Source organism: Gottfriedia sp. NPDC056225 (genome assembly GCF_042267765.1).
Classification (GTDB): domain Bacteria; phylum Bacillota; class Bacilli; order Bacillales; family Bacillaceae_G; genus Gottfriedia.
This window is the reverse complement of record NZ_JBHJTJ010000026.1, coordinates 1-57671: the sequence shown is the minus strand read 5'-3', so window position 1 is coordinate 57671 and position 57671 is coordinate 1. Positions and strand designations below refer to the sequence as shown.

The window sequence follows — 57671 nt, the reverse complement described above, 5'->3', positions numbered from 1 at the left end:
ACAATCCAATAAAATAATGCTGATGGACCGATTGTTGAAGCAAAAGCAATATTACGTAATCCTAAAATTGCATTAATACTTAAAAATGATAAACCCATTACACCTAATTTTTTTGATGAATCCATGATGATACTACACCTTTCAATATAAAAAATCTTCTACTTTTTAGTCACTTGAGTAATTATACAGATATACTTATATAAATTCAAACGTTATTTTATACTAGTATAATTTTTGGAATAGAAGTAAAATTGCATTATTTAATGTGGAAGTACGGTCATGAAATAAGAACAAATTATGTACTTTTATCATAAAGTTGTGAACTTCGTGCATAAAGTAGCGGAATTCGCGCATAAATCGCTTGTTTTTATTCATATTTCCTCACTTTTATTCATAAGACGCTCGACCATATTTAATGCAGCTACCTGACAAAGGAGACGCTTTTAAAAACCACGAACACTAAGTGAACTATATTGATAAAGTTGTGAACTTCGTTGATATATTACTGAAAGTCGTTGATAAAGTATTAAAACAGGTTGATATATCACTAGTTCCCGTTGATATATTCATAATTTCACATTATTCTTCACGAATTCTCTTTAATATTTCCTAATTTCATACTGTTAATCGCTAATTCTCGTTAATATTTCGTTATTCCCCACCCTCTTCTTCTTCAAATTGACGAAAAAACAACAAAAAAACCCACAAGGAAATGTATTTCCCTTGTGGGTTTATCATTAATTAGTCAACGTAGCGGATAATTTCTGCTACATCCTTACGTGCAAGTTTTTTTGCTGGCTCAGATGGATAGCCAAGTGAGATTACCATGTTGATTTCACGGTTTTCTTGTATATCTAGGTATGTTCTTAGTTTATCTTGAGCTAGTAGGACTGGACCTGTCATTGGGCAAGTTCCTAATCCTAGTGCATGTGCTGCTAACATTAAGTTTTGTGATGCTAGACAGCTACTTTTAATTCCTTCTTCTTTCCAAACTTCATTTTCGACAAATCCGATTGGATCAAAGATTTTTGTTCTGAATTTTGATTCGTAAGGTGTTGCTAAACAAATGATTAAGACAGGTGCTTCTCTAAATGCTGTTGCGTATGGTCCAAAAGAACGAACTAATAATTTCCCTTCTTTTTCTAAACCTTTTTCTTTAGCTTTTTCAGCAACTTCATGTAATGAATCCCATGTCATTTCTTCAATTTTTTTAATTTTGTCTGTGTTTTTAATAATGATAAATTCCCAAGTTTGTGAGTTTGTATCACTTGGAGCATAACGTGCGCAGTCGATGATTTCTTCAATCACTTCATTTGAAACTGCTTGATCAGTAAATTTTCGAATACTTCTTCTTCCGTGAATAATTTCTTTAAACGAATTGTAATCCATGCTTCCACCCTTTATTGTATATGCTCTTCATTCATCCCTTGATGTTTTACTAATTCATAGTAAAAGCCTTGTTTATCGATTAATTCTTCATGCGAACCTCTCTCAATACACATTCCATTTTTCAAAACAAGTATTTGATTAGCATTTTTAATTGTATTTAGTCGATGCGCAATAACAAAGCTTGTTCGGCCTTGCATTAGTCTTTGTAAAGCTTCTTGAATTTTAATTTCTGTGATTGTATCGATGCTGCTAGTTGCTTCATCTAAAATTAAAATTGCTGGATTTGCTAGAATTGCTCTAGCAATTGAGAGAAGTTGCTTTTGACCTTGACTAATTTGCTGATCATCTTGTTGTAAAATTGTATCATATCCTGTCGGAGATTTCATAATAAAACTATGTGCATTAGCTAGTTTAGCCGCTTCTTCTACTTCTTCATCTGTTGCATCTAAACGACCATATCGTATATTTTCTCGAATAGTTCCTTTAAATAAAAATGAATCTTGTAAAACAAATGCCATTTGTTGTCTTAAGTTTTTTCTAGAATATTGATCAATACTTACACCATCTATGAGTATATCACCACTATTGATTTGATAAAAGCGTGAAAGTAAATTTACTACTGTTGTTTTACCCGCTCCTGTAGGTCCAATTAATGCTACAGTCTCACCTGGTGACGCTTTGAATGAAACATTTGATAAAGTATTTGAATCTTTGCCGTATGAGAAACCAACATTTTTATATTCAACTTCACCTAAAATTACTTTTTGATCATTTACGATGTGAGATTCGTCGATTGCTTCAATATCTTCATCAATAATTGAAAAAACTCGTTCTGCCCCAGCTATAGCTGAAAGTAATGTATTAAATTGATTTGATAAATCATTTAGCGGGCGTGTAAATTGTCTTGAATACTCCGTAAATACAACAATTGTACCGATTGAAATATGACCTTTATACGCAAAGTATCCACCAATACCTGCAATAATCGCAAAGCTTACATTATTTAAAACGTTCATGAACTTTGGAATCATTCCGGCGAAAATAAATGCCCAAAATCCAGAGTTTTTCAGTTTTTCATTTTTATTTAAAAAATCTCGAATCATTTTATCTTCTTGTGAAAAAGTTTTAATAATTCTTTGCCCAGATACTGTTTCTTCTATAAAACCATTTAACTCCCCTAAATTTCGCTGTTGGATTTTATAAAGCTGACCTGTACGATTTGTAATCCATCTAATCCCGATAATTAATACCGGTACAATTGATAATGTCAATAAAGTTAAGATTGGACTATACCAAAGCATAACTGAAACGGTACCAACTAAAGTTAACACACTTGAAAATACTTGAATAACTGATGTATTCAATGTTGAGCTTACATTTTCTAAATCATTCGTTACACGACTCATTAATTCACCATGTTGTCTCTTTTCAAAAAATGACATCGGCAACTTGTGAAACATATTAAATAATTCTGTTCTCATTTTAGTTACTGTATTTTGAGCAATATCAATCATCCAAAAATTTTGTAAAAATAATGATGCAGAATAACCTACATAGATGAACACTAAAGCAAGAATTAGCCAAGATAAACCACTTAAATTATTTTTTAAAATATAATGGTCGATTGAATATCCAACTAATACAGGTCCTAATAATCCAAGACCAGCACTTGCTAAAACTAAAAAAAGTACGACAACTAGTTTTCCCTTCATTAGCGCTAAATAATTCCAAATTCTTTTGACTGTTGATGAAACGTTATTTGCACGTTCCTTTTGTTTCTTATTTTTGGTGAGTGCTAATTGTTTATATCGGAAAGGTTTAGTTAGCTCCTTTAACATTTTGAATTTCCTCCTTTCCGTATTGTGAATAGTAAATTGCTTTATAAAGTTTGGAACTTTTTAATAAAGATTCATGAGTTCCTTCTTCTACTAGTTCACCTTCGTCAATAATTAAAATTTTATCTGCCTTTTTAGCCGTGCTAATTTTTTGAGTAATAATTAAAGTTGTACATTGGTATTCTTTTAAAGCTTCGAGTAAACTAGCTTCAGTTTTTAAATCTAATGCGCTTGTGCTATCGTCGAGTAATAAAATACTTGGCTTTCTAATAATTGCCCTTGCAATTGCAAGTCTTTGTTTTTGACCGCCTGAAAGATTTACACCTTTTTGCCCGATTAAACTCTCATATCCATTTGGGAAAGACAAAATTGTATCATGAATTTGAGCATGCATTGCAGCTGAATAAACTTCTTCATCTGTTGCAGTCTCTCTACCCATTAATAAATTCTCTTTAATCGTCCCAGTAAATAACAATGCTTCTTGAGGTACATACCCTATTTGTCCTCTTAACTGCTTACTATTTATTTTTCTACTATCTTGATCATCAATTAAAATAGTACCAGAGTTAACATCATATAAACGAGGGATTAATTGAAATAATGATGTTTTCCCGGATCCTGTTGAACCTAATATAGCAATTGTTTGCTCTGGATAAGCAACAAATGAGATATTTTTTAAAACACTCGTTTCATCATTTGGATAACTGAAAGAAACTTGATGAAATTGAATTTTACCTTCTAAACGATTTTCGATTTTGTTTCCTTCATTCTTTTCTACAAAGTCTTCTTCAATCGTTAAAATTTCATCGATTCGTTCTGATGAGGCTCTCATTCTTGAAAACGCACTAATAATAAAAGAGAAAACCGAAAAAGATGAAGTTATACGAGAAATATAATTCACGATTGCAACGATATTTCCAATATTTGTTTCATGTGAATGTACTTTACTATTACCAAACCATAATACAATTAAAATACATGCATTCATAAACAGAAGCATAACCGGCATCGTTATTTCCATCGTTCTTAATGCAACTGATGTTTTTTGTTTTAAATTTTGATTTATATGTTGAAAACGTTTATTTTCATAGTTATTTCTTACGAATGCTTTAATTAATTTCATTCCAACTAAATTTTCTCTAAGGACGCTATTTACAACATCTACATTATCTTGAACATTTTTAAATAGTCTTCTACCTTTTTTTACCATCCAGTTTAGAAAGATAAATAAGAACGGCAAAATTAATGAAATTACTAATGATAGTTTCCAATCCAAAATTAAAGCCATAACAACACTACCAACTACGATTAGTGGTGCTCTTAAAATGATCCTTAAACTCATAAATACCGCACTTTGTAATTGTGAAACGTCATTTGTAAGACGAGTAATAATTGACGAAGTAGGTAAATAACTGAAAGTCGTAAATGAAAATGATTGTACTTTCTCAAAAAGCGTCTTACGTAATTTAAAAGAGTAGCTCTGTGCTATATGAGTAGCATAGAAAGTATTTAATACACCACCGATGAAGGCTACGATTGATAACACAATCATGACTATTCCCCATTTAGTAACATAAGACATGTCTTTTTGGACAATCCCGTTGTTGATGATATTCGATAAAATATAAGGTTGAAATAATTCAACAACTAACTCCAAAAATAAAAAAACGATTGCTGCAAAAATTGTAATTTTGTATGGTTTTAAAAACTTAAAACTATTCAATTTAGTCACTCCCCTGACTAAAGAGGTAATGATTAAAAAACCCCTCCATATTTTCTTATCTCTTTTTAATAAATCTACAAAAATCTTAATAAAAGTACATAAAACAGGAAAAGAACTCGTATTTAAACGAGTCCTCTTCATAAAAAGCTATCATTCAGTGATCGATAAAAATTCTTCAACGTCTTTAAGAGATAGTTTTACAGCTTTCTCCCAGAAATCACGTTTTGTTAAATCAACACCTAAATGTTTTTGAGCTAATTCTTCTACTGTCATTGAAGCAGTATCTTTTAATAGTGCAATATATTTCTGTTCATAAGATTTTCCTTCTTCCAACGCTTTTGCATAAATACCTAAAGAGAATAAGTATCCAAATGTGTATGGGAAGTTATAGAACGGTACACCCGTAATATAGAAATGTAATTTTGATGACCAGAAATGTGGATGATACTCATCCAATGCGCCACAATATGCCTCTTTTTGAGCTTCTTCCATTAGTTCATTTATTCGATTTTTACTTACAACACCATTTTTACGCTCTTCATAAAAACGAGTTTCAAATAAGAAGCGAGCATGAATATTCATATAAAATGCAACACTTCGTTGGATTTTGTCTTCTAAAAGAGCAAGACGTTCGTCATCTGAATTCGCATTTTTAACGGCTGCATCTGCAACAATCATTTCTGCAAAAGTTGAAGCTGTTTCAGCAACATTCATTGCGTAATGTTTATTAAGTGTATGAACATCCTTCATCGCAAAAGAATGGAAAGCATGCCCTAATTCATGAGCTAATGTTGAAACATTCGATGGTGTTCCTGAATATGTCATAAAAATTCGAGATTGACCACTCTCAGAAAATCCTGTGCAGAATCCACCAGGACGTTTACCTGGGCGATCTTCTGCTTCAATCCAAGAATCTTCAAATGCCATCTTAGTAAAATCTGTTAATTCGTCTCCAAATTGCTTGAACTGGTCTAAGATAAATTCTGCACCTTCAGAATATGAAATTGCAGAGTCAGTATCTGCAACAGGTGCATCTAAATCATACCAGCTTAATTTCTCAACGCCTAATAATTTAGCTTTTCTTTGTAGATATTCAACAAACGGAGCTTTATTGTCAATTATTGCTCCCCACATTGAATCAAGTGTCTCTTGGCTCATACGATTAATTGATAACGGTTCTTTTAATACATTATTCCATCCACGTTGTCCATATACGCTCAAACGGAAACCAGCAAGATGATTTAATATTTTTGCGAAGTAATCTGACTCATTTCCCCACGTTTCTTCCCATTTCTCAAAAATCTCTTTTCGAACATTTCGGTCTTTAGAAGAAAATAGATTTGATGCTTGACCAACTGATAGAATTTTATCATCGTGTTCAATTTGCATTTTTCCTACAACAGTGTCATACATTTGACCCCATCCGTGATAGCCATCAACAGAAAGTGCTGTAATTAATGCTTCTTGATCGACAGATAATAATTCGCTTGATTTTTGACGTCGCTCATTTAATACAAACGAAATCTCTTTAAACTCATCGCTTTCTAAAATAGTATTCCAAACAGAATCTTCTATTTTAGTTAATTCACTATGAAATTTTGTTAAAGAGGTAGAGAATTTTGCATGTAACTGAGTTAATGTACCTCTTAATAAATTAGCTTTTTGATCAGCCATGTTTTGAGCTTGTAGGCAACCTACAAATGCACTAGCTTGAGATAGTTTCTTTCCTATTATTTCAATATTACTAATGATAGCATTTAATTCCTCAATACCATCACAGCTTTTTGGAGCAGTAAACATTGAAACTTGTCTCTCTAATCTTTCTACTAAACTAGTTACTTCTATTATGTATGTTGCAAATTCAGGAGACTCACTTCCTCCTTTAAAGAAAACATCTAAATCCCACGTAAGTGAATATGTATTCGTTGACATACGACCCCACCTTTTGGTTTGTTAAGTACATTAGTTATTATACATTATTCGAAATATTTAGTCTAATCATACTACTTTTTACCAAAATGATTTGGGACACAAGCTTGATGAAATAATGTTCAATCAAACATTTTATGCATTTTTTTTAATAAACTTCCGTTTTAATATTAATTTTTTATGTCCATAAATATAGAAAAAATAGAAATGAAATTTAATAAACTTTAGACGAAAATGATCGTCAAATATTACAAAACTCCACTAATTGTTACAATTGTTTTAATTGAACGTTAATAAAAGTGCTCTTTTTTGCTTCCTTAACAATAGTTTATCGATAAAAATAACGATTTTATTAATAAAAAACACTATTAATCCAATTAATTTAAGGCATTATCAGCCGCTTAATATGACAAAATTACACAAAATGGAGCGAAGTACTTAAGCCTGCACCCCTTACTATTACTGGTTTCATGAGCATTTTCTGTCGAATTTAACTGTAGTAAATAGATAGAATTGATAGAATATTATAAAAAAAGGTAATATATTTGTAACATAAAATAAAGTTACTGAAATCTTACTGTCATATTTCCATGGTAAAGTAGACACATAGAAATCGACAGGAGAGAGAAATATGAAAAAACTAATAACATGTTTTGTTACTACTGTTGTTCTAACAATGGGAATCACGACAAATACATATGCAGCTACTTACAAAGTAAAATCTGGAGATACTTTATCTGCAATTGCAAAAAAGCAAAAGGTAACAGTTTCTCAAATTAAAGTTTGGAATCATTTAAAATCAGATCTTATTAAAGTAAATCAAGTATTACAAATTAAACCTACAACTAAGAAAAAAACAACTAAAAAAACAACTAAAAAAACAACAGCTAAATCTGCTACTCCATACAAAGTAATTAAAATGAAAGCTACTGCTTACACTGGTAGCTGTAAAGGATGTAGTGGAAAAACAGCTACTGGAATAGATTTAAAAAAGAATCCTAAAGTAAAAGTTATCTCGGTTGACCCAAAAGTTATTCCTTTAGGATCTAAAGTATACGTAGAAGGCTATGGTTATGCTATTGCTGGTGATACTGGCGGATCACTAAAAGGTAATAAAATTGATGTATTTATCCCAAATAAGAATAATGCCCTAAAATGGGGAGTTAAAACAGTTACTGTAAAAGTTTATAAGAAATAAAATAAACGAGCCTTAATTGAGGCTCGTTTTTCGATTTGAATTTAAATCAAATAATCGACCATCTAATTCATTTAAAAATTCAATTCTTTTTTCTTCTCTTGATAATATTTCAAGCATATTTGCTTGTAAAATTAACTTTTGAATACTTTTTCTTTGTGATATTTCAAGTAAATAAACTTCATATGGTTTAAACCACTTTTCTTCCTTCAATACTTCAATTCTCTCTTGAATTAATTCAGTTTCTTTCTCATAAAAAGAATAGCCAAAAAACTTTTGTGGCAAATATTCGATAAAAAAGTAAACGATTACTTCAGTAACGAGCCATGACAATATCCGAAAAACAAAACCTACTAGTCCAAATACGATTTCATGCATTGTTTTTTCTCCTACCCTTTTTATTACCATTTATTTTAACATTTCTTGGATACTAATTTGTAGTTCTTTAAGAGCATATTTTCCATTTAACTAATAAACAATATTATTAAATATTTTATTTTGGAGATGAAAACAAATGAAAGATAAACGATTTACAATAACAGGTACTGATATTACTGAAGTAAAGAGAAAAAATGCAGATTCTGGGTTAACTTATAATCAAGTTAAGCAATTGCTTGCAGAGAAATATATGAAAGAAAAAAGAAATAGATAAACTTAACGTTATTGTTACGTTGAAGCTTGATCAATTTTAGTCTCAACTATAATTGAGATGGTATTCTCAAGATTTTTTTCAAAGTAAAGAAAGCTGGATGATGTTGATTTCCACTCCAGGACTCTCGCTTAGTAACATGTTAATAATTTACTATTTTATATTTCAACACTCCGTAAAAAAGTAATTTTTTTCTTTGAACTGTCTGACACTACTCATTTTTTGTTATTACTTACGATTTCCGCTTAATTTATTCATGATTAAATGACTTATTTACAGTTTTACTGAATTTAATTGCAGTTTGGAGAATTTTAATTGCAGTTTTGCTATTTTCATTTGAAGTTTTAGTCATTTTATTTGCACTTTTACCTTTTTTACTCGCACTTATTTATTTGCAGTTTTAGTCTTATTAGTTCCACGAATTTAAACATTCTATCTGTACAAAAAAGTACCACTCAATCTTCAAAAAGAATTGAGTGGTTTTCTTCTAATTAGAGTGAATTGAGTGTTTAACTTTTGCACCCTCATTTTCAATTTTAATCTCACTTACTTCACAATTTGGAAATAAGTTTTTGAAATATGTAGTGGCAACTGAGCAACTTTCTATGGAAACAAAAGCTAGTACAGTAGGACCAGCACCGCTAAGCACAAAACCGTGTACAAATTCAGGTAATTTCAGTTTCTTTAAAGTATCTAATTCGTTTACGATTTTGCTGCGATATGGTTCATGAAATAAGTCTCTTTTCATCATATCGCCTGCTAATTTCCAGTCTTCCTTTAGTAGTGCTGTAATCAATAGATTGCTAAAACTACTAGATAGAATAGCATCCTTATACGGAATTGTTGCGGGCAAAATATTTCTTGCATGAATCGTTTCTAGTTCGTATGTAGGGATTATTGCTACTACTGATACTTTATTTAAAGTTGATTGTTGAATATAAGCTTTTCCGTCGATATAAGTCCCTATAACTAGCCCACCATAAAGTGAGGCACCAACATTGTCCATATGACCTTCTAATGCGGTTGCTATTTGTAGTTGTTCTTCTAATGATAAATTTAAATGGCAAAGCTCATTTGCTAATATAATGCCTCCGACTATTGCAGAAGCACTACTTCCTAAACCTCTTGTAAGCGGAATATCACTTTCAAGTTTTAGATGACAAGTTGGCAATGTTTTGTTATTTGCTTTGGCAACTTCAATAGCTGTTTGAAAGATTAAATTTGTCTGATCTAGCGGTATATTTTTCAAATAATCACTAAATCCCTCGCAACTGTATTTATCATTTTCGAATACTTCAATTGTTAAATACCGATTAAATGCAATACCAATTGAATCAAATCCTGGCCCTACATTTGCAGTGCTTGCAGGAACGGTTATTTGGAAAAGCTTTTTCATATAGAAACCACACCTTGTAAATGTTCTAATACAATCTTTTCTTCATTTGGTAATAAAATGGGTTCGATCTTACTTGACTCAATTGCGATATCAGGATCTTTTAATCCATTGCCTGTTAAAATGGCTACTATTTTAGTGCCTTTTTTAATTACACCAGACTGAACTTGTTTGTAGACTCCGGCAATACTTGCACATGAACCTGGTTCTGCAAATACTCCCTCTTTTGATGCGATCCATTTATAAGCTTGTAAAATTTCGTCATCTGTTACACTATCGATTGCACCATTTGATTCCTGAATGGCATTTACTGCATATTCCCAGCTTGCAGGATTTCCGATTCGAATAGCCGTTGCAATTGTTTCTGGATTTTCAATCTTTTTATTATTTACAATCGGAGCCGCACCCGCTGCTTGGAAACCATGCATTTTAGGTAATTTAATACCATGTTTTAAATGATATTCATTAAACCCTTTCCAATAAGCTGTAATATTTCCAGCATTACCAACCGGGATTGCTAGTATTTCAGGTGCTTCCTCCAATTGTTCACATATTTCAAAAGCAGCTGTTTTCTGGCCTTCAATTCGATATGGATTAACTGAATTTACTAACGTAATTGGTTCAGATTCACTAATTTTTCTTACCATTTGAAGCGCGTGATCAAAATTTCCATCAATACTTATGATATGTGCGCCATACATTACAGCCTGCGCGAGTTTGCCGTATGCAATTTTTCCGTTTGGAATAATCACGAAACATTTCATACCAGCTCTTGCTGCGTAAGCGGCAGCCGCAGCAGAAGTATTTCCCGTCGATGCACAAATAATTGCTGTACTGCCCTCTTCTTTAGCTTTAGCAACTGCCATAACCATACCACGATCTTTAAATGAACCAGTTGGATTTAAACCTTCTAGTTTCACATATAATTCGATACCCCACTCCTGTGACAAACGCGATAAATAAAGTAAAGGAGTATTCCCTTCATTTAACGTTAATTGTGGTGTTTCTTCATTAATAGGTAAGTACGTTGAGTATTTTTCAATTAATCCCTTATACATCTCAATCTTCACCTGCAATTCGATAATAGCTACGAACTTCATCGACTACATCAGATGTTTCTAAACTTTCAGTTACTTTTTTATAAGACGAGTATGAGGCATTGTGAGTTACTAAGATAATTTCAGCTAGCCCTTTATGCTTTAAAGGAACTTGAATAATTTTCTCAAAACTAATATCTGACTCTGTAAATAGGGAAGTAATTTTCGCAAACGATCCTAATTGATCTTTTACAGTAAATCGGAAGAATGACTTGAAATAAATTTCATCATCTTCTTTTAATTCTTTTGGATACTGAGGTAAAATAGCACTTGTTCCGTTTACACCTAAACGCATATTTTTCATCACTGCAACTAAGTCAGACACGATTGCAGTTGCTGTTGGTAAACTGCCTGCACCTGGTCCATAAAACATCGTTTCACCTACAGCTTCACCATAAACATATACTGCATTAAATTCATTGCTAACAGATGCTAATGGATGATTGTGCGCAATTAAAGTCGGTCCAACACTAACTTCAATACGATTATTATTTCTTTTTGCATAGCCGATTAATTTCATTGTATATCCAAAGTATTTAGCGTAATCTATGTCCTCAGAAGAAACTGAACTGATCCCACGTACTTGAACGTCTTCAAGTTCAACATCCATTGAGAATCCTAATTTTGCTAAAATCGTCATTTTTCTAGCAGCATCTAATCCTTCAACATCAGATGTTGGGTCTGCTTCAGCAAATCCTAACTCTTGTGCTTCTTTTAAGACATCTTCATAAGCTTTTCCTTCATTGCTCATCTTTGTAAGGATGAAATTTGTCGTTCCATTGACAATTCCCATCAGCTTGTTCACACGATCAGATGCTAAACCATCTACTAAACTACGAATAATCGGTATTCCACCAGCAACGCTAGCTTCGTAGAATAAATCGCATTTATTTTCATTTGCTACACGGAGTAATTCTGTACCATATAATGCCATTAAATCTTTATTTGCTGTTACGACATGTTTTTTATTTCGAAGAGCATGTAGTATATAATGTCTTGCATCATCAATTCCACCCATTACCTCTACTACAACATCTATTTCAGCATCATCTAATATTTCGTATGCTTCTGTTGTTAGTAAATCCTTCTGAATCGAAACAGAACGCTCCTTTTCAAGGTCTTTTACTAAAACCTTTTTTACTTTTACAGAACAACCGATTTGATGAGCTAGTCTGTCTTGATGATCTTCAACAATTTTTACAACACCACTTCCAACAGTTCCAAGTCCTAATAGGCCAATTGAAATACAGTCCTTCATATGATCTCCTCCGTTAAAATTTGATATAATTTCCATTATGGGAATAGTTTATGGAAATAGCAAACATTTTTTTAAATTTTCCAATTATTATTATTTAAAATATTACAAAATTATGAACCTAAAATGATAAAATCATAAATTGTAAGGGGTTTCTTGGTAAACATAGTAATTTAACCAATTCGAAAATAATAGATTTCCATGACTTCTCCAGCGTACAATCGGTGACTTTTCTGGGTTATCATTTTTGAAATAGTTTTTTGGTATATCAATTTCCACACCTCTTTGTACATCTCTTTCGTATTCAGATTTTAACGTATCAATACAATATTCATGATGTCCTGTCGCAAAAATCTGTTTTCCGTCCTCACTCATAACAAGATGGACGCCTGCATCTTCAGATAAACTTAAAATCTTTAATTCTCCTACACTTTCAATATCTTCTTTTCGAACTTCAGTATGTCTCGAATGTGGTACATAGTACTCATCATCAAATCCACGAACTAGGTTTACAAATCGATCCTCTACTGTATGAGGAAAAACACCGAACATTTTTTTAGTTAATGGATATTTAGGAACACCATAATGATGGAAAAGTCCAGCTTGTGCCCCCCAACAAATATGAAGTGTAGACGTTACATTTTCTTTTGTGAATTCCATAATCTCTTTTAACTCTGACCAATATTCAACTTCCTCAAACTCTAATGTTTCTACTGGAGCACCCGTTATAATAAAGCCATCATATTTTGTATCTTGAATTTGTGAAATTGTTTTATAAAAGTTGGAAACATGTTCTTCAGACACATTTTTAGGCTTGTATGATTCAGTACCAATTAAATCAATATCCACTTGTAATGGAGAGTTTGCAATTAAACGTAATATTTGCGTTTCAGTTTCAATTTTAGTAGGCATTAAGTTTAAAATACCTATTTGAAGCGGTCGAATATCTTGAGTCTCCGCTCGTTCTTTCGTCATATAAAAAACGTTTTCATTCGTTAATATTTCCGTAGCAGGTAGATCTTTGTTGATAATTACTGGCATTTTAATTCCACTCCTCTTTCTTCTTAGAAAAAAGGCAGTAGAATGATAAATTAATTAATTACTACTACCTTATTAATTTTTAAAAACTAAAATTTAGTTTTATTGATAACAATGAATAATTATTCTTTCTTTTTAAACTGAAAAATATCTTCCATCTTTATGCGAGAATACCATTGCAGTTACAGATGCTTCAGGAAGCATCATGAACCCTTCTGTCAATTTAATTCCAATATCGTTTGGGTTAATTAACTTAAATAGTTTTTCTTGGTCCTCGAGATTTGGACACGCTGGATAACCAAATGATACCCTGACGCCTTGGTATTTAGCTTTAAATCGTTCAGACATTGTAAAATCTGGTTGATCTGGGAATCCCCATTTTTCTCTCATTAACATGTGAGTTTTTTCAGCTAAACCTTCTGCTAATTCTAACGCTAGTGAGAAAAGTACATGACTCTTTAAATATTCCCCTTCTTCTTTCAATCTTTCAGCAATATTTCTAACTCGTGGACCTGAAGTTACTGAAAAGAATCCGACATAATCCATTTCTTCACCAACTGGATTTAAGAAGTCGCTAATACATAGATTAGGTTCCTTTCTTTGTCTAGGAAATTGAAAGCGTTCAATCGGTTTAAGAGTTTCATGGTCATAGATAATAACATCATTTCCATCACTTTGAGCTGGGAAAAAATGATAGATAACTTGGCAATCAAAATATTCATTTCCGTCTTTTAAGAATTCTTGAACTAACTCGTATAATTCTTGACCTCGCTCTTGGTTTTCCCATTTACCCTTTACACCCAAATGATGCCCGATTAACATTTGATAATTAATAAAAGGTGCCACTTGAGCTACTGGTATATTCTTTAAGACAGTTTTAGTTAATGAAGCAGGTACTAGACAATCTGACTTTTGAATTGCAGATCTAGTAGTATTAATTTCAGGAACGGGCAATTCGATGACGTTATCAACTTTTTTTATTGCTTTTTTCTTATCTTGTAGCACTTGTAATTCATTCGGATTAACAATTTTATTCGCTAAATCTAAACCCGTCATCGCATCATTTGAATAAGCAACTAGCCCGTCATATATTGGCTGAATGCGATTTTCTGTAAACTTTCTAGTTAATGCTGCTCCACCTACTAAAATTGGTGTATCAATCCCGGCATTTTTTAAATCACCAGCAGTAATTACCATTTGTTGTGCTGATTTTACTAGTAAGCCTGATAGTCCGATAATGTCTGGTTTATTTTCACGAATTTTTGTAATTAAATCGTCTGGACGAATATTAATGCCTAAATTTACAACATCAAATCCATTATTCGTTAAAATAATATCAACTAAGTTCTTACCAATATCATGAACATCACCTTTTACTGTCGCCAATATGACTTTTCCTTTTCGAGAGCTCTCAGTTTTCTCCATAAATTGTTCTAAAAAGGTTACAGATGCTTTCATGACTTCTGCGCTTTGCAATACTTCAGCAACAATTAGTTCATTATTATTGAAAAGTCTTCCAACTTCATCCATACCTGTCATAAGAGGACCATTTATAATATTTAAAGGTATGTCTCCACGATCGATACAAGTTTGTAAGTCTTCTATTAGCCCTTGTTTCGAGCCTTCAATCACACATGCTGCTAATCTTTCTTCAATTGGAAGCTGTTCTTTAGGTTTTTCTTCTTTTTTTACTGAATTTCTAAAATGCTCTACAAACTTATCTAATGTTTCTTGTGAAGTATGGAATAATAATTCCTCAGCAAGCTCACGTTCTTTTGCTGGGATAGAAGCAAATCGTTCTAGTTTCTCAGTATTTACGATTGCGTAATCTAGACCCGCCTTTGTTGAATGGTATAAGAAAACTGCATTTAACACTTCGCGACCAGTATTTGGTAAACCAAACGAAATATTACTTAAGCCTAAAATCGTTAAACACTCTGGAAATTCATCTTTTATTAATTTAATGCCATCAATTGTTGCTTTTGCAGATCCAATATATTGAGTATCACCTGTTCCGACAGGAAAAACTAATGGATCAAAGATGATGTCAGTAGCACGAATTTTATATTTTTCTGTTAATAATTGATAACTTCTTTTTGCAATTTCTAATTTTCGTTCAGCTGATACAGCCATTCCGTCTTCATCAATCGTTCCAACTACTACGGCAGCACCATATTTATGGATGAATGGTAAGATTTTCTCAAATCGCTCTTCCCCATCTTCAAGATTGATTGAATTAATGATCGCTTTCCCTTGAATATAAGTAAGTGCTAATTCAATTACATTTTCATCAGTAGAATCAATCATGATTGGTACTTTCACTTTATTAACTAATTGCTTTACGAAGTTCTCCATGTCTTCAACTTCTTCACGGTCTGGATCGGCCATACATACGTCGATTACATGCGCACCTTTTTTCACTTGAGCTCTAGCGATTTCTGAAGCTTCCTCAAATTTTCCGTCGGCTATTAATTTTTTAAATTTGCGGGATCCGATTACGTTTGTTCTTTCACCTACAAATAGCGGTCTCATACTATCGTCATATTGAAGTGACTCTAATCCACTAACTGCGTGGTCCAATCTTTTTTTAGGCTGACGAGGGCTAATTCCAGATACTGCCTCTTTCATTGCTCTAATATGCTCAGGAGTCGTACCACAACAACCACCAATAATATTAATCCAACCTTGCTCAGCAAAATCAAGTACTTTTTTCGCTAATGATTCAGGAGATTCATGATAATGTCCATCTTCATCTGGTAAGCCAGCATTTGGATAACAAGAAACATATGTCTCAGAAAGATCCGATAATGAGCGTACATGATCCCTCATAAACTCAGGTCCTGTTGCACAGTTTAATCCAACTGAAATCGGAGAAATATGCTCAATTGCTAAATAAAAAGCATCAATCGTTTGACCTGCTAAAGTCGTCCCCATCGGTTCGATTGTTCCTGAGATCATAACTGGTAACTTTATATTTAATTCTGTAAAGGCATTACTAATTCCAATGCAAGCAGCTTTAACATTTCGCATATCTTGACAAGTTTCAACTAGTAAAACATCTACGCCACCATTAATTAATCCAGTAGCTTGACGATTGTATGCGGTAATTAGTTCATTAAATGTTACGCCACCTGTAACACTAATTGCTTTTGTTGTAGGCCCCATCGCACCTGCTACAAAAACATCTTTACCAGATGCTACAACTGCTTGCTTTGCAATTTTTGCTGCTATTTCATTCAATTCAATATCTAAATGCTGTAAATTATAATCAGATAAAACAATATTTGTTGCCCCAAAAGTATTCGTTTCGATAATGTCAGATCCTGCGTTTATATACTCCTCATGAATCTCTTGAATAACATCTGGTCTAGTTAAAACTAAATATTCATTACAGCCTTCATAATCTTCCCCACCAAAATCATCTGCAGTTAAATCACGTTGCTGAATCATCGTTCCCATTGCACCATCAAGAAGTAATATTTTCTCTTTTAAAGCTATATCTAATTGTTTCATAGTTGTATCCCCTCTTTATTGCTGCTTTTAGTAAAATGAATTAAGTCTTCTGTTATTTCATACTTCAAAAATGGTGTAATTAAATAAATGCCATTAAATTTATCTTTTGCATAATTAATAAGTTCTTTTGCAATTTTCTTCCCTTCATCGATTGCCTTTTCTGGTTCAACTGATGAAATTCGGTTCCGTACTTCATCTGATAAAGTAATTCCAGGAACTTCATAATGAATAAAGTCTGCATTTCTCTTACTAACTAATGGCATAACGCCAATAAAAATTGGTTGCTTTATATGACGTGTCGCTTCGTATAACTTATCAATTGTTTCAAAATCATATATAGGCTGAGTTAAGAAATAATCCGCTCCTGCTTCAACCTTTTTTTCAAGTCTTTTGATCGCCGCATCAAATTTTCGAATATTTGGGTTAAAAGCAGCGGCAACTGAAAATCTCGTTCCATTTCCTAAGCTTTTACCTGAATAAAGTCTGCCTTCATTCATTTCTTTAATCATTCGAATAAGATCAAGTGATGCCACATCATAAACTGAAGTTGCACCAGGAAAATCTCCGACTCTTGCTGGGTCTCCTGTAATCGCAAGAATTTCATTTAAACCTAAAGTCGATAACCCCATTAAGTGAGATTGAAGTCCAATCATATTGCGATCACGACAAGTCAAATGCGTTAAGACTGGAACGTCTAATCGCTGTAACAGAGAAGCCATTGCCACATTCGAGATTCTCGGTGAAGCTAGTGGATTATCTGCTAACGTAATCGCATCAGCTCCTGCAGAATGTAACGCCTTTGCTCCTTCAAAAAACTTTCTCGTTTGTAAAGTTTTCGGAGGATCAAGTTCAGCGATAATCGTCGTTTTTTGTTTTGCTTTTTCTGGCAAAGTCTCATCCTTTTGCTCTACTTGCTTTGGGATTGTAATTTTAATCGTTCTGCTCTTCACTTCTTTTTTTGTAACGGGTTGTAAAGTATCAATCTTTTTTCGTAAAGCCGCAATATGTGCCGGTGTAGTACCACAGCACCCACCAATTAGTCTTACACCTTGTTCGATAAATGGTTTAGCCATATCTTCAAAATATTCTGGATTCGATTTGTATTCGTATTTCCCTTCTGCATACAATGGTAAGCCTGAATTTGGAAATGCAGATAAGTAACCATTTGTTGGTAATGATACTGTATTTAGCGATTCTAACATATGTAGTGGTCCTAAATGACAATTGATACCGACTACATCCGCCCCCAAATCAACTAATCTAGGAAGTATTTTCTCGATATATTGGCCACTTTGCATAATCCCAATTTCTTGTAGTGTTACTTGAGAAATAATTGGTAAATCCGTTCTTCCTCTTAGTAGATTTACAGCATCGTATAATTCATTTTCATCGTAAAATGTTTCAAGCATGATTCCATCTACGCCTTCTTCTAGAAGTGCTGAAGCTTGCTCAAGCAACATCATTTCCCGTTCTAAAGGAGTTGTAAACGTAGATCCAACATATTTCATTCCACCAATACCACCAATAACTAAGGCTCTTCCCTTCGAAGCAGCTCTAGCATTTCTTACAGCCATTTGGTTGATTTGTTTTACCAACTTCTCTAACCCATATTGTCTTAGCTTTCCAGCATTTGCACCGTACGAATTTGTTTGAATAACTTCTGCACCAGCATCTATATATTGTTCATGAATATGAATGATTCGATCCCGTTCAGTAATATTGAGTTCTTCAAAGCAACTGTGTAGCCCTCCTGAATACAAAAGTGTACCCATTGCACCATCACCTAAAACAATTCCACTACTTAACTTTTCCAACAAGCCCATTTCATCACTTCCTGTTTATATAAAATAAAAAACGCCATTCTCTCAAAAAATGAAAGAATGACGTTAACGTTTAATTTACGCCTTATCTCTCATGTTTTAAACATGCTGGATTTAGCACTTTTTAGCATAAGCTAAAGTTGCCGGGTTTCAAAGGGCCAGTCCCTCCACCACTCTCGATAAGGATTATTTAGTTTTTTTATTCAATGAAGTAAGTTTACTATATTTATATGATAAAAGAAAGCCATTTATTGAAAAATTTCCAAAAATAAATTTATTCACTTTACATAATTTTATTATTTAACTATTTTTAAAGTGTGCTAACGCTAGTAAAGGGTAGATTTCATTATAGCTATGATAATTAATATAAAATTGACCTGGTAGTCCAAGTCCTGTAGGATATGATAGCGCCTTATTAGAAATTTCATTTTGAGAAACTAAATAGTTAATCCCTCTTTTAATCACTTCATCATCTTTATTTCGAATTGTCAGTAAGGCATCAATTGCCCAGCCAGTTTGACTAGGTGTACTATACTTTAATGGAATATAAGAACCTTTAACCGTTGAAAATCCTGATTCTCCCCAACCTCCGTCCACATTTTGAATCGAAACTAACCATTTCTCAGCTTTTTTAATTGCTTCATGATTTTTAGAAACCCCCACAGCTCTTAAACCAGTAATTGCTGCCCACGTACCATATAAATAACAAATTCCCCATCTACCATACCAACTACCATTTGATTTCTGGTTTTTAAACAACCAATCAGCTGCTTTTTTAACAATTGGGTCATCATTAGAAATTGATGTATAGTTGCCAATAAACTCCAATATACGCCCTGTTAAATCAGGAGTAGAAGGATCAATAATCGCATCTTTTGCATTTTCAATCGGTAAAAGAGTTAGCCACTTATTCGTTACGTTTTTTTCGAATGCTCCCCAACCACCATCGCCATTTTGCAATCCAAGTAAAAAATGAACGCCTTTTAACCAACTTTCTTGAAAGTTTGGTTGATACATTGCACTTCTTGATAGTGCCCTCAAAACGGCACCCGTATCATCATTATCTGGTATAAATGAATTCACATCAGAAAATCCCCAGCCACCAGGGCTTAAATTTTTAGCGTGTACTGACCAGTCACCAATCAAATCTTGTTGTTTAGAAATTAAGTAATGAATAGACTTTGAAACACTGGGTTCATTACTTGAATAACCAGCTTCTTGAATTGCATATGACAATAAAGCAGTATCCCAAACTTTTGATGGTGAATTTTGAATATGAAGTCCAGCATCTGTATTCGTCGCATATGAAAGGAGTCCTTGTAGTGCATTTTGAATGACGGAAGATGAAACTTCATATCCTAAAGCCATCAAAGCATAAACCATATAAAATGTAGAACTAGCATAGCTATAAAAGGTTCCATTTGTTTCAATCCGATCTAAAATAAATCGTTCAGCCTTTTCATAGCCTTTTTGATGAAAATATAAAGGATAGGAAGCAAGCTTCTTCCCTTCTTCAAGAATAAATTGATAAAATGTCCCCCGCTCTTCGTTAAACCATTCCATTTCACTGTCTTCTAAAAGATTATCAATATTTAGATCATCTTTTAATTTCACTTTAAACCGTTTATTAATACATAGAATCATAGGCACTAAATGAACCCTAGCATAATTACTTAAATCAAATAAACTTAATGGCATTTTATCAGGTAATAAAAAATAGCTCATTGGAAAGTAAAACAACTTTGGATAGTCAATTAAACCGTGAATGGCAAGAATCATTTTAAGCATAAAATGTGTTTTTTTTATTCCACCATTTTCTCGAATGAATTTTTCAGCTTTCTTCATACTCGAATGGTCTTTTGTATACTTTTTTGAGACTAATAAAGCTATGTAAGCTTGTACGGTTGCAGTTATATTGCCATTTTTTTCATCCTCATATAATTTCCACGCCCCATTCGGATGTTGAAGATTGATAATACGATCAATAATTCCTTCAATTAACTGATTGTTTTCGTAACCTAGATCCTTCATAAGTAAAATCATAAAGCTATCTGTTAATAAAGCTCCTTCAAACACAAATTCCCATGAACCATTTTCTTCTTGTCTATTTCTCAAACGTTTGATCCGCTCTTCAATATTTTGAATAACAATATTTTCGAGGTCCATTAAACCACCTCAGTTCAATTATTTTCTGGCTGATGATATTTTTCCATTCTTGATGAATGCTCACTATTTATTTCTTCTACAAGTTCCGGTACATCTTCTTCCTCTTTTTTACTAAAATAAACAATCGAAATTACAAAAGCCAGGATGCTAAATGGTAAAACAATAATTTGAAATCCAAACCAAGTAAACGAATGCAAAACTTGAAAAATACTACCCATTACTAAACAAAATGTAAGTAAAAATAAGTCAAGGACAATCGTGCCAATAAATGATTTTAAAATTTTAATTAAGAAATGTTTCAACTATATCACACTCCATTACTAATCTATGATTTAAATATGAAATAATGAATATTCGATGTGATTAGTTATGTTTCAAAAAAAATAATTCTACAATTATGAAGATTAGTCCCATTAGATTAATTGCGCATTTTTACCATTTTTCTGTAAAATTTCATTAAACTATTAAAAGTCTAATCAGAATCTACTAAATATGAATATAGTGAAAGTATAAATAAGAAAGGGGCTTTACAATATGGCAGCAGATTTTGAAGATTTCAAAGCTTTAAAAGATGAAATTCAAGAATTAATAGCAAGTAGTTCAAATGACTCAATCAACTTCAACTTTATCAATATTGAAATTAAAGAGAACCGCATCCAAGTTGAACAAAGAGCAGAAGGTGGCGGTCAGATTAATAGAAATGTTGGTATGAACGCAAACCAAGGCGGTCAAAATGCTAAAAACAACAGCCATACTGCAAATACGAAATCACAATTTGCAGATGGAAATGGCAGAAGTGGTATTGCTGGAAAAGATAACGATGAATTAGGTGGACAACAAGGAATTAAGATCAGAGACAGTAAAATAAAAGAAAGTAAAATCAGAACAGATTCTGAACACAACGAAGGCGCACAAGTTGACGAAGAAAACGCTGAACAATTCCAATTACCAAGATTAAATAGACTTAATAGAACGGAATTAACTGAATAATCCAATAACCATTCACGTTCTAGTCTATGAGTCATGTATCTTTTTTAAATGTGGACAAGTTATTGAAAGTTTTTAAAAAGTGGATGACTCACTCTATTATTAAAAAATGCGAACAAAAAGTGAACTATATTGATAAAGTTGTGAACTTCGTTGATATATCGCTATTCTTCGTTGATAAAATACGAATTCTCGTTGATATATTACCATTCTTCGTTGATATAATAATAATTGTTCGTACCAAACAAAAAAATCCACAAGGAACATTAACTTCCGAGTGGATTTTCTTCATTATATTACCTTTAATTTAAAATTCCGGTAGATTACTTAAATTGTTTTCTGCAATGCCGTCTGGTTCACTTCTAAGAATGTCTCGGCCATATTTATGGATTACATCTACATGTGCTAAATTTCCATTTTTTGCTTCGTTTAATGCTTGAATATAATCTAATTCTCGGTTAAGACTTGTTCTGAAACCAATTAAATCGCCATCATTATTTTTACGAACGGCAACAATATGCTCCTTATCTTGATTTACAGTATCATCTTCCCTACCTCGTTGAATTTCACTTTGATTTCTATACTGATCATAGGCTGCCTCAAAACGATCTTGTGTCATTGTAATCTCCTCCTTTTTATCTAGTTTTGCCATTGATGGAATATGTATAACTATTTGGACTGAGATGTATGAAAACGTTAATCTATCATTAATATGTCTTTTCTGTTTTTAAAGTAAGATTTTCTGCACTAGTTAAATCACTAAAATTTTCTAATTTATTTTAGTTTCCAATTTCTTATCCGCCATGACATGTAATAGATGCCAAAGAATTTCCATACATATCCAATTTAGTTCAGGGAATACTATTTTAAACCTGAGGGGATTCTTAATTTTTTATATTATTCTTCTATTTTATGCATACAATAACGTTCATTTCGGTCGGGTATTACCGATTGGTCATTCTTCTATTTCTAAGATTGTCTCCGGGTCTTATTGGTCTTTTATAGACATGTTACGTTTTGAAATCTTTTTATTTATATCACCAAGCTTTCAGAGCTCAAATAAAAAACTACTTACCTTGACGAAAGCAAACATTTTTAATACTTTACTTTGCACCTTTACCATTTATAGGTCTTATATTAGATTAAGCAATAAGGAGAATAGTTATATTATCGACCCAATCCTTTATATCTTTAAAACATACAACTCAAAAATGGTCGAAAGTCTAGATACAATCTATTTAAGCCTGTGTACAATACAAATTTGCGCTACAGTAGTTACGTATCTTTATATCATTAGTGAGAGTGTTCATAAGCGCTTTTACGTAATTGTAAAAAACAGGAATAGTATTTTATTAGTTATTATTTTATTGATATTTGCATTTTACCCACTCATTTCATTACGTGTAATTAAAAGAGAAACAATTGTTCATTTTGGAAATTATATGGATCCCGTTTTTAAAATCATGATTCCATTTCTGCTACTGTTAATACATAAAGTTAGGGCTTTAATAAAATGAACGATTACAAAATACATTAATCCACCCTAATTTAAAAAGAGGCACATGAAAATCGTACTTGTGCCTCTTTTCTTATTTCATGTGTTATTTATTATTCCAATGAATTGACCGTTACATCAACTTCTATTAAAGTGATATTTTTTTAATTTGGGTAATTTATTTGTACATATTCCTTCATTACCCCATGTTTCATGCTAAATACTTTTTTCAAATCTTTGTATTAGTTTTCTACTTATACCTTATTCCAATAAAATACAACTTTCCTTTCAAAATAATAAATTTTGATAACAAATCTACCATTTATGCAAAAAAACGAGAAGCATTCAACTCAATTTCTATAACTAAAGTAATACATTACTAATTGATAGAATTGTTATATAGCCTTATTGAAGAGAAATTAAGTGTATTTTAAAATGAATATTATAATAGTAAGCATGTAAAGGGGAATATATTATGAAAAATATCTTTTATCTCTTGAATACTGAGGAAATTTTAAACCGTATAGACAACTTAACCCCAAATTCACAACCGCAATGGGGAAAAATGGATGTTGCCCAAATGCTAGCTCATTGCTCAGCATTCCAAGATATAGCAATGGGAAATTCTTTTCCAAAAAGAAGTTTGTTAGGTCGATTAGTAGGTAGATTTGCTAAACCAATTTTTTCAAATGAAAAACAAGTCCCTCGTAATATGTCCACTATTCCTACCATTTTGATTACTGATCAAAAAGAATTCGAATTAGAAAAAGAGAAACTAAAGCAAAAAATTATTACTTTTCAAAAAGAGGGTCCAGAGAAATGTACAACTCATCCACATCCTTTTTTCGGTAAATTTAGCTCTGAGGAATGGGGAATTGGAATTTACAAACATCTTGATCATCATTTAAGGCAGTTTGGGGTTTAGTAGTCTATATCTTAATTTTTTTATTGAAACTTAATTCCATATTAAATAAGGTTCTCCAAAAAAAGTACAATTGTTTACTAACGCGCTAATCTGATAGAAACCAAAAGGAGTCATTCATCGACTCCTTTTTTTGTTCAACTAGATATGTTTCATTTTGCATATTTCATAACTTATGGCCTTCAGCAATACAATACCTTATTTTGTTAAGAGCTTTTACTGATGATCCTTAATTGTTCTTTTCTCTTTTATTAGTAAAGCAGCTGCTAGTGACCCAATAAGCAAAAGGATAGCTATGGACAAATTCACTTCTTTTATTCCTGAGTTAAAAGCACTAAAAACAATCTTTTTAATGTTTTCAAAAGCTGGCATTTGTTTGAATACTTCAGCCTGTTTGCTATCAAAAATTAGAGAGCCTGCAAAAGCTCCTGCTTGATGAAAAACATTGAGCATTTGACTTTTAAATTCAGTATTAATAGATTGTATTTTCATAATATGATTATTCAATGAATTGTTATAGCCTTCTGTCAACTTAATCCCTAGTATTACCACACCAAATGAAATGCCTACTTGACGGAATACATTTAAAATACCTGAAGCCATACCAACCTGTTTTTTATCAACAGAACTCATAGCTGCATTAGCGATTGGTGGATTTACCAAAGCATTACTAATTCCTAAAAGAACAAAACCAGGCATTAGATAGCTCCATTCAAAAGGAACTTTAATCATATGGCGAATAAGCATGATGCCAATTGCACCAATAAATAATGCACCACTAATTAACCAGCGATTACCTATTTTCCCAGAAATAATCCCCGCTAATGGGCCCAATATTATCGTAAACCCACTTATTAGTAGCATTTTAACGCCAGTTTCAAAAGCAGTATATCCCATATAATTTTGCATTAGGATTGTTAAATATGTGAATCCACCATATAAACCTGCTCCTAAAACAAACGCCGAAATATTAGCACCATTAAATGACCAATTTCTAAATATTGATAATTCGATCATAGGTTGTTTTACAATTCTTTCAGTTATAATAAATGCAACTAATAATAAGATCGATAAAACTAATAGACTCAAAATATGCCAATCAGTCCACAAATAATTTTCATGTATTTCTTTTTGAATTAAAGCTAATACCATTGTAAAAATGAATGATGTACTTAAAACAAACCCTAAAAAATCGATTTTTTCATCACTTTTTCTTTCGCTTTCCTGAATGAAGAAAATTCCTAATAGTATTGCCACTATGCCAATAGGGATATTAACCAAAAAGATTGATCGCCATCCAAAACTGTCAACTAAGACACCGCCAATAAGTGGACCAGCAGAAATAGCAAGCCCAACTACACTACTCCAAATTCCTAATGCTAGCCCTCTTTGTTTTTCAGGAAATGAAGCTGTAACAATTGTTAATGATAATGACATCATTGCTGCTCCACCAATTCCTTGGAAACCTCTAAAAATGTTCAACCAAAGATCACTACTTGATATACCACTTGTTAGTGAGCCAATGACAAAAAATCCTAACCCGAATAGAAACACCTTTTTACGGCCGATGATATCTCCTAATTTAGAAACTGGCAATAACATAGCAGCATAAACTAAAGTATAAGCATTCAATACCCATTGTAAATTTGAAAAATTAGATGAAAAATCTTTTTGAATCTTAGGTAGTGCTACATTAACAATCGTAATATCAAGCATTGCCATAAATACAGCTAAACTAACTGTGATTAAAACCCACCATTTTCTATTTGTATTTTCCAAAATAATATCCCCTCTCATGTTTACGTGCGCACAAATGCACATATTATATAAAATGAAAAGCACCCTTCTATTCCAAACTCATGAGTGCTTTCATATTATTTGCTGTCTCTTCAAAGATATCGACAATAAATTTTTTATTTGCTTTGTAATAAATTCCCCGACCTTCTTTTCTTCTTTGTACTATATTAAATCGATTCATAAAATCCAGATGACGAGAAATCACTGAGCGATTTTGAGGAAAATTCTCTGCTATCTCTCCAATAGTCATTTCCCCATTAATAGCAAGGAAGATCAACAGTTCAGTTCGAACTGGGTCTAAAATCGCTCTAAAAAATTCAATATTAATATTATCTTCAATCATTTGTTTACATTTATTTGGATCATGATTAATACCCATCATCTCACCGCCTAATTTCTATTATATGCATTTGTGTGCACATGTCAACGAATTAATTTTCTGCTCTAAGGGATTTTTCTAATACTATCAAAAAGCCATTTTGCATTAAATATAATTTACTATATAAGAGAATTTTTTATCATAATATAAATAACTCAATTATTTTCTACTAGAAATAATGAAACTATGTACTACTTTTGATCAAAAAAATAATCAAATTTACTTACGATCCCCTTTGATAAATCACTTGTACAACGCCAGAAGAAAATGTTTTTGTGTTAATCAAATTTAAATTGATTCTCTGTTTTAAATCTATAAACAAAGGTTTACCTTCACCTAAAATGACAGGATGAATAGATAATCTAAATTCATCAACTAACCCCAAATTGATAAATGATGTAATAAGACTTGCACCACCGTATAACCAGATATCTTTACCCGACTGCACTTTTAATTTATTTACTACTTCTGTTATATTTTCATTTATATAAATTGCTTTATGCTCTTCATTAGCTTGCGTTCTGGAAAATACATATTTTTCTTTACTATGTACTAATTTCCACAATTCCTTATCGGCTTCAGATTCATCTATTCCTGGCGTATAATTTCCCCATAAATCGTAGCTTTTTCGACCATATAGAATAGTATCTATTTGATTAAGGAAATTAGTGAAATCCATTTCAGGATCCATAATACACCAATCAATTTCCCCGTGCTTTCCTTCAATAAAGCCATCTAAAGTAACTGCTAAATCTAAAATTACTTTTCTCTTCATATCGACTTTGGACAAAACACTTCCTCCTTTTTTTAAAAATCATCACTAATCGAATGTTTGTTCTTATTTTTATTATAACAAGCTCTCTTGGTGTTATCAAATACATATTGAGCGTAACTAGAACTATACGAACAGTATGTGAACTTTATTGATAAAGTTGTGAACTTCGTTGATATAATGCCTATTTTTGTTGATATATTGCCTATTTTCGTTGATAAACAGTCAAATCTCGTTGATATATCGTCGATCCTCGTTATATCTCCCTCAATTTCGTTGATTAACAGTCCATTCTCCTTGATATATCGTCGATCCTCGTTATATTTCCCTCAATTTCGTTGATTAACTGTCCATTCTTCTTGATATATCGTCGATCCTCGTTATATTTCCCTCAATTTCGTTGACTAACAGCCTATTATCTTTGATATATCGTCGATCCTCGTAATTTCTCCCTCAATTTCGTTGATTAACAGCCTATTATCTTTGATATATCGTCGATCCTCGTTATATATCCCTCAATTTCGTTGATTAACAGTCCATTCTCCTTGATATATCGTCGATCCTCGTTATATTTCCCTCAATTTCGTTGATTAACAGTCCATTCTCCTTGATAAATCGTCGATCCTAGTTATATTTCCCTCAATTTCGTTGACTAACAGCCTATTATCTTTGATATATCGTCGATCATCGTAATATTTCCCTCAATTTCGTTGACTAACAGCCTATTATCTTTGATATATCGTCGATCCTCGTAATTTCTCCCTCAATTTCGTTGATTAACAGCCTATTATCTTTGATATATCGTTATATATCCCTCAATTTTCCTAAATCTGCATTTTTTATTTATACTTTGACCAATTTGGTTACGCTAAGGCATTATTATTTGAACTCCGACACTAATTTGACGATTCATCATCTTCCAACTCACCATACACCGCTCATCAAACCAAAAAAACTCGCAAACAATTAAGTTTACGAGTTTTCCAATTTATTTATTTAACAATTTAACTTTCTCAACAAGGAAGTTTAAGATAACATGTGCTGCGATTCGGCTTGTCATGTCACGGAAGTCAATTGTTGGGTCAAGTTCAACAATATCCATTCCACAAACTTTTGGATGTGCTGCAAGATAACAGATGCCGTCTAATAGTGTTTGACTGTCCATTCCACCTGGACCAATTGCAGGGCAACCTGGTGCGAAGGCTTGGTCTAGTACGTCCATATCAAGGCTAATGTATATTGCATCTACTTTGTCTGCTAAATGATTAATACTGTCATTAATAATTTTTGAGATTCCTAATTCGCGAACATCGCGCATTGTGTGGATCGTTACTCCGTTATTTACTCCGAATTCTGTGTATGGAGCACTATTTGAGAAGTTTCTGATTCCGATTTGAACTAAATGTTCACCTTTAAGAATTTCTGCATCGATTAAACTGCGGAAAGGTGTACCGTTTGAGCGTCCACCGTCTTCAGTATTTCTTAAGTCGTGATGAGCATCAAATTGGATAACTCCTACTGTTCCTCGTTCTTTTGCAAATGCTGAAATGCTTGGAAAACTAATTCCATGATCCCCACCTAAAATGATTGGCATCGTTTCTTTATATTGACCTAGCAAATCAGAGATTGTTGACCTAATACGATTTCTAGACTCTTCAAGATCTGTCACATGCATCGTGATATCACCAAAATCAGTTACTTTGAAATCTTTTAAATCAATATGATCTTCAATATGATAAGTACTATAGCTACTTAGCATTTTTCGAATTGACGCAGGCGCAAAGCTTGCACCAGAGTGACTAATTGATGTTTTAGATAAAGGAACTCCGATTATAGAGAAATTTGATGCTTCTGTTCCATTCCATGTAGAGATGATTTCATTTGCTTTTGTAACTTGTGAATCTATGAAAATTGCATCTCCTGCTTTTTTAAGATGTGATAGCGACATCGTGTTCACCCCTACTTACTACTAATTTACCATTCTTAAATACTGATTCTACATGATTTACACCAAAATGGTAAGGTACATAAGTATAGTTTGGTACATTCCAAATTACTACATCTGCCCTACGACCAACTAGTAGTTTACCTGCTTGGTCTCCACGATTAATCGCGTAGGATGAATTAATCGTAACGGCATTCCAAATTTCTTCAGGAGTCATTTTTAGCTTTAGCATTGCGATTGTCATGATTAATTGTAAGTTTTCAGTTGGACAGCTTCCTGGGTTGAAGTCAGTAGCAAGTGAAACTGCAACATTATTTTCAATCATTGCTCTTGCAGGTGCAAATTCTGGTTTATTTAAATAGAAAGTAGTCCCAGGTAAAATTACCCCAATTGTATTGCTCTTACCAAGCATTTCAACACCTTTTTCAGATGCTCCACATAAATGGTCAGCGGAAATAGCACCAATTTCAGCTGCCATCTCAGTGCCACCAAGAGGATCAATTTCATCAGCGTGAATTTTAATTTTAAAGCCTTGTTCTTGTGCTTTTAATAAAAATTCTCTTGATTGTTCAACTGAAAATACACCTGTTTCAGCGAATACATCTACGAATTCTGCTAGTTCTTCTTCTTTAATTACGTCTAGTAAGGAAAGCATTTTTTCTAAGAAAGCTTCTTCGTTTCCTTTATACTCTTTCGGTACAGCATGTGCACCTAAGAAAGTTGAAACTAAATCAATCTCATGCTCAGCTTGTAATTCCTTAGCAATTCGAAGTTGTTTTAATTCCGTTTCTTCATCAAGTCCATAACCACTTTTTGCTTCAACAGTTGTTACACCAAATGAAAGCATTCTATTTAAGTGATGAACAGTTTTCATTTTTAAGTCTTCAAATGAAGCTAATTTCGTTTGACTTACAGTTGAATGGATTCCGCCACCCATTTCTAGTATTTCTAAATAAGAAGCACCTTGTAATTTCAAACTAACTTCATGCTCACGTGATCCTCCAAAGACCACGTGAGTATGAGGATCAACTAATCCAGGAGTGACTAGCTTACCTTTACAATCAATTACTTCTTTTGCATCAATTTTTTCTACGTTCATTTGTCCGATATAAATAATTTCCCCATCTTTCCATGCGATTTCTGCATTTTCAAGAACTGGTAGATTGCTCATATCTTTTCCATGAATTGGACCATCACCATGATCCATCGTTAATAATTGACCTATATTTGTTAATAGAATATCTGCTTTCAATTCTAACACCTACTTCATCATTGGGATGTTAACGCCTTTTGCTTTCGCAGTTTCAACAGCTAAATCATAACCTGCGTCAACGTGACGAACAACACCCATTCCTGGATCTGAAGTTAATACTCTTTCAATACGTTTTGCAGCTGCATCTGTACCATCAGCAACGATAACCATACCAGCATGTAAAGAGTAACCCATTCCAACTCCACCACCGTGGTGTACACTTACCCAGCTTGCGCCATTTACACCATTAATAAGTGCATTTAGAATTGGCCAGTCAGCTACTGCATCACTTCCGTCTTTCATGCTTTCTGTTTCACGGTTTGGAGATGCTACAGAACCGCAGTCTAAGTGGTCACGACCAATTACGATTGGAGCTTTTAATTCGCCATTTTTAACCATTTCGTTAATGATTTTACCGAATTTAGCACGCTCACCATAACCTAACCAACAAATACGTGATGGTAACCCTTGGAATGCAACCTTTTCACGAGCCATACGAATCCAGTTACATAAATGCTCATTATCAGCAAATTCACGTAAAATTACTTCGTCTGTTTTGTAGATATCCTCTGGATCACCAGAAAGTGCTACCCAACGGAAAGGACCTTTACCTTCACAGAATAATGGGCGAATAAATGCTGGTACGAAACCCGGGAAATCAAATGCATTTTTTACACCTTCATCTAATGCCACTTGACGAATGTTATTACCGTAGTCAAATGCAAGTGCTCCACGTTGTTGCATCGCTAAAATTGCTTCAACATGTACAGCCATACTATGTTTTGCACGTTTAATTACTTCATCAGGATTTTCTACACGAAGTTTCTTTCCTTCTTCCATTGTCATTCCGATTGGTAAATAACCATTTAATGGATCATGAGCTGAAGTTTGGTCAGTAATTAAGTCTGGTACAAAATTACGTTCTACTAATTGCGGTAAGATTTCAGCTGCATTACCTACTAATCCGATTGCTAAAGCTCTACCTTCGTTTTTAGCTTCAGTTGCAAGTTTTAATGCTTCTTCTAAATCGTGCGTTAATACGTCACAATATCTAGTGTCAATACGACGTTGAATTCTTGTTTCATCTACGTCAATTCCGATTACAACTCCACCATTCATTGTTACAGCTAATGGTTGAGCTCCACCCATTCCGCCAAGACCTGCAGTGATTGTGATTGTACCTTTTAAGCTTCCACCGAAATGTTGCTTAGCTGCTTCTCCAAATGTTTCATAAGTACCTTGTAAAATACCTTGTGTACCAATGTAAATCCAGCTACCAGCTGTCATTTGACCGTACATCATTAAGCCTTTTTCATCTAATTCACGGAAGTGCTCCCAAGTTGCCCATTTTGGAACTAAGTTAGAGTTAGCTAATAAAACGCGTGGTGCATCTTCATGAGACTTAAATACCGCTACAGGCTTACCTGATTGAACTAATAATGTTTCATCGCTCTCTAATTTCTTTAATGATTCAATAATTGCATCAAAGCTTTCCCAGTTTCTTGCAGCTTTACCGATTCCACCATAAACGACTAAGTCTTCTGGTCTTTCTGCTACTTCTTCATCTAAGTTGTTTAATAACATACGAAGTGCTGCTTCTTGAATCCAACCTTTTGTATTTAACTCAGTACCTCTTGGAGCTTTTAATGATCCTTTTGTGATTTCCATTTTAATTCCACCTCTACTTAAATTTGTGTTTGTTTTGTATAGTTTCTAGCTATGAAATTTTCTTTTAAATAAGTAGTTAATTTTTCAATGTCTTTAGAGAACACGCGATCCCTAGTAATTGATGGAACAGTTTTACGAGCATCTTCCATAAATTTTCTAGTTGTTTCAGACATTTTTTCAATTCCTTTATATTCAACACCTTGCATTGCACAAATACATTCAATAGCTAAAACTCGTCTAGCATTTTGTAGAATTTGGTATGCGTGACGTGCACCGATTGTTCCCATACTTACATGGTCTTCTTGGTTTGCAGAAGACGGAATTGAGTCAACGCTCGCTGGATGTGCTAATGTTTTGTTTTCAGAAACTAAAGCCGCTGCCACATATTGCATAATCATTGCCCCAGATTGTAATCCTGGTTCTGGACTTAAAAATGGTGGTAAATCATTTAATTGTGGGTTTACTAATCGCTCGATACGTCTTTCTGAAATATTTGCTAGCTCAGCAACTCCTAATTTAAAGAAGTCCATCGCAAATGCAATTGGTTGACCATGGAAGTTTCCACCAGAGAATACATCATCGCCAAATAATAATGGATTATCAGTTGCTGCGTTCATTTCAATTTCTAATTTCTCTTTTGCGTAGTTCAGAACTTGCCAGCTAGCACCGTGAACTTGAGGAATACATCTTAATGTATAAGCATCTTGTACTCTGATTTCACCTTGTCTAGTTGTTAATTGACTTGTTGCTAAAATATTGCGGTAACGCTCAGCTACTTCAATTTGTTCTTTATATCCACGAGCAATATGAATTCTTTCATCAAATACATCTGTAATACCATTTAATGCTTCAAATGTAATAGAAGAAATTAATTCACTTTGATAAGCTAGCTCTTCACCTTCAAGATAAGTAAGAATACCCATTGCAGTCATTGCTTGAGTACCATTAATTAAAGCTAGGCCTTCTTTTGCTTCTAGAGTGATTGGTAAAATTCCTTCTTTTGCTAAAGCTTCAGCAGTTTCCATACGTTTTCCTTTATAGTAAACTTCACCTTCACCAAGTAAAACTAGAGCTAAGTGAGATAATGGAGCTAAGTCTCCACTTGCACCTAATGAACCTTGAGATGGGATCACTGGGTGAATTTGAGCATTTATTAATGATAGTAATTTTTCAACGACTACTAAACGCACACCAGAGTGACCTTTTAACATCGTATTTGCACGAAGTACTAACATTGCTCTTGAAACTAATTCAGGGAATGGTTCACCAACGCCACATGCATGAGAAGCAATTAAGTTATATTGAAGTGTTGAAACATTTTCTTTTTCAATTAATACATCACTAAATTTTCCGAATCCTGTAGTAATACCATAAACAACTTTGCCATTATTTACGATTTCTTCTACCTTTTCTCTACATGCTTTTACTGCAACTAAGCTATCTTCACTTGCTTTTACATATGCCATTTCGAATAAAATACTTTTCATTTGTTCCATTGTTAAGCTATTACCAGTTAAAGTTACCATTAATAAAACACCTCCGAATTTTGTCAAAAAACACAGAAGGAGGCTATGAGACGTAAAAATTTAATCTTACGAATCATAGCCCCCTATCATCTAATAAACTATGGGCAATTATATGTGATTAATACCTAGTCCTGCCGATTCATGCTCTGATCCTTTAATAGGAGCACCAATCGTACCGTAGAGTGCAACTGCAATCCAGTCACCCTCGTTCACGTTTTTATACGGTTTACCTCTAACAACAGCAAATCTAAGTCCTACTGTTCTAAGAACATCACCTAATTGAACGTGACCTCTTGTTACGCCTTGAATTGCTTCAAGAGTTGCATGATATAAAGAATGAACTTCTCTATAAAGAGCTCCATTAATTACACCATTCTGTTTGGCAGCGGTTTCAATCGCAGCAACAACTTTTTGTGAATCCATTGTACCGACTTTACCTACACACCAAACTAGGTTTTCATTTTTCATTAATTCTTCTTCATGTTCAGTCAACGCAAGCATCATTGCTGTTCGACCAATTCGTTGATTTTGCTCTGCCATACGCTAATACCTCTTAGTTAATTCTCTAATAAACTAGTATCTGTTTACATTATATGCCAACAATTAGTAAACTTCAATATTTTCAGATTATTATTTTTAAAAAATATTTTCCAGTGAATTTTGTTAGAATATTCAATATATTCATCGGGAAATTATTATTTATGAAACCTTGTCCATTTTTCTTCTATTATCAATAAAATTATTTGGTTATTAACCAAAATAGGTACTTAAATAACTTATCGCCGATTGTTTAAGACTTTTTTCTTAACACTAGCTGCCAAGTAACACCAAAACAATCAGTAACCCAGGTAACCTTACTAAAGTCATTCATTTCTACTGGTCCCATAAGTACTTTCCCATCACTCTTCAAGCCGTCAAAAATTAAATCGAATTCTGCATCGTCAGTACATTCTAAATAAAAGGAAACAGCCCAAGTAAAATCTGGGCAAGATTCTTTATCCATATCCAAGACCATAAATGTCTGCCCTAAAATTTCAATGATGCCATTCATGATTTTCCCCTCTACACCACGGTCTTCTTTTGTAAATCTTCGAAGAGAAACGAGTTTTGAATCCGGAAAAGTACGAATATAATAATTCATCGCTTCCTCCGCATTGCCACTAAACGTAAGAAATGGAATAACCCTTTGCCCTGATACAGTCGGTATTATTTTTTCCTGTGTCATCTTTGAAACCCTCCAAACAATTTGTAATTACCTTATTTTAGAACTACTAAAACAAACCAGTTCGAAATTTTCTTATTCTGCTTGAGAAAAGTCTTTAAAAAATGTAAATAATAAATAGATTGTACCATATTTTAACATATCAAAAAACTTCGCAGTTAATTGAAATAAAAACGAAGCTAAAATAGGCCAATTATACGATTAATGAAGTATTTTCTTCCTAATGAATTTCTTTACCATAAACTTATCTTATGCAACCTTTCTTAATATCCACAGTATTTTCTTATCTTAACAAATTTCTTCTCTTGTTTATTTTTTATTATATAATTGTATTAAAAATAGATTAAAGGAGGTTAATATGAAAAATTTTTTCGGAAGATTTTTTAAAAAGAATTTAAAAAATGATAATGCATTTTATAACAATCTTAATAATCAGTTTTATACAAGCAACTTAATGTTAAATTCGAGCTTTACTAATTTATCGTTAGTTTCTAGACTTGAGAACGCATGGAAAATGGAATTCCTAGCTGATGTTAAAGAAAGAGTTATGGAAAAAGAAGATTGGAGCAATGCAAAGTATACCTTTGTTGAGGCAGAATTAAAACGCTTTTTCTTAATGGCGGCAATCTTTGAAAACGTTCCAATGTATAGTCAGGATGTTGATAAAATCTGGCATGAAATGATTTTATTTACAAAAAGTTATCAAAGCTTTTGCAAGTTTTTTTGTGGTGAAATGATACACCATGAACCAAATGTTATTAAAGATCAAGTAGCTATTACTGATGGCACTGATGTAAGAGCTGTTTACAATTTGTTATATAATACTTTGTTTGAACCAACATCTGTAAATACCTATATTTTAGGAAATTTAGTTGTTAATTATAAAAATGCTAGTGTTATAGAATATTTATCGAGCAAAACAGTTCAAACCTTAAGTTTCGTTTCTCATATTAGCTCAGAAACTAAATATAATTTTTTAAATGAGTTTGCTAGAATTCAAAAAAATTTAGTTGATAAAGAAAAGGAAGAAGCAAGAACTAAAGCACTTAGAAAAACAGAAGAAATCACTAAACACCACTCACAAAAATCTAGCCCAAGTTCAGCTACTCGTTCAACCTCTAGCAAAAAATCAGATGAAGGGCATATTAATTCATCAATTTTAACTACAAGTTCTTTGTTTGCATTAAATGAAAGTTCAAATGACTGTTCAAGCAAGGGTGATAGTCATCATCAAAACTCGCACTCTTCATGCTCTAGTTCATCACATACTACATGTTCTAGTAGTTCTCACTCTTCGTGTTCTAGTTCAAGCTGCTCAAGTTCAAGTTGTTCAAGTTGATCTATTACTATAAATACTGTCATCCAAGTATAATTACATTAACTCAACCTTAGGTTGGGTTAATATCCAGTTTATAATCTACTGCTTTATTAAAAATAAGATTTTTCTGATCTTAAATAAGTCAATTTCAACCATTTCTCGTTTCCCCAAATGGTAAAATGATATAACTAATTGTCAGTACTAAAATAATAATTGCTAACCAAAAATTATGGGCCGATTCTCCATTATTTACAATAATAAAACGAATAGTAGCTGTTATCCCAATATAAAGAAGATATCGTATTGGAAAATGATAGTTTTCTTTGAAATATTGAACAATAATTGAAATGAATCCAAAATATAAGAAAAAGATCAGAACCTTCCCAAAAATTTGATGAACATTTTTATTTCCTAATAAAACATCATTAAAGATATAATAAAGCTCTCGAAAAAGAAAAAATGCAAGAATCAAGCTAAGTAGTAGTAATGATATATTTAACAAAGTTTGATGAAGCCTGATTAGCATTTTTCTATTTTTTAACCAACTCATTCAATCATTTCACTCCTCTATTTTTCCCTGAAAACTTCTAACCCTACTATTTCTATATAATATTTCTGTCAAATACAAAAACGGAAATGGCTATATTCTCCTCAACTTTCATATCTGAAAATAAATGAACTAATTTCGCTCCGACAAGTTCTTCTAAACCTTCTGGTGGCTGATTTAAGTATAGTTCCTGAATCATTTTTGTTCGTGCAGAATGAACCATTTCAGCACCGTTCATTGTACCGGAAATAAACTTTTCAGTAGGAGTCAAATTACCATACAATGTTGAAACGGCCATATTTTCAACAAAAACAGTATGAATTCGTTCCGGACCTTTACCAAACAAATCCTTTCGAAGTTTCCTCATTAAATCATTAAATTCATGTACCTTTTTTGTCATTTCTTATTCCCCCATTTTCAATTTAAAAATGCTATACCCATATCCTTGCACTGATCTCAACAACCTATTTACATTTCTGTGAAGAAAATGTAAGTACTATTCCATTAATTAACTTACAACCCTCTTTCCATTTTTTGAAAAAAAAAATTCCACCAAGGCGACAATTAGCCAAACTGGTGGCTTTAAAGTCATCTTAGTGGAATAGTTAATTAGCAAAAATTTACTAAAATACCAATCCAATTTAATTTAAATGAAAATAATAGACACATAACAATTACATTATTATGCTTCCATATCTTTCGAATTCATTATATCTCTAACTTTTTAATTAAACAAACATAATGTTAATATTAAATATTTCTAAATATTGATGCATTTAACGATTAGACTAATTAACAATCATAACCACAACTCAGGTGGCCTCTTAATCTAAATAAAAATCACCCTTTAATCTATTTCTTCAAACTAAATGTTAATTCAATTAATAACCTACATAATTAAACATCGCCTGTACAGATGCAGTTATTTTTATTTGACCCTCTTGGATTGGCGTAGTTGGTCCGCTGAATGCTGCAGCAGTCATTGTTAGAGAGGATAGTGGACGAACGATTTGAATCCCTTCTTCAGCAATCCAAATCGGAATTCTATTGATTGATAAACCTAGTGATTTCGCTATATTTTCAGCATTAGTTTTCGCATTCAAAGTAGCCTTTTGTAATGCCTCTTGATAATATGGATCAGGGTTTGACAGTTCAAAACTAAGATTTCTTACTTCATTTGCTCCATTTTCAACAGCAACATCAATAACTTTACCAACGTTTGCAAGTTCTTTTACGATTACTCTAAAAATATGACTTACACGATATCCTTTAAAAATTTGCTGTGAATCATGATATTCAACAATTCGGTCTATTGTATATGAATTCGTTTCAATTTCGTCTTGTTTAATGCCTATGCTTTTTAATGAATCGATCATTTTATTCGAAATAATCGCGTTCTGTGACTGAGCGTTTTGTACTCTCAAATCTTCAACTACAGTACCTAGTAAGACAGTCGATTGGTCTGGCTTTACAGATACCTCTCCTTTACCTGTTGCTTTAATCGTATAATTAGGATTACTATTTCTTGTCATGAATCCACTTTGATATTGAGGAGCTGTATAATCAGTTCGAATACCCGATAAGTTAGTACTATATAATGGATAAATCTCCATCACATCCTTTTAAGATGAAAAAATTTTGTATTAGTGCCCATTTATTGTATGTATTAGGACCTCTTATCGTGAAAGAATCTATATTAGCTCGTATTACGAAAAGATACAATTTTGAATAATCCAATTTTTCCAGTCAAAAAAAGCCTGTAAACTAACATTCACTAGTCTACAAGCTTTAACAAACTAAATTTATTCAAAAATGTTTTTTCTCGTCAATCATTTAAGTTCTTCTTCATCAAAGTTTTCGTCAATTTGGTCAGCTTGCTTCCCAATTTCTAAAGGTACTTCGTATTCTGGTGCATTACATTTGTTTTGCATATAATTCCCCTTTTAAACAATAAGTTTGTAAGTTACTAATTACTATAATTAAACTAGATAATTTATCTATTTACTATTGGGGGAATTTCACTAATTTCAGCTTGAAAAGCATATTACTTTTAACAATCTTTGGTTCTTTTTAGTCAAAATTACCTTTCAAATCAAGTAAATATACGCTGAATGTATTGGGGGAATTTTGTATAAAAAATAAATAATATGTTATTAAAATAGTAATTAAGAGCCAATAACTTTTAAAGGCAAAGGGAGATTCGATAAATGAAATTGTCTATATAAAAAAAGAATGGATTTGTCCATTCTTTTTGATGACTCGTTATTAGAAGCTAAACATTGGTTTAAAATCACCTTTATAAGGTTCATGTTCTACGAATACTGTTATATCCTTACCATCTTTGTCCTTACCTGTTCTTTTATAAGTAAATTTATTATTATTAAGTTCAGTTAGCTCAAGTACAGCACCATATTTATTTGTTCCAATCGAAACATGTGCTCTAATTTTATTTTCGTGGGCAATATCGAAGTAACCATAATCACCGCGGCTTACGCCTGTATCAAGATTGAAAAACTCATATTTATTCGTTTTTTCGTCAAATTTTGCTAAGCTAATAAAATTCGTATTATATCTAGTCACATCATTACCTTGTTCATCAACTACTTTTGTACCATTCCAAAGTGTTCTACCTAAAATTTTATCTCCATCAACTTTTTTTACAATATCGCCTGTTTTTGAATTTAACTGCTTATCTGGATCGGTAAAGGCAAGCTTCTTTCCTTTAAATGGAACATGTTCTACGAATACTTCTACATCGTTACCTTTAGCATCTTTACCCATTCTTTTATAAGTAAATACATTTTTATTTAGTTTAACCATATCGACTACAGCTTGGTAATTCATTGATTCTGAAATAAGAATTCTCTTTTTACCATCATTCGTAATAAAAAATGTCCCTTTATCCCCACGACTTTGTCCCGTTTTAGCATCAAAAAATTCATATCTACCAGATTTCGCATCGTATTTAGCAAGTCCAATAAAATTTGCATTCTCTTTCGTTAAATCGTGATGATTCTTATCATAAACCCTTGTACCTTGCCAATCTGTGCTGCTTAAAATTGCAGACATATCTTGTCCTTTAGTTAATTTATTTACTTTTTTAGGTATTTTATATGATTTTTCGTGCTTCTGTTTGTTCTGTTCAACTTGTGCATTTGCTGCTGTATTGCAACCTGTTAATACTAATGTGACTCCAAGTAGTACTGATGAAATTGTTTTTGTTTTTTTGTTCATATTATTATTCTCCTTCTTATTAGTTCACCTATTTAATGGGGCTATTGAACTTTGTTTATTTTGCTCCAGCTTTTAATAAAATCGCTTCAATCTCTTTAAATCCTTTTTCACGTGCATGTTGTAAAGGTGTGACATTTTCATGATCAGTTATATTTACATCTGCTCCGTAATCTATTAAGGTTTGTACTGTTTGTTGTTGTGTTTGATTTCCATTGTTTAAAATGATCGCTTCTAAAAGGGCCGTCCAGCCAAGATTATTAACGTGATTAATATTAATCTTAGTATTTGTAAGAAGTTCTTTTACGACATTTACATACCCATGTTCTGAAGCGGGAATCAATGCAGTTCCACCATAGCGGTTTGTAATTGTTGGATCTGCACCTGCTTTAATTGTAAGCTTTAGAATATCGATTAATCCTTCTGCACCAGCATATAAAAAGGGATTGTTTTTCATATTGTCTTGAATATTGACATCTGCACCTGCCTCAATTAGTACTTTTGCAGTTTTAACGTCATTTTTATAAGTTGCAATCATTGTGGCAGTTCGACCATTTGAATCCTGTGCATTAATGTTCGCACCATCCTCAATAAGTTTTCTAACAGTATCTGCTTCTCCTAACTTTGCTGCTTGAAATAGTTGCTCATTCAATGTTTTTTCCCCCTTTTCAAATAAGGCACAACCTTGTAGCAAAAGTGTACAGCCTATTACAACTGCGATTAACTTCCACATAAAGTACAGTGTCCTCCTTTTGCAATTACATACCATCATGTAAAATTATCATTTATTCCTGGGAAATTTCACTCCATTCAATTTTCATTTTTTAGACCTTCGTTCGTCTGAATCCTATATTAAACCTCAAATAGAAACTCCTACTAAACAAATTCTTAACAAAGTATAAATTTTTTAATAATATTTATTTATACTTAGATTTTGCTTAAATTGTTGTTTATGAACAAAAAAATCGACTGTCTAATTAGACAGCCGAGATGAACTCAAAGACAACTAAAGCATTCTTTCCTTCAATTAAAGCATTTATTTTTTTATGTAAGCCCATTTATAGGAATTTTTCACTCCATATGGGTGATTGTATACATTTTTCACATAAGATTTTTCCAAATATGCCACACCATTCTGATACATAGGTGAAATAGCTGCATCCTTTCCTAGCAATTGCTCTTCAGCCTCTGCTAAAGCTTTCCATCGTGACTTTGGATCCTGAAGAAGAGTCGTTTTTGCTTTTGTGATCAATTCGTCATACTTAGGATTTGAATACGCTATGTTATTGTTTGTTACCCATTTATCCAAAAATGTCATCGGATCTGGATAATCAGGTCCCCATCCTGCAAGAGACATATCGTACTGAAGATTATCTTCGAGTGCAAATTTAGGTTGTGCAGGTTGCAACTTGATGTTCACTGTTAAACCAGGAAGATTTTTTTCAAGTTCAAACTTCAAATATTGAGAGATTTTCTTATTACTATCGTCTTCTGCGATCAAAAGCTCTAAAGCAACAGTTTGTTTACCAAGATCCTGTTTTGCCTTTTCCCAATATTCCTTTGCTTTTTCAATATTCGTTTTATTGAAATCTCCTGTTGTATCATCGAAATCTTGACCATCCGGACCATATGCCAAATTTTTAGCGACAAAGTAGTAAGCTGGTGTTGAACCGTTATTTAAGAGTACGTCTGTAATCTCTTTTTTGTTGTAGCCCATATCAATTGCTTTACGCGCATTCACATTTTTTAAAATAGGATTTTGGTTATTTAACTTTAAATAAATAAGTCTTCCTTCTTGCGCTGTTTTAAATTCTTTATCGCTTTTATATTTGTCCACAAATTCAGCAGTTAGACTTACCCGATCAATTGCTCCTGTCTGATATAAATTGATAGCTGTGGCACTATCCTTCGCAATATTAAAATTAATTTCATCCAGTTTTACTGTATTTTTATCCCAATATTCTGGGTTTTTGACAAGTTTAAAGCTTTGTTCATGATTCCATTCACTCATTTTGAACGGGCCGTCATAAACGACTGAATTTGCTTCCATTCCGTAATTCTTGCCCTGCTGCTCTACAACTTTTTCATCCTGAGGCATGAATGGGGCAAGTGTTGTCAAACTCAGAAAATACGGAACTGGATTATCAAGTTGTACTTCTAGCGTATGATCATCGATCGCCTTTACGCCCAATTGGTCTACAGGAAGTTGCTTTTCATTTATCTTCTTTGCGTTTTTTACATCATACATGATGTAGGCATATTGTGAAGCTGTGGCTGGATCTAAAGTGCGTTTCCATCCATATTCGAAGTCGTGCGCTGTCACTGGATCGCCGTTTGACCATAATGCATCTCGCAGTTTAAATACATAAGTCTTTTTGTCTTTACTTACCGTATAGGATTTTGCAATTCCTTGTACTGGTTGACTGTCTTTCCCTTGTCTGAATAAGCCCTCCATCACATTGTTTAGCACACTAAGAGTAGTAGAGTCTTCCACAAGGGAGGAATCCATTGATGAAAGCTCAGATGTTTCAACTAAACGAAGCGCTTGTTTTTCATGTGATTTACTTAAGCTCTCGACCATTGTTGCCTTATCTTTTTGAGTTGCACATCCAGAAAGTACAATGCCCATGCTAAGCAGTATAGCTGATAACTGTTTGGTTTGTTGATTCACTGAAAACTTCCTCCTTACATCCAAATAATATTTATTCCGTATAATTATTATAATATTCTGTATATTGAACGGATTACCTCTTTAAATATTCAATTTATCGAACAAAATGAACGAAGTGCTTACTCTAGATTCTGCTACTAGTTTTTATTCAAAAGATTACAAGCTGCATGCAGGAACATGTTAACGCCAATAACAAGAGATTCTTCATCAAGAGTAAATCTTGGATGATGATGTGGATACGTACTTTCACTTTCCTCTGCTCCTGAACCAATTTTAAAGAAACAGCCATCTGCTTTTTGTAAAAAAGCAGAAAAGTCTTCTCCACCCATAGATGGTTTGATATATTCAACAGACTCACTTCCGTATACCTCAATTGCTGTTTGTTCCAGTACTTTTGTGACTGCATCGTGATTGATAACTGGTCTGTACCCATATCGGTAATGACAGGAATACTTTGCTCCATGGGCTTCGCAAATCCCTTTTACAATTTGCTCAATTCGCACTTTCGCATCATGTCGCAATTTTTCGTCAAAGCATCGTACTGTACCAACAATTTCAGCAGTATCAGGAATGATATTATCAGCAGTTCCTGCATGAAATTGAGTAACAGATATTACCCTTTGCGAAAATGCATCTGTTGTTCGCGAAACAATATGCTGCAAATTTGTTATAATTTGCGCACCGATTGCAATGCTGTCCACAGTATCTTCAGGATGCGCGGCATGTCCACCTTTGCCTTTGATTATGATATGAAACGCATCAGGGGCTGCCATCATCGGACCGTATACGATTCCTATTTTCCCGACTTCCAAGCCAGACATGAGATGCAAGCCAATTACGAAATCAACGCCATTCATTACTCCAGCTTGCACCATTTCCTCGCCTCCACCTGGAAATTGTTCTTCAGCATGTTGGAAGAGGAAACGAATTTCTCCATTAATTTCATTTTTATGTTTTGCCAAAATTTCAGCCGCTCCAAGTAAAATCGCCGTGTGACCATCATGACCACAGGCGTGCATTACGCCAGGTACAGTAGAAGCAAAATCAAAGCTGTTTTCTTCAACAATCGGCAGAGCATCCATATCAGCACGAATTGCCAGCGTTTTACCTGGCTTGCCACCGACTAGTCTAGCCATTACGCTATATTCGGTCGGACGCGAAATCTCTAAATTCCCGAATGAACTCAATGTATCAAATACAAATTGTGAGGTTTTTTCTTCTTGAAACGAAAGCTCTGGATATTTATGCAGGTGTCTTCTCCATTGCACTAGCTTATCTTTTGAAATCTCTGTATTAAATATTACATTTTCTAAGGATTTCACTTCAACATCTCCCTTGCTTATTTTCAATTGTTAAATTCTCTTTCGTACAGATAATCCCCTCCTAATATAAATATTATATTTCTTAATAAATAGTAACTGAGATGAGGAAATTGCTACTAAAGATAGAATATATATAAGGTGGCATTTAAATTGGAGGGAAAAAAATGCGAAAACCGAATGGATTGAATTTAGGTGATACAGTGATGATTATTGCTCCATCAAGCCCGCCGAATATTGACAATGTGATGAAGATGAAGTCAAAAATAGAAAAAGCTGGCCTGCATGTTTTGATTGGTAAAGGAGTGAAAGAAAAGCGTGGCTATCTAGCCGGAAGTGATGAAAACAAAGTATCGGACTTACATGTTGCCTTTTCAAACTCTGAAGTTAAAGCAGTGCTTTGCGCAACCGGAGGATATGGAAGCGGCAGATTACTACAAGACATAGACTTTGAACTCATTAAAAACAACCCTAAAATCTTTTGGGGTTACAGTGACATTACAGCCCTGCATATTGCATTTCAACAAAAAGCTAATTTAGTCACGTTCCACGGACCTATGATTCAAGAATGCGGCGCAGATCATGTTCTAGCAGAGACAATCGCTTCTTACAAGCAATTATTAGAACCTCTTTGTTTAACCTTCACAGCTTCTGAAAAAAATACATACCCTGCTTTTTCACATTCTGTCACTGCCCCGATGACTGGAGGCAATCTAACTGTATTAACAAGCACGATCGGTACACCGTATGAGGTGGACACAAAAGGTAAGATTTTATTTATTGAAGACATACAAGAAGAACCTTACCGAATTGATCGCATGATTAATCAATTGCGTTTGGCAAAGAAGTTTGATGATTGTGTCGGAGTAATCTTTGGAGACTTTAATGATTGTGGACCGCAAAAACGCCAAGCATCCCTTACGATACCAGAAATAGTGTATGATCATATTGTCCCGCTTGGATTGCCAATTCTTAGTGGGTTTCCTATTGGTCACTGTTCTCCAAATTACGGTGTACCATTTGGAGTTCCTGTTACAATGAACGGAGCGGACCAAACTTTATCATTTGAACCTGGAATACACAAATAGAGATTGTATATAACAATATTTACTAAACAATTATTGTCCTATTCTTATAGAACTGATTTCTAGATCAACAGCTGCTGATAGATAGAAATTTTCAAAATCAATAATATTCTAAATAAAAAACCGTCACTTAGTGGCGGTTTTAAACTGTTCGTTATACATTAAATCGATATCCCGCTCCCAAAACTGTTTCTAAGAATTTTGGGTTTGCAGGGTCTCTTTCTATTTTTTCACGTAATCTACTAATATGAACCGTCACAGTTGAAACGTCTGCTGCTGACTCGAGCCCCCAAACCTTTTCATAAAGCTGTTCTTTACTTAATACTTGATTTGGGTTCATCACAAAAAACACCATCAAATCAAATTCCTTTGTTGTAAATGGTACCTCTGTTTCGTTAATAAAAATTTTACGAGATGCGCGGTCAATTGATATACCATGAACAAATATTATTTTTGAAACATTATTGTTTCCTGCAAGTCGATCATATCGTGATAAATGCGCTTTTACTCTTGCAACTAATTCACTTGGACTAAACGGCTTTGTAATATAATCATCCGCTCCTAAACCAAGCCCTCTAATTTTATCGATATCCTCTTTCTTAGCAGAGACAAATAGTATAGGAATATTTTTTACAGCACGTAGTTCTTTGCAAATTTCAAAACCATTTTTTCCTGGAAGCATAATATCCAAGATGATTAAATCATAATTTCCATTTAATGCATGCTGGAGGCCTTCATCTCCATTATGCTGAATATCTACACGAAAATCATTTATTTCTAAATAATCTCTTTGCAATTCTGCAATACTTATATCATCTTCAATTAGTAATATGTCTTTCACTTTTTCTCACCTTTCTTTAAGGAGAAGAATATACTTGTCCCTTTACCAAACTCACTTGAAGCCCAGATTTTTCCTCCATGCTCTTCAATAATCTGTTTTGCGATTGCAAGTCCTAAACCGCTACCGCCAGTTTGAGAATTTCTTGATTGTTCTGCACGGTAAAAACGTTCAAAAATAAATGGTAATGCATCCGAATCGATACCTTGGCCATTATCTGTGACTTTTACAATCACTTCATTCAATTCTTCCTCAAGTAAAATAGAAATTCTCTTTTCTTCTTTGTTCATATATTTCACACAATTACTGATTAAGTTTGACAATACTCTTTTTAATTTCTCCCGATCTGCTGTCACATTAATTGATGTATTCAAAAGACCGAATTCTATTTTGATACCTTGTTGAAGTAAATCCAAATAAATTTCATCTACATAAGTTCCAACATATTGATTAATCTCGACAGTTTCAAAATGAAACGGTTCTTTTTTTAAATCCAGCTTGGAAAATAAGAAAAGCTCATCGATCAATGCATCCATATCCTTTGCTTTCGAATAAACCGTCGATAAATATTTCTCCATTTTCTTAGGTGTATTTGCGACACCATCTTTAATCCCTTCCACATATCCAATAATTGAAGTAATCGGTGTTTTTAAATCATGTGAAATATTCGACAAAAGCTCCTTACGATTTTCCTCATATTGAATCTGGAGATTGATTGACTCTTTTAATTTTATCCTCATTTCCTCAAACGCCTTATTTAATTCACCAATTTCATCAGTAGAATTCGTAACAATTTCAAAATTCAAATCACCAATTTTAATTTTTTCCGCACCTTTTTTAAGTTTAGAGATTGGTTTAATGATGCTTCGGGAAACTAAATAATTTAACATACCAATAATGATGATAAATAATAAAAGCAATAACCCTATTAATATTGGAAACAAATTTCGTATAACCTCTGTATATGAACTTGCCTTCTTTAAGACGAAAATGCTCCCTTTACTTTGATCTGGAAAATAAAAATCAAATTTGACATAAGTAAAAAAAACATCATTTATTTTTATCGTATCGCGAGTATTAATATTCGTCTCCTCAAACCCAGGCAGAGCTTGTACCAACCTTTTTTCATCAAGCGATTGTGAAGCGTACTCAATATTTTTTCCTTTTCGAACAACAATACCAATATTTTTATGCTCAATCCTCTTAATCTCTTGCTTATTTAATAATTGATTTGGATTATGCTTAGCAAGAAGCTTCAAATCAAGAAACACACTTTCTTCAACTGTAGTCAAAGGTTTTTGAACGTAAGTCTTTTTGTATAGTCCTTCTACTGACTTTACATCCCCTGTTATCGCAAAAATAATTAAAAAACCTGCTGCCAATAATAATGTGAACGAAAAAAGGATCACCCCAACATATGACAACAGAAACCTCATTTTAATTGACATTTCTTTCACTCACTTGGTAATAAAATTTTATAGCAATCATTGTTTATTCTTAGCATAACATTTACCTTCGTAAACTCCTCAATTTAGAATAAATGATCAATTTCTTAAGAAATTAAGTGAACTATATCATATAAATCTTAAAAAAGTGTAACATTTTTATGAAATAAGTCTAAACAAATCCTTAAGTAAAGTTTAGTTAAACTGAAAAGAAATTATCTTATTTAGAACACCCCTTTTCTAACAGTAAACATAAAAGAGTCATCAAATCTTCAAATTATTAAGTTTATTAATATGTAATAATAGATTGAAAGGCTGTGAAATATGAAAAATTTAAAAGAACGAATTGAATCAAATAACTTAAGGATTTACCAGAGTTTAAATGTTAGGAATGGGCTTTCAGATGAGGATATCACATACTTATCCTTTTTAGAAAAAGGGTACGAAGGTGAAAAGAAATTTTATGCATGGACTTGGAAATTATCAAATAATTGGCTTTTTTTAAATGATTTATCATTCGAATGTAAGAAATCAGAATTCCAAATTGATTCGATTGGAATAACTGGAGAATCGATCTACTTATTTAAAGTAAAGAATTACACAGGAGATTATTTTATAGAAGAAGATAGATGGTATACAAACCCAAAGTCCGAATTAAAGAACCCCTACGAACAACTTAAAAGAACCGAATCCATGTTACGAAAATTACTATCTGACCACAAGATTCATTTTAAAATTAAACCGTATCTAATTTTTGTAACCCCCGAATTCTATTTGTATCATGCCCCTTTGAATCTACCTATTATTTTCCCATCACAATTAAACCACTTCATAAACCAATTAAACATCCATCATTTCAATTTAAATGCGAATCATTTTAAAGTGGCTGAATTATTATTATCACTACATAAAACGGAGTCGAAGTACACGCATTATCCGGATTATTATGATGATCGGCTGGTGAAGGCATTTTAAGGAGTGTTGAAGAACTTAAATTGCTCTTTCCTAATCGCAAAATTACGACAAATGATGTTTATGAGTGGTGTAAAATTTACAAAGCAAAAAAAGGTATTTGGAAAATCCTTCATGATAATTTAAAAATAAATGGTCATGGGAGATATAGTTATTTTGATTAAATGATTTAATGAAATCCATTATGAATATGTGAATTTCATTTTCTCACTTTTGTACCTACGCATGGACTTACCATGAGTAGGTTTTTTTGTTTGTTTAATTAATTATACCCCTTCATGAGTTAAGAATCCTCCATTCCCCCTACTTCTTAACTCCTCCATCAGTTAAAAACTGGTGGTAAAAATATCAAACTTTATTAAGATTCAACTCATTTAACAGCAATTTGACATATTGAAAATTGATTTAGTTGGAACAAAAAAAAGAAAGTTCAATTATTCAAAATTGATCTTTCTTTCACACAGCTAAAGATTTACTTAAGTAATCTTTTTAAAATTTTCCCAGTACTATTTTTTGGCAGTTCTTTTATAAAACTAATCTGCTTAGGTACTTTGTAATATACTAAGGCTTTTCTACAAAAATCAATAATCTCCGCTTCTGATATTGAATCATTTGAAACGACTAAATAAGCACATACACTTTCACCAATTAGCTGATCAGGTTTTCCGACTACCGCTGCTTCAATGATACTAGGATGTTCATATAGAAGTTCTTCGATTTCTCTAGGATAGACATTATAACCATTCGTAATAATAACATCTTTTTTTCGATCGAATAAAAATAAATAACCGTCCTCATCTTTTCTACCGAGATCGCCTGTTTTAAACCATCCGTTAATAAATGCTTTTTCAGTTGCTTCTACATTATTTAAATAACCGCTCATTACATTTGGACCAATGGCGACAACTTCTCCAACTTCACCTATTTGAACTTCTTCGCCATTTTCATTAAATATTTTTGTCTCAACACTTGGTAAATCAAGGCCAACGGAACCTGGTTTACAAATTCCACGATATGGATTGAATGTTAGTACCGGTGCAGTTTCAGAAAGTCCATAGCCTTCTACTATTAAAAGATTGTATTTTTCTTGAATGGATTGTAATAACTCGATTGGTATCGATGCCCCACCAGATATACAGGCTCTCAAACTACTAAACTCATTGGAAGTAGCCGTTTTTAATTGATGTAAATAATTATAAATCGTTGGTACTGCAGCAATTAAGGTAGCTTTTTCTTTTTTTATTACTTCAACTAATTCAGTTGGATTAAATTTTGGAATAATGATTGTTGATGCGCCATTTAATAAAATCATATTGACACACAAAGTTAAGCAAAATGAATGAAACATAGGTAGGACGGCAACCATTTGATCATTTTCCCTTAATTCAATTAACTTAGAAAAATCATTAGCATTTTCAATTAAGTTAAAGTGTGACAACATTGCGCCTTTTGGATTTCCGGTTGTTCCTGACGTATATAAAATAACAGCCGTATCGTTTTGTTGAATTTCTATTTCTTCAATTTTATTTTTTATTTTCTGAAGTGGTTGTATTTCATCGATCAATAAAATATTTAATAATGTAGTACAGTCATTTATAAGATTTTTTAGTTTTTCCTTCTGTTCACTAGTAGCGATTACTAGTTTAGTCGAAGAATCGTTTAATATATATTTAATTTCACTTTCTGTAAAGGCTGGATTTAATGGAATAACAATCGCACCTAGCTTTAATATTGCTAAATATGTTTGAATAAACCCAGGAGAATTTCCTAGTAATATTGCAATTTTATCTCCCTTTTCAATCTTATTTTCAAGTAAAATTTGAGCTAGATTTTCACAAGATGAAATGAGATCTTCGTAATTTGTTTTATTTCCATTGTAGCTATAAGCTAAGTTTTTGCTTTTATTGTTCGCTACTTCTTTAATTAGCCCATATATATTCATTCTTTATCAATCCTCAGTTAATTTCGTGTAATTATTCTTATAAAATACAAAAGGTAGAAAGAAAACTGTCTAACCTTTCGAAAATTTATTCATTCGATTGAAATGAAAGTACCGACTTTAGTCCCGATTTCACTATTAGTCTATCAAACAAATTAATCTTAATGATATAATTTTAATACTACATCATAATATCATAATTTGCGAGAAGGTGATAATGAATGGCACAACCTATTATTAATAGTAAAACGAAAAAGTCGTTAACAAGAGTTGGTGTTGTAATCGCATTAATTGGTACTAAATTAAAGCTAATTTTACCACTATTAAAAGCTGCAAAATTTTTATCATTTTTAAGCATGATCTTGTATCTATTCGTTTATGGATTTACATTTGGATGGTATTTTGCATTCGCACTTCTTTATTTATTAATTTGTCACGAGGGTGGGCATTTAATTGCTGCAAAACAAAAGGGGCTTCCAACATCACCAGCATTTTTTATTCCATTTGTTGGAGCTGTCATCTCACTAAAAGAGATGCCAAAAGATGCTGTTACAGAATCTTACGTAGCATTCGGTGGGCCGTTTTTAGGGTTAATTTCAGTACTTCCAGCAATTCCACTATATCATTACACGCATAATGAGTTTTTTGGTTTAGTAATTGCCTTAGGCTGTATATTAAATTTATTTAACTTAATTCCGATTTCTCCTTTAGATGGTGGCAGAATTTTAAGCGTGTTACCTCCAATCTTTTGGTTTATCGGTATTATGATGATGTTAGTGTATTTATTTTATCAGCCTAATTTTATCGCTTTTTATATTATCATTATAGGTATTAGTACCTTTATCAAAAGAATTAGAGAAGCTTATCAGTTAAAGGTCATTAAAGAAAAAGTAAAACTATATGAACATACAATTAAACAGTTTCAATTTCGCATTTTAAATGATTACACTGATCGTACATATACAAAGCGATTCTTTATCCCATTTTTTGAGGATCAAAAGAAACTAGAGTTAGAAATTCATAAAGAACGCTTGGAAATTAATTACATCATTCGTACAGTTCGAGCACGTTTGTTTGAACAAGACTTAGACGTTCGAAACTATATCGAAGAAAAAATACAAGAAATTAGACAAAGAAAAATTGCACCTTTATTAAAACAACAAGAAACATTAGAAACTTACTATGTTTCTAGCAATCGTAAAAAATGGCAAATTTTCATTGCTTATATCGCTTTAGCAGGAAGTTTAGCTTTACTTGGATTTTGGAGTTTTGGATTAATTGAGCATGTTTTAGGAAAATAGAAGAAGAACCTATTTTGAATTTTTCAAGATAGGTTCTTCTTTTTCTATAGGATAATGTTTTATTTCTTATAAGCTTTTTGTGACATAACTTTGTAGAGAACCCCAGAATTCCAGAGGAAGTGTTTAATTTAGTTAAGTTTATGTTAATAAAGTTACTTATGTAATTGTTTAAAAATATTTATAGCATTAAAAAAGTTTTCATTATATGTTCCCTCATCTTCTAAACTCCAGCATGTTGATAATACCGCATGTGAATAGCCCCAAAGTAGCAATCTTTCTTTATTTAGATTCAATTCGTTTACAAGTAGATCAATACGTTTTTCTAGAGTTGTTGAAATATCTTTCCCTTCTATGTTGTTCAATAAAAACTGGATGAGGTCATATTCTCTTTCACCAATTAAACCTTTTGGGTCGATTACTTTCCATGAATCTTCTCCAGCATTTAATAGATTGTAGTGGTGTAAATCTCCGTGAAGTAAATATTGCGTTGATTGAGAACTATTCATTTCTTTAAAAGTCGAAAATGCGTCTAATAGCAATTCTTTTGAAATAGGGCCTACGCCATTAGGGAATTTCTCAACAATTCGGCTAAAGCTATTTTCTCTGTTTAAGATCGTAGGTAGTTTACTAGATGTAGATGGTTTTTTCCAAAGATTTTTCATAACCTTAACTGTTATTTGCATTTCTAATTCTTCATTTTCAATCGAAGCAAGTGTATTGCCAGGCAGTAGTCTTTCTAAAATTAAGATTCCTTCTTTAAGATCGTAATCAATGACTTTTACAAAATCAGCGTCTTTAAATTCATTTAACGCTTCGATTTCATCGTTAAATTCTTCATTTGGGACTGCTAACTTGATTACTGCATTTTTATTCCCTTCGATGATAATAGGAGCGACAAAATTATAAGATAATACAAAGGGAGATAAAATTTTCATATTCCATCGATTTTCACATTTATGACATAAGTCTTCGAAATTCTCTAACCACCTTTCCCCTTTTTCCTTATGAATATCTTTAATCGTTTTGATAAACTGCTCTGGTAACGTTATCAACTAATCACTCTTTTCTAAAAATAATAGTTTTTAAGAATTAAATGTTATGTGAACAGAGTACAATTTGAATCTAGAAAAGTAAAAAATAGCATTAAATAAGTTGTTCTTTTAATTTATGCTCTTCAATTAAACGATTATTTTCATACTCGCCTTTAACATATTGAATGATTTGTTCTTTAATATTTGGAAATAAAACAATATTTTCTAATTCATTAATTGGAATCCACAATACATCTGTTTGATTTGGATCTGGGTTAATCGGTAAAGTTGGAACTGAACCTTCTTTAATATGACAGCGGAACATTAAACTTAATCCGTGAACTCTATGCCCAGTCATATGAGGTGCATTTTCAGATACAAATACTAAATCTCCAACTTCTACTTCTACACCTGCTTCTTCAAAAGCCTCTCTTTTAACCGCTTCTATAATTGTCTCACCGGGTTCAGTACCACCAGCAGGTAAATTGTAATGAATCCCGTCCTCATCCGTAAATTGAATTAATAAAACTGAATCATTTTCAACGATTAATGCACAAGCTCTTACTCGAATATGGTACATAAGCCATCCTCCAATCATAGTGATTATTCCATTATGTTAAAATTTAATTCCACTTTCAATTTATTTTTACGAATCACTTAAATAGACCTACGCGATAAAGAGGCATCATGGAATAAGTCCATTGATGCCTACTAGTTATTACTTACTTTCTATTAATTAACTTGGCTATTTAAAAAATAGGAAGAAAGTACTTGTTTCATAATTTGAATTGCTTCATCTATTTCTTCGTAAGATAAATTAATTGGTGGTAATAACCTTAATACATTAGCACCCGCTGTACCAACGATTAAACCATTCTTTAAAAATTGTTCCACAAGTTGATCAACTGGCCCAGTTAATTCAATACCGACCATTAACCCTTTACCGCGTATTTCTAAAATTTGTGGAAACTCCTTTTTTATGTCGGTTAATTTATCAAATAAATAGCTTCCTTTTTCTTTTACTTCATTTAAAAATACATGATCGTTTATAATGTTGATTGTTTCAAAAGCTGCCGCCATTGCTAAATAATTTCCGCCAAATGTGGAACCATGAGCACCTGCTGAGAATGTACTCGCTAATTTATTTTTACCAAGCATTGCCCCTACAGGAAAACCATTGCCTAACCCTTTTGCTAGCGTAATAATATCTGGATTTAATGGAGTTTGTTCATAGGCAAACATTGTTCCTGTTCGGCCCACTCCGGTTTGTACCTCATCAACAATGAGTAATAATTCATGTTTTTTACAAAGAGCTTGAACCCCTTCAAAAAAATCGTTATTACCAACGATTACACCACCTTCGCCTTGAATTATCTCCAAAATGATTGCTCCTGTATTTTCATTAATTTCATTTTGTAAAGCATTTAAATCATTGTATGGTACATATGTAAAACCACTTAACATTTCACCGTATCCTTCATGAATTTTTGGCTGACCTGTTGCAGCCATTGATCCAAATGTACGACCATGAAAGCTTTGTTTAAAACTAATGATATGAGATTTACTAGTATGTTTTTTTGCTAATTTTATTGCTGCTTCGTTTGCTTCTGTTCCGCTATTACAAAAGAAAGCTAATCCGTCATTGAAGCTTTTTACTAAAAGTTCTGCAAGTTCCTCTTGTTTTTTTATTGTGAATAGGTTCGAAATATGCCAAATCGAATCAACTTGTTCTTTTAATGCATTTGACACTTTCGGATGACAATGGCCTAAATTACAAACAGCAATTCCACTTAAAAAATCTAAGTACTTGTTATTTTCGTCATCAAACAGATAAGTACCTTTACCATTAAGAAAATTTATTGGTTTTTTATTATAAGTCGGAAATAATTTACTCACTTAACACAACTCCTTTTGTAAAAACTGTACCGTTTATCATTCCATATTCATTTAAGAAATTCTCACCAACAATAGCAACTGAAAATACATCACTTAATGCATTTATAGCACTCGTAACTTTCGGAATCATGCCTCCATAAATTGTTTTATCCTCAATTAGCTTTTCAACTTCACTTGCCGTAATTTGCTCAATCAATTTATTTTCTTGATCTAATACTCCTTTTGTATTTGTGATAAAGCAAAGTAATTCCGCATTCATTGCTTTAGCGATGCTTTTTGCTGCTTCGTCTGCATTAATATTATATTTTTGGCCAATTTTATCGACGCCAACAGGTGAAATAACTGGTATATAATCATTAGTAAGTAATAAATCTAGCAGATTCGTATTAACACTTTCGATTTCTCCAACCCAACCTAGTTTTCCTTTATTAAATAATGAGGCCTCTAATAATAGATTGTCACATCCGGAGAGACCGATTGTTTTTAGATTAAATTGATTGCAAATAATTGTTAAATCCTTATTTATTTTGCCATTCAGAACATACTCTACGATTTCTAAAACTTCTGTTGAAGTCTTGCGAATCCCGTTTACCATTTCAACTGGGATTGAAAACTTTAATAATAAATTATTGATGAGTGGTCCACCACCGTGTACTAAAATAACCTTTTTACCACTCATTTTTAATTGATTTATATTTTCAAAGAATGTATTCGATAAGTTATGGATTAAACTACCACCAAGTTTTATGACTACAGTTTCCATTGACCTTCTCCCCTTTATGAGCGATAGCTTGCGTTTATTTTCACATAATCATAAGTTAAGTCGCATCCCCATGCAGTACCAACCGCGTCTCCACTGTGTAAATGAACATCAATATATACAATTTCATTTTTCAAAGCTGTTTTTGCTTCTTCTTCATCAAATTCAACTGGTTTGCTACCAAATAATACAGTTACACCATTAATCGAAATGTCAATTTGATTAAATTCTCCTTCAATCCCACTATATCCAATAGCACCGATTATTCTTCCCCAGTTAGCGTCTTCGCCATAAACCGCTGTTTTTACCAAATTTGATCCGACAATCGTTTTAGCGATTTTATTAGCATCTTTTTTATTTGTTGCTCCGTTTACATTTACTTCGATTAGCTTAGTTGCCCCTTCACCATCTCTAGCAATCTTTTTAGCTAAATCCTCACAAACTAATTGAAATGCTATTGCAAAATTAGCCCAATCTGGATGGCTCTTAGTTAATTCTTCGTGCTCCACTGCCCCATTTGCCATTACTAAAACCATATCATTTGTTGAAGTATCTCCATCAACTGTAATTTGATTAAATGTTTTATCAGTCACTCCTTTTAGTAAAGTCTGTAATTGATCTGAATTAATCGTAGCGTCAGTTGTTACAAAACCAAGCATTGTTGCCATATTCGGGTGAATCATACCAGAGCCCTTAGCAGCACCCGCAATCGTAACAACCTTTCCATCAATCATAACTTCATAACAAGTAGTTTTAATGACCGTATCTGTTGTTAAAATGGCATGACCGAAATCTTCACCATCTCCTAATGTGCTACCAAGCGTTAATTGATCAATGCCACTTTTTAATCGATCCATTTTTAAATATTCACCGATTACTCCAGTCGATGCGATTGCGACTAAGTGCTCTGGTAAATTAAGATGCTCTGCACACCAAGCTCTCATTAAATAGGCATCGTCCTCTCCTTTTTTACCTGTACAAGCATTTGCACAACCACTATTTACTAAAACAGCTTGAAGCTTATTACTATTTGCAATGCTTTTTTTCGTAACACTAATTGGTGCAGCTGGAAATAAATTCAATGTATATACTGCAGCAACTGATGCTGGTTTCTCTGAATAAATTAAACCTAAATCTTTACGTTTATAACGTAAGCCTGCGTGAACTCCGCTCGCATAAAAACCGTTTGGTGAAGTAATTGTTCCATTAACTTTTTTTATATTTTTTTCTTTAGTAATCAATTTTTATCTCTCCTTAAGGAAATAGTGGTGTAAATTGTAAGCCGGTTTCATCTGGCAAATCTAGCATAATATTCATATTTTGAATCGCTTGACCTGCCGCTCCTTTTACTAAGTTATCAATGACTGAAACGATCGTAATTCGATTCGTGCGGTCATCATAAGTCGCATAAATATCACAAAAATTTGAACCATAAACATCTTTTGTACAAGGTACCCCGTCTCTTACTCTTACAAAATAGGAATCTTCATAATTTTGGTTATATAAATCTTTTAATTCTTCGTTACTAATTTCACGTGTTGATTCAACATAAATTGTAGACAAAATACCTCTTGTCATTGGAACTAGGTGTGGTGTAAACGAAATAAAATTTTGTGTTGAATCGAGCGTTCCAATAAATTGTTCGATTTCAGGTATATGTTGATGTTCAGTTATTTTATAAGCAGTTAAATTCTCGTTTCGATTCATAAATTGAGTAATTTGATTAGCATTTTTGCCAGCTCCGGAAATACCCGATTTGGCATCTACTATGATTGTATTTTTTTTTACAATTCCAGCATTTAATAATGGTGCAACTCCTAAAAGTGTTGCCGTTGGATAACATCCAGGGTTTGCTATGTTTGTTGATTTTTTTATTGCTTCTCTATTTAGTTCAGATAGTCCGTATGTAAATTCATTTGTTTTTTGAAAACAAGGATGTGTATGTTTATACCATTTTTTGTATTGTTCTTCTTTCTTTAATCGAAAATCCCCTGAAAGGTCAATCAATTTAGTTTTCGAATAATCGAGATCTCCTATTAATTCACTACTTACTCCATGGGGTGTTGCAAAAAATAAAATATCATTTTCTGAAACAGATCTATTTTTATCCCACTTTTTTATTGGCCCACTAGTATTTGTAGCCAAATGTGGATAATACGCTGACAAATCATCAGTATAATCTGATGTTGAATAAAAATTCATACCACTAATTTCCGGATGCATTGATAGCAGCTTAATTAGTTCAAGGCCACCATAACCGGTTGCTCCCATAATACCGACTTTCATTTTAATATCCCCTTTATCAAAATTATATTACTCATTATAAATATGAATAATTATAAAATCAATTG

Annotated in this window: 49 protein-coding genes and 1 riboswitch (1 of these 50 running past the window's edge); of the genes, 9 read left to right on the top strand and 40 right to left on the bottom strand. The window is 32.7% G+C overall.

The genetic code is table 11. From position 1 onward, the window contains the following. The 5 genes from ACFCYN_RS16550 to ACFCYN_RS16530 all read right to left on the bottom strand — a co-directional run. Positions 1–125, bottom strand: partial view of an APC family permease gene (locus tag ACFCYN_RS16550; protein ID WP_375950408.1) — the start only. It extends 1264 nt beyond the left edge of the window; 125 of the gene's 1389 nt are visible here — the first part of the coding sequence; it begins with the start codon at positions 123–125; its stop codon lies off the left edge, out of view. A 616-nt stretch (positions 126–741) separates the two neighbouring features. Beyond that, positions 742–1389 carry a nitroreductase family protein gene (locus ACFCYN_RS16545; protein ID WP_172444738.1) on the bottom strand — a complete coding sequence of 216 codons (648 nt, stop codon included), beginning with the start codon at positions 1387–1389 and terminating at the stop codon, positions 742–744. 11 nt (positions 1390–1400) lie between these two features. Beyond that, a complete protein-coding gene (locus tag ACFCYN_RS16540; protein ID WP_375950406.1) occupies positions 1401–3227 on the bottom strand; it encodes an ABC transporter ATP-binding protein in 1827 nt (608 codons plus the stop codon). Next, positions 3208–4956, bottom strand: a complete 1749-nt coding sequence (locus tag ACFCYN_RS16535; protein WP_375950404.1) for an ABC transporter ATP-binding protein — start codon at positions 4954–4956, stop codon at positions 3208–3210. Before ACFCYN_RS16535 ends, ACFCYN_RS16540 begins: the two co-directional genes overlap by 20 nt. A gap of 141 nt (positions 4957–5097) precedes the next feature. Further along, a complete protein-coding gene (locus tag ACFCYN_RS16530; protein ID WP_375950403.1) occupies positions 5098–6879 on the bottom strand; it encodes a M3 family oligoendopeptidase in 1782 nt (593 codons plus the stop codon). A gap of 628 nt (positions 6880–7507) precedes the next feature. On the opposite strand from ACFCYN_RS16530, the gene ACFCYN_RS16525 reads away from it, so the two are divergent. Beyond that, a complete protein-coding gene (locus ACFCYN_RS16525) occupies positions 7508–8074 on the top strand; it encodes a 3D domain-containing protein (protein WP_375950401.1) in 567 nt (188 codons plus the stop codon). Positions 8075–8086: 12 nt separating this feature from the next. Here the strand turns inward: ACFCYN_RS16525 and ACFCYN_RS16520 are convergent, their stop codons facing one another. Further along, complete coding sequence (locus ACFCYN_RS16520; RefSeq protein WP_375950399.1) at positions 8087–8449, bottom strand: hypothetical protein; 363 nt, start codon at positions 8447–8449, stop codon at positions 8087–8089. A gap of 136 nt (positions 8450–8585) precedes the next feature. On the opposite strand from ACFCYN_RS16520, the gene ACFCYN_RS16515 reads away from it, so the two are divergent. Beyond that, on the top strand, positions 8586–8723 hold the full coding sequence (locus tag ACFCYN_RS16515) for a hypothetical protein (protein WP_098120764.1): 138 nt from the start codon (positions 8586–8588) through the stop codon (positions 8721–8723). A 484-nt stretch (positions 8724–9207) separates the two neighbouring features. On the opposite strand, the gene thrB is transcribed toward ACFCYN_RS16515, so the two are convergent. The 8 genes from thrB to ACFCYN_RS16475 form a co-directional block, all read right to left on the bottom strand. Then, entirely contained in the window at positions 9208–10116 is a 909-nt protein-coding gene (gene thrB / locus ACFCYN_RS16510; RefSeq protein WP_375950397.1) for a homoserine kinase, read from the bottom strand. Continuing rightward, positions 10113–11171: a threonine synthase gene (gene thrC / locus ACFCYN_RS16505; RefSeq protein WP_172444745.1), complete on the bottom strand. Its 1059-nt coding sequence runs from the start codon at positions 11169–11171 to the stop codon at positions 10113–10115. Before thrC ends, thrB begins: the two co-directional genes overlap by 4 nt. Before the next feature lies 1 nt (position 11172). Continuing rightward, positions 11173–12468, bottom strand: a complete 1296-nt coding sequence (locus ACFCYN_RS16500; protein WP_375950395.1) for a homoserine dehydrogenase — start codon at positions 12466–12468, stop codon at positions 11173–11175. Positions 12469–12600: 132 nt separating this feature from the next. After that, positions 12601–13506, bottom strand: coding sequence for a homoserine O-acetyltransferase MetA (gene metA / locus ACFCYN_RS16495; RefSeq protein ID WP_172444747.1), 906 nt, complete (start codon positions 13504–13506; stop codon positions 12601–12603). Positions 13507–13638: 132 nt separating this feature from the next. Then, entirely contained in the window at positions 13639–17016 is a 3378-nt protein-coding gene (metH, locus tag ACFCYN_RS16490) for a methionine synthase (RefSeq protein WP_375950393.1), read from the bottom strand. Continuing rightward, positions 17013–18839 (bottom strand): bifunctional homocysteine S-methyltransferase/methylenetetrahydrofolate reductase, encoded by a 1827-nt coding sequence (locus ACFCYN_RS16485; protein ID WP_375950391.1) that lies wholly within the window; start codon positions 18837–18839, stop codon positions 17013–17015. Before ACFCYN_RS16485 ends, metH begins: the two co-directional genes overlap by 4 nt. Before the next feature lie 79 nt (positions 18840–18918). Next, a riboswitch (SAM riboswitch) is annotated at positions 18919–19022 on the bottom strand. Positions 19023–19136: 114 nt separating this feature from the next. After that, positions 19137–21002, bottom strand: a complete 1866-nt coding sequence (gene shc / locus ACFCYN_RS16480) for a squalene--hopene cyclase (RefSeq protein WP_375950389.1) — start codon at positions 21000–21002, stop codon at positions 19137–19139. Positions 21003–21016: 14 nt separating this feature from the next. After that, positions 21017–21304, bottom strand: coding sequence for a hypothetical protein (locus ACFCYN_RS16475; protein ID WP_098170429.1), 288 nt, complete (start codon positions 21302–21304; stop codon positions 21017–21019). Positions 21305–21536: 232 nt separating this feature from the next. Between ACFCYN_RS16475 and ACFCYN_RS16470 the strand changes: the two genes are divergently transcribed. Next, the gene (locus tag ACFCYN_RS16470) at positions 21537–21992 is read left to right on the top strand and encodes a hypothetical protein (protein ID WP_375950388.1); all 456 of its coding nucleotides are present in this window, start codon (positions 21537–21539) and stop codon (positions 21990–21992) included. A gap of 304 nt (positions 21993–22296) precedes the next feature. Here ACFCYN_RS16470 and ACFCYN_RS16465 read toward each other — a convergent pair whose 3' ends face one another. Continuing rightward, positions 22297–22608 carry a DUF3892 domain-containing protein gene (locus tag ACFCYN_RS16465; protein WP_375950387.1) on the bottom strand — a complete coding sequence of 104 codons (312 nt, stop codon included), beginning with the start codon at positions 22606–22608 and terminating at the stop codon, positions 22297–22299. A gap of 184 nt (positions 22609–22792) precedes the next feature. On the opposite strand from ACFCYN_RS16465, the gene ACFCYN_RS16460 reads away from it, so the two are divergent. Continuing rightward, positions 22793–23506 (top strand): GerAB/ArcD/ProY family transporter, encoded by a 714-nt coding sequence (locus ACFCYN_RS16460; protein WP_375950385.1) that lies wholly within the window; start codon positions 22793–22795, stop codon positions 23504–23506. Positions 23507–23959: 453 nt separating this feature from the next. Next, a complete protein-coding gene (locus ACFCYN_RS16455; protein ID WP_375950384.1) occupies positions 23960–24409 on the top strand; it encodes a DUF1569 domain-containing protein in 450 nt (149 codons plus the stop codon). A 213-nt stretch (positions 24410–24622) separates the two neighbouring features. Here ACFCYN_RS16455 and ACFCYN_RS16450 read toward each other — a convergent pair whose 3' ends face one another. The 9 genes from ACFCYN_RS16450 to ACFCYN_RS16410 form a co-directional block, all read right to left on the bottom strand. After that, positions 24623–26185, bottom strand: coding sequence for an MFS transporter (locus tag ACFCYN_RS16450; RefSeq protein WP_375950382.1), 1563 nt, complete (start codon positions 26183–26185; stop codon positions 24623–24625). A gap of 67 nt (positions 26186–26252) precedes the next feature. Then, a complete protein-coding gene (locus ACFCYN_RS16445) occupies positions 26253–26582 on the bottom strand; it encodes an ArsR/SmtB family transcription factor (protein ID WP_098120778.1) in 330 nt (109 codons plus the stop codon). Positions 26583–26805: 223 nt separating this feature from the next. Then, a complete protein-coding gene (locus ACFCYN_RS16440) occupies positions 26806–27357 on the bottom strand; it encodes a dihydrofolate reductase family protein (RefSeq protein ID WP_375950423.1) in 552 nt (183 codons plus the stop codon). Between the two features lie 985 nt (positions 27358–28342). Next, a complete protein-coding gene (hutG, locus tag ACFCYN_RS16435; RefSeq protein WP_375950380.1) occupies positions 28343–29302 on the bottom strand; it encodes a formimidoylglutamase in 960 nt (319 codons plus the stop codon). Continuing rightward, positions 29283–30506 (bottom strand): imidazolonepropionase, encoded by a 1224-nt coding sequence (gene hutI / locus ACFCYN_RS16430; RefSeq protein ID WP_375950421.1) that lies wholly within the window; start codon positions 30504–30506, stop codon positions 29283–29285. The genes hutG and hutI overlap by 20 nt, the downstream gene beginning before the upstream one ends. A gap of 54 nt (positions 30507–30560) precedes the next feature. Then, positions 30561–32219 (bottom strand): urocanate hydratase, encoded by a 1659-nt coding sequence (gene hutU / locus ACFCYN_RS16425; protein WP_375950378.1) that lies wholly within the window; start codon positions 32217–32219, stop codon positions 30561–30563. 17 nt (positions 32220–32236) lie between these two features. Further along, complete coding sequence (gene hutH, locus ACFCYN_RS16420) at positions 32237–33745, bottom strand: histidine ammonia-lyase (RefSeq protein ID WP_172444759.1); 1509 nt, start codon at positions 33743–33745, stop codon at positions 32237–32239. 108 nt (positions 33746–33853) lie between these two features. Next, on the bottom strand, positions 33854–34285 hold the full coding sequence (hutP, locus tag ACFCYN_RS16415; RefSeq protein WP_172444760.1) for a histidine utilization transcription antiterminator HutP: 432 nt from the start codon (positions 34283–34285) through the stop codon (positions 33854–33856). A 250-nt stretch (positions 34286–34535) separates the two neighbouring features. Continuing rightward, positions 34536–34970 carry a VOC family protein gene (locus ACFCYN_RS16410; protein ID WP_375950376.1) on the bottom strand — a complete coding sequence of 145 codons (435 nt, stop codon included), beginning with the start codon at positions 34968–34970 and terminating at the stop codon, positions 34536–34538. Between the two features lie 355 nt (positions 34971–35325). Here ACFCYN_RS16410 and ACFCYN_RS16405 point away from each other — a divergent pair, with 355 nt between their 5' ends. Then, positions 35326–36306 (top strand): glycine-rich domain-containing protein, encoded by a 981-nt coding sequence (locus ACFCYN_RS16405; RefSeq protein ID WP_375950374.1) that lies wholly within the window; start codon positions 35326–35328, stop codon positions 36304–36306. Between the two features lie 127 nt (positions 36307–36433). Here the strand turns inward: ACFCYN_RS16405 and ACFCYN_RS16400 are convergent, their stop codons facing one another. The 7 genes from ACFCYN_RS16400 to ACFCYN_RS16370 form a co-directional block, all read right to left on the bottom strand. After that, complete coding sequence (locus ACFCYN_RS16400) at positions 36434–36835, bottom strand: phosphate-starvation-inducible protein PsiE (protein WP_375950372.1); 402 nt, start codon at positions 36833–36835, stop codon at positions 36434–36436. Between the two features lie 52 nt (positions 36836–36887). Then, complete coding sequence (locus ACFCYN_RS16395; RefSeq protein WP_375950370.1) at positions 36888–37232, bottom strand: Na-translocating system protein MpsC family protein; 345 nt, start codon at positions 37230–37232, stop codon at positions 36888–36890. A gap of 481 nt (positions 37233–37713) precedes the next feature. Then, positions 37714–38445, bottom strand: coding sequence for an SIMPL domain-containing protein (locus ACFCYN_RS16390; protein WP_375950369.1), 732 nt, complete (start codon positions 38443–38445; stop codon positions 37714–37716). 652 nt (positions 38446–39097) lie between these two features. Further along, positions 39098–40066, bottom strand: a complete 969-nt coding sequence (locus ACFCYN_RS16385) for a DUF4822 domain-containing protein (RefSeq protein ID WP_375950367.1) — start codon at positions 40064–40066, stop codon at positions 39098–39100. 55 nt (positions 40067–40121) lie between these two features. Then, a complete protein-coding gene (locus ACFCYN_RS16380; protein WP_375950365.1) occupies positions 40122–40796 on the bottom strand; it encodes an ankyrin repeat domain-containing protein in 675 nt (224 codons plus the stop codon). A gap of 303 nt (positions 40797–41099) precedes the next feature. Continuing rightward, complete coding sequence (locus ACFCYN_RS16375) at positions 41100–42734, bottom strand: peptide ABC transporter substrate-binding protein (RefSeq protein ID WP_375950364.1); 1635 nt, start codon at positions 42732–42734, stop codon at positions 41100–41102. Positions 42735–42871: 137 nt separating this feature from the next. Further along, positions 42872–44056: an amidohydrolase gene (locus ACFCYN_RS16370; protein WP_375950362.1), complete on the bottom strand. Its 1185-nt coding sequence runs from the start codon at positions 44054–44056 to the stop codon at positions 42872–42874. 164 nt (positions 44057–44220) lie between these two features. Between ACFCYN_RS16370 and ACFCYN_RS16365 the strand changes: the two genes are divergently transcribed. Then, positions 44221–45141: a S66 peptidase family protein gene (locus tag ACFCYN_RS16365; protein ID WP_375950360.1), complete on the top strand. Its 921-nt coding sequence runs from the start codon at positions 44221–44223 to the stop codon at positions 45139–45141. A gap of 151 nt (positions 45142–45292) precedes the next feature. Here the strand turns inward: ACFCYN_RS16365 and ACFCYN_RS16360 are convergent, their stop codons facing one another. Both ACFCYN_RS16360 and ACFCYN_RS16355 read right to left on the bottom strand, forming a co-directional pair. Continuing rightward, the gene (locus ACFCYN_RS16360) at positions 45293–45979 is read right to left on the bottom strand and encodes a response regulator transcription factor (RefSeq protein ID WP_375950358.1); all 687 of its coding nucleotides are present in this window, start codon (positions 45977–45979) and stop codon (positions 45293–45295) included. Further along, positions 45976–47424 (bottom strand): HAMP domain-containing sensor histidine kinase, encoded by a 1449-nt coding sequence (locus ACFCYN_RS16355; RefSeq protein ID WP_375950356.1) that lies wholly within the window; start codon positions 47422–47424, stop codon positions 45976–45978. Before ACFCYN_RS16355 ends, ACFCYN_RS16360 begins: the two co-directional genes overlap by 4 nt. Before the next feature lie 321 nt (positions 47425–47745). Here ACFCYN_RS16355 and ACFCYN_RS16350 point away from each other — a divergent pair, with 321 nt between their 5' ends. Continuing rightward, positions 47746–48396: a nuclease-related domain-containing protein gene (locus tag ACFCYN_RS16350; RefSeq protein ID WP_375950355.1), complete on the top strand. Its 651-nt coding sequence runs from the start codon at positions 47746–47748 to the stop codon at positions 48394–48396. A gap of 469 nt (positions 48397–48865) precedes the next feature. Here ACFCYN_RS16350 and ACFCYN_RS16345 read toward each other — a convergent pair whose 3' ends face one another. Beyond that, positions 48866–50335 (bottom strand): long-chain-fatty-acid--CoA ligase, encoded by a 1470-nt coding sequence (locus tag ACFCYN_RS16345; RefSeq protein WP_375950353.1) that lies wholly within the window; start codon positions 50333–50335, stop codon positions 48866–48868. A 218-nt stretch (positions 50336–50553) separates the two neighbouring features. On the opposite strand from ACFCYN_RS16345, the gene ACFCYN_RS16340 reads away from it, so the two are divergent. Continuing rightward, positions 50554–51633, top strand: coding sequence for a site-2 protease family protein (locus ACFCYN_RS16340; protein WP_172444774.1), 1080 nt, complete (start codon positions 50554–50556; stop codon positions 51631–51633). Between the two features lie 152 nt (positions 51634–51785). Here the strand turns inward: ACFCYN_RS16340 and ACFCYN_RS16335 are convergent, their stop codons facing one another. From ACFCYN_RS16335 to argC, 6 genes are all read right to left on the bottom strand, one after another. Next, entirely contained in the window at positions 51786–52685 is a 900-nt protein-coding gene (locus ACFCYN_RS16335; protein WP_375950351.1) for an aminoglycoside phosphotransferase family protein, read from the bottom strand. Positions 52686–52776: 91 nt separating this feature from the next. Continuing rightward, positions 52777–53244 carry an NUDIX domain-containing protein gene (locus ACFCYN_RS16330; RefSeq protein ID WP_375950349.1) on the bottom strand — a complete coding sequence of 156 codons (468 nt, stop codon included), beginning with the start codon at positions 53242–53244 and terminating at the stop codon, positions 52777–52779. 152 nt (positions 53245–53396) lie between these two features. Continuing rightward, on the bottom strand, positions 53397–54560 hold the full coding sequence (locus ACFCYN_RS16325; protein WP_375950347.1) for an acetylornithine transaminase: 1164 nt from the start codon (positions 54558–54560) through the stop codon (positions 53397–53399). Next, positions 54553–55323, bottom strand: a complete 771-nt coding sequence (gene argB, locus ACFCYN_RS16320) for an acetylglutamate kinase (protein ID WP_375950345.1) — start codon at positions 55321–55323, stop codon at positions 54553–54555. Before argB ends, ACFCYN_RS16325 begins: the two co-directional genes overlap by 8 nt. Before the next feature lie 14 nt (positions 55324–55337). After that, positions 55338–56561 (bottom strand): bifunctional ornithine acetyltransferase/N-acetylglutamate synthase, encoded by a 1224-nt coding sequence (argJ, locus tag ACFCYN_RS16315; protein ID WP_375950343.1) that lies wholly within the window; start codon positions 56559–56561, stop codon positions 55338–55340. 13 nt (positions 56562–56574) lie between these two features. Beyond that, positions 56575–57606 (bottom strand): N-acetyl-gamma-glutamyl-phosphate reductase, encoded by a 1032-nt coding sequence (gene argC, locus ACFCYN_RS16310; RefSeq protein WP_375950341.1) that lies wholly within the window; start codon positions 57604–57606, stop codon positions 56575–56577. Between the last annotated feature and the right edge of the window lie 65 nt (positions 57607–57671).

Bases quoted from the DNA above. Each gene is read 5' to 3' on its own strand.
- ACFCYN_RS16545 (WP_172444738.1), bottom strand. From the start codon at position 1,389: ATGGATTACAATTCGTTTAAAGAAATTATTCACGGAAGAAGAAGTATT.
- ACFCYN_RS16540 (WP_375950406.1), bottom strand. From the start codon at position 3,227: ATGTTAAAGGAGCTAACTAAACCTTTCCGATATAAACAATTAGCACTC.
- ACFCYN_RS16530 (WP_375950403.1), bottom strand. From the start codon at position 6,879: ATGTCAACGAATACATATTCACTTACGTGGGATTTAGATGTTTTCTTT.
- ACFCYN_RS16525 (WP_375950401.1), top strand. From the start codon at position 7,508: ATGAAAAAACTAATAACATGTTTTGTTACTACTGTTGTTCTAACAATG.
- ACFCYN_RS16520 (WP_375950399.1), bottom strand. From the start codon at position 8,449: ATGCATGAAATCGTATTTGGACTAGTAGGTTTTGTTTTTCGGATATTG.
- ACFCYN_RS16515 (WP_098120764.1), top strand. From the start codon at position 8,586: ATGAAAGATAAACGATTTACAATAACAGGTACTGATATTACTGAAGTA.
- thrB (WP_375950397.1), bottom strand. From the start codon at position 10,116: ATGAAAAAGCTTTTCCAAATAACCGTTCCTGCAAGCACTGCAAATGTA.
- thrC (WP_172444745.1), bottom strand. From the start codon at position 11,171: ATGTATAAGGGATTAATTGAAAAATACTCAACGTACTTACCTATTAAT.
- ACFCYN_RS16500 (WP_375950395.1), bottom strand. From the start codon at position 12,468: ATGAAGGACTGTATTTCAATTGGCCTATTAGGACTTGGAACTGTTGGA.
- metA (WP_172444747.1), bottom strand. From the start codon at position 13,506: ATGCCAGTAATTATCAACAAAGATCTACCTGCTACGGAAATATTAACG.
- metH (WP_375950393.1), bottom strand. From the start codon at position 17,016: ATGAAACAATTAGATATAGCTTTAAAAGAGAAAATATTACTTCTTGAT.
- ACFCYN_RS16485 (WP_375950391.1), bottom strand. From the start codon at position 18,839: ATGGGCTTGTTGGAAAAGTTAAGTAGTGGAATTGTTTTAGGTGATGGT.
- shc (WP_375950389.1), bottom strand. From the start codon at position 21,002: ATGGACCTCGAAAATATTGTTATTCAAAATATTGAAGAGCGGATCAAA.
- ACFCYN_RS16470 (WP_375950388.1), top strand. From the start codon at position 21,537: ATGGCAGCAGATTTTGAAGATTTCAAAGCTTTAAAAGATGAAATTCAA.
- ACFCYN_RS16465 (WP_375950387.1), bottom strand. From the start codon at position 22,608: ATGACACAAGATCGTTTTGAGGCAGCCTATGATCAGTATAGAAATCAA.
- ACFCYN_RS16460 (WP_375950385.1), top strand. From the start codon at position 22,793: ATGACATGTAATAGATGCCAAAGAATTTCCATACATATCCAATTTAGT.
- ACFCYN_RS16455 (WP_375950384.1), top strand. From the start codon at position 23,960: ATGAAAAATATCTTTTATCTCTTGAATACTGAGGAAATTTTAAACCGT.
- ACFCYN_RS16445 (WP_098120778.1), bottom strand. From the start codon at position 26,582: ATGGGTATTAATCATGATCCAAATAAATGTAAACAAATGATTGAAGAT.
- ACFCYN_RS16440 (WP_375950423.1), bottom strand. From the start codon at position 27,357: ATGAAGAGAAAAGTAATTTTAGATTTAGCAGTTACTTTAGATGGCTTT.
- hutG (WP_375950380.1), bottom strand. From the start codon at position 29,302: ATGTCGCTATCACATCTTAAAAAAGCAGGAGATGCAATTTTCATAGAT.
- hutI (WP_375950421.1), bottom strand. From the start codon at position 30,506: ATGGATCATGGTGATGGTCCAATTCATGGAAAAGATATGAGCAATCTA.
- hutU (WP_375950378.1), bottom strand. From the start codon at position 32,219: ATGGAAATCACAAAAGGATCATTAAAAGCTCCAAGAGGTACTGAGTTA.
- hutH (WP_172444759.1), bottom strand. From the start codon at position 33,745: ATGGTAACTTTAACTGGTAATAGCTTAACAATGGAACAAATGAAAAGT.
- hutP (WP_172444760.1), bottom strand. From the start codon at position 34,285: ATGGCAGAGCAAAATCAACGAATTGGTCGAACAGCAATGATGCTTGCG.
- ACFCYN_RS16410 (WP_375950376.1), bottom strand. From the start codon at position 34,970: ATGACACAGGAAAAAATAATACCGACTGTATCAGGGCAAAGGGTTATT.
- ACFCYN_RS16405 (WP_375950374.1), top strand. From the start codon at position 35,326: ATGAAAAATTTTTTCGGAAGATTTTTTAAAAAGAATTTAAAAAATGAT.
- ACFCYN_RS16400 (WP_375950372.1), bottom strand. From the start codon at position 36,835: ATGAGTTGGTTAAAAAATAGAAAAATGCTAATCAGGCTTCATCAAACT.
- ACFCYN_RS16395 (WP_375950370.1), bottom strand. From the start codon at position 37,232: ATGACAAAAAAGGTACATGAATTTAATGATTTAATGAGGAAACTTCGA.
- ACFCYN_RS16390 (WP_375950369.1), bottom strand. From the start codon at position 38,445: ATGGAGATTTATCCATTATATAGTACTAACTTATCGGGTATTCGAACT.
- ACFCYN_RS16385 (WP_375950367.1), bottom strand. From the start codon at position 40,066: ATGAACAAAAAAACAAAAACAATTTCATCAGTACTACTTGGAGTCACA.
- ACFCYN_RS16380 (WP_375950365.1), bottom strand. From the start codon at position 40,796: ATGTGGAAGTTAATCGCAGTTGTAATAGGCTGTACACTTTTGCTACAA.
- ACFCYN_RS16365 (WP_375950360.1), top strand. From the start codon at position 44,221: ATGCGAAAACCGAATGGATTGAATTTAGGTGATACAGTGATGATTATT.
- ACFCYN_RS16355 (WP_375950356.1), bottom strand. From the start codon at position 47,424: ATGTCAATTAAAATGAGGTTTCTGTTGTCATATGTTGGGGTGATCCTT.
- ACFCYN_RS16350 (WP_375950355.1), top strand. From the start codon at position 47,746: ATGAAAAATTTAAAAGAACGAATTGAATCAAATAACTTAAGGATTTAC.
- ACFCYN_RS16345 (WP_375950353.1), bottom strand. From the start codon at position 50,335: ATGAATATATATGGGCTAATTAAAGAAGTAGCGAACAATAAAAGCAAA.
- ACFCYN_RS16340 (WP_172444774.1), top strand. From the start codon at position 50,554: ATGGCACAACCTATTATTAATAGTAAAACGAAAAAGTCGTTAACAAGA.
- ACFCYN_RS16330 (WP_375950349.1), bottom strand. From the start codon at position 53,244: ATGTACCATATTCGAGTAAGAGCTTGTGCATTAATCGTTGAAAATGAT.
- argB (WP_375950345.1), bottom strand. From the start codon at position 55,323: ATGGAAACTGTAGTCATAAAACTTGGTGGTAGTTTAATCCATAACTTA.
- argC (WP_375950341.1), bottom strand. From the start codon at position 57,606: ATGAAAGTCGGTATTATGGGAGCAACCGGTTATGGTGGCCTTGAACTA.